The sequence below is a fragment of the Synechococcus sp. FACHB-909 genome, assembly GCF_014698945.1.
In the GTDB taxonomy this organism is placed as follows: domain Bacteria; phylum Cyanobacteriota; class Cyanobacteriia; order PCC-6307; family Cyanobiaceae; genus Cyanobium.
The window spans coordinates 608,987-663,349 of record NZ_JACJTY010000001.1 but is presented as its reverse complement, the minus strand read 5'-3'; the positions used below and the strand labels follow the sequence as shown (position 1 = coordinate 663,349).

The window sequence follows — 54,363 nt, the reverse complement described above, 5'->3', positions numbered from 1 at the left end:
CTCGGCGTCATCGCCGCCGCGGACGGAGGGCAGGGCCCCGCCCTTGAGCTGGATCAGGAAGGCGTGGGTGATCACCCGGCCGCGCTGGGAGCGTCCCGGAGCATCGAAGACGTGGCGATCGGCGATCGATCCCTCCAGCACGGGCTTGGGCACCTTGAGGCCCGTTTCCTCCCGCAGCTCCCGCAGCATTCCATCGACCACCTGCTCCTGCTGGTTGAGGTAGCCCCCCGGCAGGGCGATCAGCCCCTGGCCCGGCCGCACCCGGCGGCGCACCACCAGCACATGGCCCGACTGGACCACCACCGCATCGGTGGTGACGAAGGTGGGCGGGTAGGGCGCCACCGACCACAGCTGGCGGTAGCCGGCGATGTAGTCGGCCTCCTGGCGCAGCCAGCGGTAGCGGCCCGTGTCCCGGTAGTCCGTCAGGAAGGCCCGCACCGCCTCCGGGACATGGGCGGCCCACTCGGTTGCAGCGGCGTCAGAGAAGTAGGCCTGGCGAATGGCCGTGGAGTGGACGTCGCTTTTGAGGGGCACATCCTGAAAGTCCCACTGAGGAAACAGATCGAGGTAGTAACTGCTGCGATCCTTCCGGTGACCGATGAGCAGCACCCGTTCGTCCTCGGCCGTGACGGCGAGCACTTTCTGCTGCACCTCCGCCAGCCAGAGATTGTCGGAGTAGAGATGGTCGCGGATCGGGATCACCTCCAGCCGCCGCTGCCACGCGGCCGGAAGGGCGGACCGGATCATGGCCTCCCGTTCCTCGCTGCTCCAGGGGTTGCGGTTGTCGGGGGCACAGCGGTGGCTGCCGAGCAGCAGGATCAGCCGATCGGCCCTCTCCAGGGCCGCTTCGACCAACCCGAAATGCCCCACATGGAAGGGCTGGAACCGTCCGATGAGGACGGCGACGTCGTGATTCATGGTGAACCTCAGAATCCCTGAGATGAAGCCCGCCTCAGCGGCAGACTGCACTGATCTAGCACGTCCATGGCGACTGTCAACGGCGGGGGTCAATGTCCGGGCGTCACGATCCGCAGGGGCCACCGCAGAGCGGAGATGGTGTGACGTTGCCTGGAGCTGAAGGTCATGGAGGCCGGCCGCCCATAGCCTGAGGTCTGAGGAAGCATGGGACCCTCTCCTTCCGATGAGACCTCCTCTCTGATCAGAAATCTCAGCATCTTCACGGCTTCGGTGGTGTCTCTCCGGGGCTTTCCAGGCCTGGAGCTCGATGCAGATCACCCACTCTCTTGAGGAGGCCAGGCGAACGCAGGCCTTCTCCAGGCAGATCCTCGATCAGATGGACAATCTCACGGGCGAGAATGAAACCAAGGGCAAGGTTGCCCTGATTGGCCTCTGCATCATTGCGGCCAATGACAAAGACAAGATGAATAGCGCCAACATCGCGCTCCAGAGCGGAAAGAACAACCTCAGAGATGCCGCGGCATTCCTGAGCAGTCAACCTGCAAGAACGCCCTGGAGATGCTGGCGCGTACGGAGGATGTGATCGTGCAGCGCCAGATCCGCAAGGAAGACAAGCTGATCGGCGAATCGCCAGCGGCTCGCCAGCAGAAGGCCGTGGTGAAAGCTCAGGTTCAACCCTCGCCGGTGGCCCAGGCTCTCGAGGAGATCACGACGGCCAAGATCGCCGCCTCCGACCTGCAGGGTTGGATCTACATCGGCAAGGCGCATCCCTCCGGCGCCCTTCTCGACGACCGCACCATCAACATCGCCAGGAAGCCCTCCCCCAATGCCGATGTCACCACCATCACGTCGGTGTATCTGGGTTCCCAGAACACGATCCGCTCGGATTCGTCCCTCGGCATCATCCCCAGGGGACAGGTTCTGCGGATCCACGCCCTCAGCTTGAGAGCGATCGCGGCCGGCACCGAGGCCGTCTGGGCCAAGGTGAAGACCCAGAGGGGCTCCCTCCAGAGCGTCCCCTGACAGGGGAGCGGCAACCGCTCCGGGTGATGGCGGCAGCAGCGCGATGCAGCCGCGGATGTGCTGCATCCGCCGCCTGGGGCGGTGGCTAGCACGGGGAAGGAGGGGGCGGGGTTTCTTACGGGTCCTGCCGGGCGCGCCCGTGGCCACCACGCCGGTCCGTGGAGCCCGGGCGCCTTCGCCAGATCCGTCCCGCCGTTCCCGTCGCCATGGTGCTCCGCGCTCCCCTCTGGACCAGCCGCCACCAGGCGGGCCTCGCCCTGGCCGAGGCCTTCGCCGATCGCCGGGGCCACAGCGGCGACACCACCCTGGTGGCCGTGCCCCGGGGCGGTGTGCCGGTGGCGGCCGCGATGGCGTCGCGGCTGGAGCTGCCCCTGGTGACCTGGTCGGTGCGCAAGGTCGCCGATCCCAGCTGGCCCGAACTGGCGATCGGGGCCGTCGCCGCCGGCGGAGTGGTGGTCTGGCGCAACGGGGCGGGGGGCCGGCAGCGGGCCACCACGGCAACGGAGCACGGCTGGTTGCGGGATCAGGAGCTGGAACTGCAACGGCGGCAGCGCCGGTTCGGGGACCCACCCGCCGATCAGCTGCGCGGCCGGCACCTGATCGTGGTGGACGACGGCATCGCCACCGGCATGACGGTGAAGGCGGCGCTGCTGTCCCTGCGCCGTGTGCGCCCAGCCTCCCTGGCCCTGGCGGTGCCGGTGGTGGATCGGGACGTCGCCGGCGAACTGGGCCGCCTGGTGGAACGCATGGAGGCCCTGGCCGTCGTCAGCGACCTGCAGGCCGTTGGGCTCTGGTACGAGCACTTCGAGCAACTCAGCGACCGTCAGGTGCTCGCCCTTCTGCAGGGCTGCCGGGGCGGCATACCATCAACCCCACCTGCGCCACCGCTGAGCGGCCCATGACCCTGGGGGAATCCGACGGCGCCCTGGTCTCCATCGCCGAGGCGTTCGAGCTTCCCGGCCGGGTTAGCAGCCTCGATCCTCTGGGCAGCGGCAACGTCAACGAGAGCTTCGTCGTCGTCTGCGACGGCCCGCCCGAGCGGCGGTTCGTCCTGCAGCGCCTGAACCGCAGGGTGTTTCCCCGGCCCGATCTGGTGATGGCCAACATCCTCGCCCTCGGGGAGCATGTCGACCGGCGCCTGGCAGGGGAGGGCTTCCCCCTGGGGGAGCGGCGCTGGGAGGTCCCCCGGGTGGTGCGTTGCCGCGCCGACCAGCGGCCCTGGGTGGAGCGGGGGGACGGCTTCTGGCGCCTGATCACCTTCGTCGAATCTTCCAGGAGCTTCGATCTGGTGACCAGTGCCGACCAGGCCCGGGAGGTGGGCGTCGGCCTGGGTCTGTTCCACCACCTGATCAGTGATCTGTCTCCGGAGCGGCTGGCCGACACCCTGGAGGGCTTCCATGTCACCCCCAGGTATCTGGAGCAGTACGACGCGGTGCTGGCCGGCGCGCCGGCCGCGGCCGGGGGCGACGTCAGCCATTGCCGGGCCTTCGTGGAGGAGCGCCGGGACTTCGCGCCGGTGCTGGAGGCGGCCAGGGTGAGCGGCCGTCTGCGGCTTCGCCCCATCCACGGGGACCCCAAGGTCAGCAACGTGATGCTGGAAGCCGGCTCCGGCCGGGCCGTGGCCCTGGTGGACCTCGACACGGTGAAGCCCGGGCTGATCCACTACGACATCGGCGACTGCCTGCGCTCCTGCTGCAACCCCCTCGGCGAGGAGACGGCGGATCTGGAGGCCGTCCGTTTCGATGTGGACCTCTGCCGCGCGGTGCTGGGCGGCTACCTGTCCGCCGCCTCAGGCTTTCTCACCGAGGCCGACTACGACCACCTCTACGCCGCGATCCGCCTGATCAGCTTCGAGCTTGGCCTGCGTTTCTTCACCGATCACCTGGCTGGAAACGTCTACTTCCGGACGGAGCGGCCCGACCACAACCTGCAGCGGGCCCTGGTGCAATTCCGGCTGACGGCCAGCATCGAGGCCCAGGAGCGGCAGATCCTCGCGGTGATCGACGAGCTCCGGGCCGGCTGCGCCAGCCGCCTCTGATGTCCGGGACGCTCCGCCATGGCTTCGACCTGCGCCCCTTCGGTGCTGACGGTCCCTCGCCGGGACTGCGGCTGGAGGGTGAGGTCTGCCGGGAGGGGGGCCTGCTGCGGCTCCGCTACCGGCTGAGCGGCGCGATCGAGACGGTGCAGCTGCCGCCACCGGTCGCCTCGCCCACACGGAGGGACGGGCTCTGGACCACGACCTGCTTCGAGTGCTTCTGGGGCCTCGAGGGGGAGCGGCCCTACTGGGAACTGAACCTGTCCCCGGCGGGCCACTGGAACCTGTACCGGCTGGAGGACTACCGGCTGGGGCTGCGGCCGGAGCCTGGCTACGACCGGCCCCTGCACCGGGTCAGCCAGGGGGGCGGAGTTCTGTCCATGGAGCTGGATCTGCCGCTGCCGGACCCGATTGCCCCCGATGCCCCCCTGCAGGTGGCGATCGCCGCCGTGATCGAGGACCGCCACGGCCAGCTGAGCTACTGGGCCCTGGTCCATCCGGGGGCCGAGCCCGATTTCCACCGCCGGGACGCCTTCCTGCTGCGGCTCTGAGCGCGTCCCGGGGGCTTCAGGCGCCGGGCCCTTCGGAGTCACTCTCCGGGGCCGGAGGCTTCGGCGTGGTAGCTGCTGCGCACCAGGGGGCCGCTGCGCACCTGGGCGAAGCCCATGCCGCGGGCGATGGCGCCCAGCTCCTCGAACTCCTCCGGCCGCCAGTAGCGGGCCACGGGGATGTGGGCGAGGGAGGGGCGCAGGTACTGGCCCAGGGTGAGCCGCTGGCAACCGGCGGCCCGCAGGTGCTCCAGGGTGGTGACCACCTCGGCGGCGGTCTCCCCGAGGCCCAGCATCAGGCCGGATTTGGTGGGAATCCCCGGCGCCAGTTCCCGGGCCATGGCCAGCAGATCCAGGGAGCGGCGGTAGGTGGCGCCGCGACGCACCTCCCCCTGCAGGCGCTCCACTGTCTCGAGGTTGTGGTTGAAGCACACCGGCGCGGCCGCCAGCACTGCCGCCAGCCGCTGGCGCTGGGCCCGGCGACCCGCTTCGGGATCCGGGTGTCCGCCCCAGAAATCGGGCGTCAGCACCTCGATCAGCACCTGGGGATCCCGGCGGCGGATCGCCGCGATGGTGGTGGTGAAGAGGCTTGCCCCGTGGTCGGGGAGGTCGTCGCGGGCCACGGCGGTGAGCACCACGTAGCGGAGGCCGAGCTCCTGCACCGCCTCCGCCACCCGCTCCGCCTCGGCCCCGTCCAGGGGCACCGGGGCCATGCCCTTGTCCACCTGGCAGAAGGCGCAGCTGCGGGTGCAGATCGGCCCCCCCAGCAGGAAGGTGGCCGTGCCGGCGGCGTAGCACTCGCCCCGGTTGGGACAGCGGCCCTCCTCGCAGATGGTGTGCAGCCGCTGGGCTTTGACCACCCCCTGCACCCGTTCGGTGGCCGAGGCCTCTCCAAGGGGACGGCGGATCCAGTCCGGCAGCCGCTCGGAGGGAGGGATGGCGCTGTAGCGGCTGGTGGCGGTCATGGTGTCGCGGTGGGGTTCATTCCATGCGCCGGCGTCCCTCGAACGCCCGGGCCAGGGTGACTTCGTCGGCATACTCCAGCTCCCCCCCCACCGGCAGGCCGTAGGCGATGCGGGTGACGCTGGTGAACGGTTTGAGCAGCCGGGCCAGGTAGAGGCTGGTGGTGTCCCCCTCCACGCTGGGGGTGAGGGCCAGGATCACCTCGATCGCATCCTCCCGGTCGACACGCTCCACCAAAGGCTGGATCTGCAGCAGCTCCGGACCGATGCCATCCATCGGTGAGATCAGCCCGCCCAGCACGTGGTACTGGCCGTGGAATTCACGGCTGCGTTCCATCGCCAGCAGGTCGCGGGAGTCGGCGACCACACAGATCTGGCCGTTGCGGCGCTCCTCATTGCGGCAGATCTCGCAGAACTCCTCGGCCGAGAGATGGAAACAGCGCCGGCACTGGCCCACCTGGCTGCGGGCCGCCAGCAGGGCATCGGCGAAGCTGCGGATCTGCTCCTCCGGCTGGCGCAGCAGGTGCAGGGCCAGTCGCTGGGCCGTGCGGGGCCCGATGCCGGGCAGTCGTTCGAACTGGTCGATCAGCCGGGCCAGGGGTCGGGTGAAACCGCTCAGCGGACCGGCTGCAGGTAGGAACGAATCTAGGCGGCACGCTCGCGGCGGGCGACGGCGCCGGGTGAGGATGGCCCCGGCTCCCGCCAGCTCCCCCGCCCCGCCCCGTGCCATGGGTTTCCCCGCCACCCACCAGCCCGTTGCCCCCGCCGCCGCCGGCCCCTGGCGAGCCCGCGCCGGCTCCCTGCTGGCGGGCCTGTTGATGACTCTGATGCTGGTGGGCTGCAGCGCCGCCGCCGCGGGCCTGAACTCCTTCCAGAGCCCGGATGGCCGCTACGCCTTCCTGTACCCCACCGGCTGGACCCGGGTGCAGGTCTCCAATGGTCCCCAGGTGGTCTTCCACGACCTGATCAACAGCGACGAGACCCTCAGCCTGGTGGTGTCGGAGGTCACCCCCGACCGGGACCTCAGCCAGCTCGGCAGTGCCGTCGAGGTGGGCGAGACCCTGCGGCGCAGCGTCATCTCCCCGGAGGGCAGCGGCCGCGACGCTGAACTGGTGGAGGCCCACGAGCGCGAGCAGGGCGGCCGCACCTACTACGACCTCGAGTACACGGTCCATCTGGCCGACCGGGACCGCCACGAGCTCGCCACGGTGGTGGTCGACCGCGGCCGGCTCTACACCTTCGCCGCCAGCACCAACGAAGCCCGCTGGAACAAGGTGAAGGACCTGTTCGCCGTAGTGATCGGCTCCTTCACCCTGCAGATCTGAGCGTGGCCGCCCCCGGCCGGCTGACCGTCATCGGGGGCGGGCTGGCCGGCAGCCTGCTGGCCCTGGAGCTGGCGGAGCGGGGCCTGGCGGTGACCCTGATCGATGCGTCGGAGGCCACGGCCACGGCCCTCAGCTATGGCGGGGTGGCCTGGTGGGCCGGGGCTCCTGGCCCCCTGGGACGGCTGCTGCGCCAGGCCCCCGCCCGCTGGCGACGGCTGCAGGCGCGCCATGGGCGGCTTGGCTGGCGGGGCTGCGGCCTGCGCCTCCATGGCGGCGACTGGACCACCCCCCTGCTGCGCCCCCCCTTCGCCCAGGTGGACACCGCCGTGCTGATGGCGGCCCTGCCCGGGGTGCTGGCGGCGGCCGGGGTTGAGCGGCGGCCCGGCAGGGTGGTGGCGCCGCCTCGGCCCCTGTCCGGTGGCTGGCACCTGGAGCTGGAGCCGGGCGGCACCCACCTGGCGGATCAGGTGGTGCTGGCGGCCGGAGCCGGCAGCCGCGCCCTGGCCCCCGGCCTGCCGGAGCGCCATCGCGCCAGCTGGGCCGGGGTGCTGACCCTGCCGGTGCGCCCGAGCCTTTCCTCAGCGTCCTCCAGTCCCTGGCTGGGGCACGCGGCCCGGCGCCGCATCGTTCAGCCGCGGCACTGGCAGCGACCGTCCCTGGAGGCCCGCGCCCCGGAGCTGGGGGAGGAACGCTGGATCGTTGATGCCGGTTTCGCCCCCCAGGGGGAGGGACTGCTGCTGGGGCAGATCAGCCTGGTGCGGCCGGGCCTGGACAGCGGCGAGCCGCCCGATGCGGCCGTCATGGAACGCCGGCTGCGCCAGGCCCTGGCCGGGCTCGATCCGGTTCTGGCCGCCCTGCAGGGCCCCTACCGCCAGGTGCCGGTGGCCTTCTGCAGCGGCGGGCTTCCCCTGGTGGGGCCCCTGGGCGGCGCGGCGGGTCTGTGGGTATTCAGTGGCTTCGGCGGTGCCTTCGCCCAGGTGCCGGTGCTCGCGCCCCTGCTGGCCGATGTGATCGCCGGGGCGGCCGATCCGGCGGTTCTGGCCGGATTCGGCGTCCTGCCGGGCTGACAGGCGGCCTTCCATCCAGCATGCTGGCGGCGATGGCCACCTCCGCTCCCCCGACCGGTGCAGCCCTTCCGCCCGGAGCAGCCCAGTCTCGCCGGCCGGTGGCGGCCCTGCGCCGCCGTTGGAGTGGCCTCAGCGACCGGGGCCAGGTGGGTGCCTGTCTGGTGGCGATGGGCGGGGCCCTCGGGCTCTGGGTGCTGTTCTGGCCCGTGCCCACCGAGGTGATGGGGCAGGGGGTGCTGATCTACCCCGACACCGCCGGCCTGCTCGATGCCCGCGCCGGCGGGCAGGTGCGGCGCCTGCGGGTGGCTGTGGGGCAGGAGGTGCGCAAGGGGCAGGTGCTGATGGAGCTGTATCTGCCGGTGCTCGACCGCCAGCTGCAGCAGCAGCGCGGCAACCTCGCCCAGCTGGAGCGCGACAACCGCGACCTCGACAGGCGCGATGCCCTGCGGCTCTCCAGCGAGCGACTCAGCGTCGACACCGCCCTGGCCAAGCTGGCCCAGGATCGGCGCCGCTATCAGGAGCTGGCGGCCACCTACGCGGAGAAGGTGCGCAACCTGCGCTGGCTGAGCAAGCGGGAGGTGGTGGCGCCCCTGGCCTCCGAGGTGGTGGCGGCTGAGCAGGGGCTGACCAGCACCAGCGTCAGTCTTGATGCGGTCAGGATCCAGGAGAAGGACCTGCTGACCCGCTACGAGCAGGTGCGGCTGGATATCCAGACCCAGGCGTTGCGGCGCCGCTACCAGATCGACGACATGCGCCGTCAGATCCGGGTCACCGAGGCCCGTCTGGCTTTCGACGGCCAGGTGCTCGCCGACCGGGACGGCACCGTGCTGGATCTGCAGGTGATCCAGGGCCAGACGGTCGCCACCGGCCAGCGCCTTGGCACCCTGGGCCGGGCCGGGGGCGGCGCTGCCGGGGGGCCGCGGCTGCAGGCCGTGGCCTACTTCGCCCCGGCCGATGCCCGCCGACTGCCGGCCGGCCTGCCGGTGGAGGTGGTGCCCCTCTGGGACCAGCGGGGCCGGTTCGGCGGGATCGTCGGCAAGGTGGTCCAGGTGCTGGCCCTGCCGGCCACGGAGGAGGACATCTCCACCACCATCGGCAACCCCCAGCTGGCCCGGGACCTGCTCAAGCACGGACCGGTGATGCGCACGGAGATCGCCCTGGAGCGGGACCCCGGCAGCCGGGACGGCTACCGCTGGACCCTCTCCGGCGGCAGTGGGGTGTTCCCTGTGCGGGAGGGCCTGACGATCGCCGCCCATGCCTACGTGGAGTGGCGCACCCCGATCACCTACGTGATTCCGGGCCTGCGTTCCCTCACGGGCGGCTACCGCAGCCTGCGAATCGATCGGCTCTGGGACCGTCCGTCCCTGCGTCAGAGTGGGTCTCCGCCATGAGTGATCGTCGCTGGTGGCAGATCCGCAATCCCCTGCTCCGTCAGGAGCTTCCCTGGCTGGTCAGCGAGGTGGTGCTGCTGGTGGTGCTGTGCAATGCCAACCCACCGGAACTGTGGTTCTGGCTGGTGGTGCTCCTGGTGATCCTGGGTTACAGGATCGAGCGCTGGTATGCTTCGCGGCCGGAATGATCTTTCGCCTGGGTATTTCGCCCGACCAGTGATGATCTCCTGCTCGTAAAATTTAGTCGCGGATAAACTTTCTCCTCAATTCCTGAAGCATTGTTTCCTGTGAGGCCGACAATGGAAGCCATGCATACCAGCTCCGTGTTGGAACAGAAAACGCTGAGAACGCCGAGAATGCTGAGACCGCGGAGTCGGCCGGCGTGGTTCCTGATCGGCATGGTCGCCCTGGCCATGATGGCCACGCTGACGAGTTGCTTCGGTCCGTCAGCAGCGCCCCTGAGAATCGGCGCCAACCTTTGGACGGGATACGAAACCCTCTTTCTGGCGAGAGATCTGGGAGAACTCAAAGGCAAGCCCATCAGACTGATCGATTTTCCATCCGGGACCGAGGAAGTCCGGGCCTACCGCAACGATGAGATCGACGGAGCCGGCCTGTCGATTGATCAGGTGATCACCTTGGCTGCCACCCAGGGGGACATCAGGATCATTGCCGTTATGGACTATTCCAACGGTGGTGATGTGATCCTCGCCAGGCCTGGCCTGACAGAGATGCGAGACCTGAAGGGAAAGCGCATCGGCGTGGAGTCCACCGCCCTGGGAGCTTTCTTTCTCGCCAGAGCCCTGGAGCTCAATGGCATGACCCCCCAGGATGTCAAGGTGGTGTCGTTGGAGTTGAGTGATCACGAAGCCGCCTACAAGGCTGGCAGGGTTGATGCGGTGGTGACCTTCGGCCCGGCTCGGACCAATCTGCTGAAGGCGGGAGCCATCCAATTGTTCGACAGCAGCCTGATCCCGGGCGAAATTGTGGATACGCTTGCTGCCAGCACCCGGGCGATCACCGACAACTCCGAGAATCTGCAGGCCCTCGTGGCGGCAAGATTCAAGGCCTTGGATTATTTTCAACGGAATCCCGCCGATGCCGCCCGGCGCATGGCCAAGCGCACCCAGGTGAAGCCGGAGGAGATGCTGGAGGCTTTCCGTCTCATCCAGCAGCCATCCCTTGAAGAGAATGTGGCGTTGCTGAGTCAGCGGGATCCAGCCCTGGTGGTCTCTATGACAAATCTGATCCAGGTCATGCATGAAAACGGGCTAATCACGAAAAAGATCGACCCAGCCAGTCTCCTGGATCCACAGTTTGTCGAACGTGTACGGGCTGGACGTTAGGTGTTCGCTGACGTCATGACGCGTTTCCCTCCACCACTTCGCTTCACGATCCCGGCGCTGATCGTCGCCAGTGGCTTTTCCTTGGGTGCCATCAAGTTTGCCCTGGAAGTTCAAGATGTGAATCGTCGAACCGAGCAAAGCGCCACCATTTATCTGAAGTCTTCGGTCTCCCAGGCGGTTCGGATGGTTGACTATCTTTATCGAACAGTCGATGAAGGTGATCAAGTTGTTGCATTGATCAGCCAGCTGGGAACGAACCCAGGCTATCGGAGCGTGATCCTGTTCAATGACAAGAACGTCGTGCTCCGTGCCAATGACTACGGCCTGGTGGGCCAACCCCTGGGGGCGACCAACGCCGCGCCATTGGCGCCCATCTTTTCCGAGACCCGACGTACGCTTCGGGGAGAGGTCCGCCTGTCCAGGGACCGCCTTCATCTGTCGGCCGTTTATCCCATTCTGCTCAAACCCCTGGCGAATGAACTGAAGCCGTCTCGCGTCGGAATCTTCTACGTTGATTACAGCCTGAAAGAGGCGAAAAGCAGCGCCTTCCGTGAAGCATTCAGCCGAACGCTGGCCTTCAATGGTCTCCTGGTTGTTCTCGGAATCTGCGTATGGCTCTTTTTTCAGTACGCGCTGACCAGCCGGATCAGGAAGCTGATCGATGCCAGCCATGCCCTTGGGGAAGGGGACCTGGCGGTGAGAAGCGGTTTGGGTGGCTCCGATGAACTGGCAGGGATATCCGTGGCGTTTGATCAGATGGCGGAGAAAATGGAGCAGAATGCCGTGCACTTGCAACGGCAGGTGCAACGAGAACTGATCCTGCGTGAGATCACCGAGAGGATTCTGACGTTTCTTGAGCTCAAGCGCATCTTTCAGGTGGCGGTTAATGAAATGCTTCCCTATCTCGCGGTTGACCGGGTAGCCATTTACCGCTTTGATCAGGAGTTCCAGTGTCATCGGGGTGCCTTCATTGCCGAGGCTGTTCATCCAGAGACGGAATCGTTGTTATCTGTTTCCATTGAGGATACGTGTTTTGACGATGCCTTGGTGGCGCGCTATCTCAAGGGCGGAAACCAGGTCATTGACGACGTGGCGACAGCTGACCTGGAGCCCTGCTACCGAGAGCTGCTTCTTGGATTGAAGATTCAATCCAATCTGGTGGTTCCCTTGATCTGCGGTTCCCGTCTATGGGGGCTGCTCTGTATGCATCACTCCAAGCGGCCTCGTCACTGGACCGAAGAAGATGTCCAGGTCGTGAATCATGTCGCGAGCCAACTGAGTATCGCCATCCAGCAGGCTGATCTGTTCACCAAGCTGGAAGACGAATTGCAGGAGAAGAAGCTTGCTGAAGAACGCCTGATCACGGTGAATGAGGAGCTGGCCTCCACCAATGATCAGCTGGCCCGCTCCACGCGCCTGAAGGATGAGTTCCTGGCCAACATGAGCCATGAGCTGCGAACCCCGCTGAATGGGATCCTCGGCATGGCCGAATCGCTGCAGGACCATATCTATGGTGAGGTTTCCACGATCCAACGCAAGGCATTGGAAGAGATCGAACGCAGTGGTAACCATCTGCTGGAGTTGATCAACGATATTCTTGACATCACCAAAATCGAAGCCGGCAAGCTTGAGGTCCACCTCCATCCTGCCTCGATCACGCTGCTCTGCCACTCCTGTATCTCCACCATTCAGAGAATGGCGGAGGCCAAGTCGATCCTGCTTTCATCAGAGATTGAACCTGATCTGCCTGTCGTCCTGCTGGATGAGCGGCTGCTCCGACAGGTTCTCATCAATCTCCTGAGCAATGCCGTCAAGTTCACTCCCGAGGCAGGAACCGTTCGCCTTGAGGCCAGGCTGGTCCGTTCCCCACAGGCTTCATCGGGCCAGGCCACGCTTGAGCTCTGCGTGATCGATTCGGGAATCGGCATCGATCCCGAGGATCAGAACAAGATCTTCCAGCCATTCGTGCAGATCGAGAGTGGTCTGAATCGCCAGTTCACAGGCTCAGGCCTTGGCCTCTCGATCGTGAAGCGAATCCTCCTGGCGCATGGTGGTGACATCGGTGTGCAATCGAGCCTGGGGACGGGTACACGCTTCGATGTTCATCTTCCCGTCACGCTCGTCCCTGCGACAGCCACGGATGGTTCTGTTCCCGAATCGGGGCAGACTGACACGGACGAACCCGATTCCCGCGCTCCAATGGATCGGCCTTCAATCTTGCTGGCCGAGGACAGCAGGGTCAACCGCATGATCTATTCCCGCTATCTCACCGCTAAGGGATACCAGCTGCATGAGGTGGTCAATGGCCAGGAAGCGATTGATTTCCTGCGGGAGCGTGTTCCGAGTCTGTTGATTCTCGATATGTCGATGCCGATCGTGGACGGCTTCACTGTCCTGCGCATGATTCGCTCCAGTGACAGGCCAGAGCTCGTGGCATTGCCCATCGTCGTGCTGACGGCCCTGGCCATGAAAGGTGATCGGGAAAAGTGCCTGGCTGCCGGTGCCAGCGAGTATCTGGCCAAGCCAGTGAAACTCCAACAGCTGGATCAGACGATCAGGAAAATCCTGGAGACGGCTGGCCAGAAATGTTGACATGTTGGTGCATGATCGCCGATCAAGCGGCAGCCATCCAATCGGTTACTGCCCCGGACGGGAGGATCAGCCGGTACGTTCCTGAAGTTTGCTGTTGAAACCGGCCAAGGCGCGGTCGGCCTCTGAAACTACGGGGTCGCTTGGTTCGCGATCGTCCAGGTAGTGGTTTCGCAGCTTCTTGATCTCCTCCATCAAGGCCTCTCCATCGGCCAGCAGCTCGACAATCGTTTCATGCCGCTCCGGCTGATAGGCCGTGATACCGAAAGAGAACGCGATGGGATACCCATTGTTCGTCAGTCCGTGGGCCTGGCTGAGGGCCTTCTTGATGCGATCGACAACGATCTCTGCCTGTTCCCGGGTCGCGTTGATCAGCAGGACCACAAACTCATCACCCCCCATTCTGGCCACCACATCGGAGTCTCGGCAGACATCCTTGATCCGATCTGCCAGGTTGATCAGCACGTCATCGCCCGCTTGACGCCCATGGAGCTGATTGAAGCTCTGGAAATCGTCCAGGTCGAGATAGAGAAGCGAAACAGGCGTTGCCTGGCGTGTGCAGAGTTGCAGACTCTGCTGGGCGAGGGCAAGGAAGCCGCGGCGGTTCTCAAGGCCGGTGAGCTGATCCCTGATGGCAAGAAGCGTGGAGGCGATCTCCTGTTCCACCACTTTCGCCAGATCCTTCAGGATCTCGATCTGATCCTCATCAAGGGTTCGGGGCACCTGATCGACGATGCAGAGCGTTCCGATCTTGCGATTGTCCACCGTCAGAGGACAGCCGGCATAGAAGCGGACATGGGGCTCGCCCAGGACCAGAGGATTGTCGTGGAAGCGTTCATCTCCAAGGGCATCGGGGACGATGAACGCGTCGGAGCCGAGGATCGCATGGCCGCAGAAGGAAACGGTTCTGGGGGTTTCTGAAACTTCGAAACCCACACAGGATTTGAACCATTGCCGGCTTTCATCCAGGAGGCTGACCATTGAGATCGGCACCTTGAAGATGCGCCTGGCCATCCGGGTGAGACGGTCGAAATGGGGGTCGTCCTGCGCCGAGTCCAGCAGGCGGAGCGACCGGAGCTTGGCGAGACGAAGGCGTTCGTCGTCTGGGGTCTCGGGTGGTTTCAAACGGTCCCTCTCTGGGTCATGACGGGTCGACAGGACAAGCATCGGTACGAGCAAGTGATGGGTGAACTCCCGATTTCAGGGAGCCGTGGTGGACACCGCCATCCTGAGTAGGGGATTCCATCCGTTGCGGGAATCAATCCGTTAGGGGCTGGGATTGCCGATTGTTAACCGTGAGTATTCATCGGACAGATTAGCGTGATTTTCCTGTCCCTTCCGGCCGTTGTTCCTTAGCGCCGACTTCAGCGCTGCTGTCATTGAAGGAAAGGATGGACGGCAAGCTTTCAGTCGTCTTTCAGTTTCCTTGCGCCGCTGGCTGCGTGGGCCTCCAGCCAGCGTTCCAGCTGTACTTCGTTCCAGGTGTCCTCGCTGACCCAGCGACCGATCGGCGCCGCCAGGGCGGCCACCAGCAACAAGAGCGGCACCAGGGCGACCGTACCGGCGATCTGGGCCACGAACAGCGCGCAGAACAGAGGCGTGCGGCAGGCGCCGCTGAACAGGGCTGTCGCTGCGGTCCATACCAGCAGCTGACGTTCCAGGGGCGGCAGGTCCCCGATCAGGGGCCCGGCCAGCAGCGCCCCCAGTGACATCGCGTCGTGCATCACACCGCCAGGGGCGCCGATGGCGATGCTCAGTACCGAGGCGAGCAGCCTCCAGGGGAGGATCTCCAGCCCCGGGCGATCCTCCCCGTAGGCCATGCGCAGGATCAGCAGCTGTCCGTCGTTGAGGCTCCACCCTTCGCTGGCGACCGCCGCCAGGCTGATCACCAGGGCGGCCACCAGAGCGCCCATCAGCGGCCGGGAGACGGCCGCCCCCCGCGCCTCTGCAGGCGTTGAGAGCCACTGGCCCCAGCGCTTGGCCATCCAGGCGGTGGCGGCGCTGAAGACTCCCCCCAGCCATCCCGCCCCGAAGGTGAGCAGCAGGGCCGGTGCGATCAGGTGGGGGCCACCGCCCACCAGCAGACTGATGCCGGCGTGGTGGGCCGGGGCCGCTTCGGCCGTGCTCTGCCACAGGCCCGTCGCAGCTCCGACCACGACCCCCAGCCCCGTGGTCAGCAGGGTGCCGTTGATCAGCGCCGCCGAGCGCCGCCGGCAGAGCTCCTCGACGGCATAGGTGACTCCCAGCAGGACGGAGTTGAAGGCGATGCCCAGGCCGGCCCCGGCGCCGGTCGCCAGCAGCACCGGCAGTGGCAGACGCTTCAGGGGGCCCACCTTCTCCCGCAGCGCCAGCAGCAGGCTCGCCCCCAGGGAGGCGGAGGGGGACTCCAGCCCCACCGTCAGGCCGGCGCCGTGGGTGAGCAGCAGAAGCGGCAGCCGGGCCAGCTGGCGCCTGAGATCCAGGGAGGCGAGGGCTGCGCTGCGGGCGGGGCCCTGCTGCACCTGCTCCAGCTGCAGGGCCAGCACCCCGGTGAGCCCGCCCCCCCGGCCGCCCTTCAGGGGGCCGTTCGCCAGCAGGGTCAGCAGCACCGTGCCGGCGAACACCAGCAGCAGGCTGCCGCCGGGGATGCCCCCATCCCCGCCCAGGGGCCAGGCCTGCTGGAGGCGGAAGCCGAGGGCCGAGAGCCACTGGTAGGGCTGCAGCAGCAGCAGCAGCGGCAGCGACACCAGCAGCAGGGCAACCACCTGGCCCAGGCGCAGACTGCCGTCACGACGGGCATCGGCGGCATCGATCGCTTCCGCTGGAATCGTCATGGGGTCCATTCGAGGCGCGCCGGAACCGCCGCATCGGGGTCCGTCGGCATGGGCAGCAGTTCGCGCAGCAGCTGGGCGTAGGTGATGTTCACGTTCACGGTGGCCTCCAACCGCTGGACCAGACTGGCGATCAGCCGTTCCTGGGTGTTGGAGAGATCCAGCTCGCTGCTCAGCCCCGCCTGGTAGCGCAGGCGGGCGTCCCGGAAGGCCTCCAGGCTCGCCGCCACGCCTCGCCTGGCGGCCACCAGCCGAGCCAGGCTGGCCTCGTGGCCCAGGAAGGCCTGCTCGATCCGCAGCCGGATGTCGTTGCGCTGGGCGGCGTACTGCTCGGCCACCGCCGCACCCCGTCGGGCCAGGGCCCGGGCCTGGCCCCGGGTGGTGCCGGCGTCGAACAGCAGCCAGCTCACCGCCAGGCCCACCGACCAGTCGGTGCCGTAGGTGTTGAGGGAGGTGGCCACCGTGGTGCCGCAGCAGCCTCCGTCGGCGATGCGCACGTTCCAGTTGTTGGCGTTGCTGGCCCCGGCCCCGGCGCTGGCGAACAGCGACAGCTTCGGCAGCAGCTCGGCAGCGACCGCATCCTTCTGGCGCAGCAGCGCCTCGCGGGTGGCCAGCAGGGCTTCCAGTTCCGGGTTGTCCCGGAAGGAGGCCAGCAGGCTGGCCTCCAGGTCGAGGGGCCAGCGCGGCTGCAGGCGGATCGGGTCGCTGGCGGTGGGGGTCAGCTGGGGCGGCAGGTTGAGCAGGGCCGCCAGCCGCCGGCGGGCGACCGCCCGTTCCGCCAGGGCCGCGATCAGCTGCTCCTGGCCGTCCGCTTCGATCGCCTGCCGCCGCAGCACGTCGAGCCTGGGCACCAGCCCGGCCTGCTTGAGATCCAGGCTGTCCTGCAGGATCAGCAGGTCGTTGCGCACGACGGCCTCGCGGATGCGCACCAGCTGGTCGGCCCGCTGCAGCTGGTAATAGCTCTCGCTCAGGGCCAGTTGCAGCCGCCGCAGGGCATCGGCGTAGTCCAGACGGCTGCCGCGCAGTCGCGCCAGGGCGGCCCGCGCCTTCGGTGTGCGGGCCAGATCCAGGAGTTCGTAGCGCAGCTCAAGGCCGCCGCTCACCCCGTTGGCGTTGTTGTTGAGGGAGCCCCTGCCGCCGGGGGGGATGAAGAAGGGGTTGCTGGGGGCGAACAGGCTCCCGGTGCCGGTGGGGGAGAAGAAGCTGGTGCTCGCCTGGTCGGTGCCGCCGGCGGCGTAGGCGGAGATCCGGGGCCAGTAGGTGCCCATCTGGCTCTGCAGCTCGGCCAGGGCTGCCGCCACCGCTTCGCGGCGGGCCTGCAGGCCCGGACTGTTGGCGAAGCCGATCGCCAGCGACTGCTCCAGGCTCAGGGCCTGAAGCTGGCCCGGACGGAGATCGCCGGCCTCCGGCAGCGCCAGGGGCGGCAGGGGAACGCTGTCCTGCGGTGGCCCGGGAACCGCGCTGGCTTCCGCCGGCCCCAGCAGCGCCCCCGGCAGCGCCGGCCTGGCGGACCCGTCACCGTGGTGGGGTGCCGCCTCGGCGGGCAGCAGCTCCTCAAGGGCACGGATCTGGCGATCGAGCTCGTTCCAGCGGCGCTCGAGACGTCGCACGTCGCCGGCGCTGGCCGCCGGCAGGGGTTGGCCCGCGACGGGCCCCGTTCCAAGGCCGAGACCGAGCACCATCCCGGGCACCATCCCCGCGAGGATCCCCCTGGCCAGGGGCCGCCCCGTTCCGCTGCCCCCCATGGCCTCCCGCTCCCCCCATCCGGCGCCCAGTTTGCTCGACATCGGCCTCCCCGGCTCCTAGAAGCTGAAACCCAGCTGCAGGCCCGCCGCGAACAGGCCCGGCACGCGGCCGGCACCACCGGGATTGAGGATCCACTGGAGGCTGGGCTGCAGGTTGAAGGACTGGTTGAAACGGATCTGATACCCCAGCTCCACCACGCCTTCGTGGCTCAGGCCGGGCTGGGTGATCGGACTGAAGCCGGTGCGGGCGACGCCAAGGATCAGCAGGTCGAGGGGACGGCCGGGCAGCACCCCCTGGCTCACCAGACCGCCGCCGATGTAGCTGGGCGTGGGATTGGCGGCGGTGTCGAAGCCCGCGGCGGTGGCGGCCCAGAGCCGGTGGTCGAGGCCCCAGGGCAGGGCCACGGGCACGGTGGCGCTGCCGTAAAGGCCCCGGTTCGGCCCGGTCCCGGCATAGGCCGCCAGCTGCAGCAGTCCTCCGGGAAGCTGGCGCTCCACCTGGACCGGCTGGGGGCAGGTTCGGCCCTGGACCCTGATGCCATTGCCCTCGCGGCAGGCGGCGATCGGGGCCCCCAGCCGGCGGTTGAGCCATGGGGCCGCGTAGCTCCACTGCAGCTGGTGGGTCCAGCCCCGGCCGGGGGGAAGGCCGCTGGCGGTTCCCAGGAGCCTGGCGACCTCGTCGGTGGCGGCCAGGTTGAAGCTGGCCATCCGCAGGGTGGTGGCCGGGGTCGGCCGCAGCACCAGCAGGGCGCCCGGTGCCGCCACGGGAAAGACGGGGAAGTTCGGAATCGTGAACACCACCGGCGCCCCGTTGAGGGCGTCGTGGACGTAGAAGCCCTCGATCGGGGTGCTGAACAGGTCCGGGGCCATGCCCACCAGCCCCGCCTCCAGGCTCCAGCGACCGTCGTCGGAGCGGCGCTCCAGGCTGGCGCGGGTGGGCCAGAACCCCACCGGGTTGGCCACCTCCTGCAGGGGCAGCGCCGCCCCCAGCCTCTCGGCATAGGTGGGGTCGCCGTTGTAGGCGGCGATGGCCAGATGCATCGCCCATCGCTTCCATTCCCCTGACGCCGCGCCGCCGGCGGGGGCTCGCAGGGTGAGGGCCAGGGTCGTCTGCTGGATCCAGTTCGCCTCCCTCACCAGACCGCCGACGGGATTGGCCATCGGTTCGGCCAGGATCTCCAGATCCAGATCGACCCAGGCCGGCAGACCCAGGGTCTGCTGGAGGGTGCCCCAGCCCGGCTCGAGCCGGACCAGGGGCGGCTCCGGTGGCGGTGGCTCAGCCTCAGGCTCGGGGGCGAGTGGCTGGGCGTTGCCGGATCCGGCAGCGGCCAGCAGCAGCAGCGCCTGCGCCAGCGCCCGGCGGCACCCGGGGGCCTGCGGTGGGGACGGGCGCGCTGCAGCCATGGCGTCAGCCGCTGGCCTCCCCCAGGGCCCGCCAGCTGTGCTCCGCCTGCTCGATGCTGCGCAGGGCCTGGCCGCAGAGCATCAGCCGGCTGGCATTGCGCTGCAGCAGGGGCAGATCGAAGCGGTCCAGGTCCGGATCGTGGAGCGAGCGCTCCAGGTCCCGCCAGCGGGCCGGAGGTGTCATGACCTTGGCGGGTGGCTTCGGCCGGTGGCGGTGGGGCACCTCGAGGCAGTGGCGCCACTGTTCCAGGCGCCCGGCCACGGAGCGCAGCAGTTCGGCCTGGGCGCCGTGGAGTCCCTCCAGGGGCCCCCGATCCGCAGGGGTGTGCTCGAGCAGCCGCAGCCCGTCGACCACGCCGACCAGCTGGGAGCCGGCCCCGTTGAGGAGCTGGAACAGACGGAACGTGGCATGGCTGGTGGGGTTGTTGCCGAGCTCATCGGCCACCGCCGGCATGGCCTGGCGCAGCGCCACCAGCTGGCGCCGCAGCCCCTGGGCAGTCTCCAGCTCAAGCTGCCGGGCGGCCACCAGGGCCCCCGGCGGCGCCGGGACGGCCGGGGCCTCGAGGCGGTCGGCCTGGGCGATCAGGGCCCCGCCGAGCTCGGCCAGGAAGCGCCGCAGCCGCTGCCGGTTGCCCTCCACCGCCAGGTCGGGCCAGAAGAGCCGCAGGCACAGCAGGGCCACCAGGATGCCGGCCGCGGTCCAGAACAGCCGCACCGGGACCCACATCCCCAGTTCACCGTCGTGGACCAGCCAGCCCATCACGATGATGTTGCTGCCCACCTTGTACCCCACCTCCAGCCCCAGCGCCCCCCCCAGCAGCCGCATCGCCACCAGGGACAGGCTCAGCCCCAGGGGCAGGGGCAGGTGACTGAGGCCGGTGAAGGAGACCACCAGCACCACCCCCCCCACCAGCGACCCCAGCAGCCGCTGGCGTCCCAGGCCAATGGAGCCCCCATAGGTGCCGGTGCAGACCACCAGCACGGCCATCGGCGCGTAGAAGCCGTAGGCCAAGGGGGCCAGGGACCCCAGCCCGTTCATCAGCCCGGCTGTCAGGGCCAGACGCAGCTCGGAGCGGCGGATCAGCATCGGGCCACCAGGCTCAGGGTGCGCAGGCTGGCCAGCAGCGGATGCTGCTCCTCGGCCAGGGCCAGCAGCGGCAGCAGCGGCAGGGAGCGGCGCCGGGCCAGGGTCTGCCAGGGCCCAGGGTCCGGGGCCAGGACCGGAAGGGTCTCCCCCCGAAGCAGGGCGGTCATGCGTGCCATGCCGGCCTGCAGGGGATCGCCGGGCTCCGCGTCCTGGCCCAGCCGGTCGGGGAGGCCCCCCAGCAGGCGCTCCCACTGCACCCAGTGGTGCTGGACCGCGCCCCACAGCTGCAGACGCTGCGACCAGTGCTGCCGCTGCAGGCGCAGGCCGTGGGGGCCGCGGCGCTCCTGGGCGAGCAGCTGTTCCATCGCCACCAGGTCGTTGCTGAGCCTGGCCGGGGGCAGGGGCTGGGGCCGCTCGCCACGGCCCTCAAGCCAGCTCCGCTGCTGCTCCAGCTGGGCGGCATAGCCCTGGCGCAGCCCGGCCTCCAGACGCATCAGCCGGTCGCATCCCCGCCGGGGCCAGAACAGCAGCCCCACGACGATGGCGATCACGCACCCCACGGCCGTGTCCAGGGTGCGGTTGAACACGTAATCCCAGTTCAGGGCCACATGGCTGGGGATCATCAGGAACATCAGGCTGACCAGCGTCGCGGTCCCGGCGGCCGACTGCCAGCCCAGCCAGCGCAGCAGGGGCAGCATCAGCAGCAGCGACACCAGCACCCCCGGCCAGCCGGACAGCACGGTGTGGACCAGGAAGGTGACCAGCCCGCCGGTGATGGTGCCGAAAACCCGCACCCTGGCGGCCTGGAGGCTGAGGTCGTCCCCGTCCTCCATGACCGTGACCACGGCCAGCATCGGGTACCAGACGTAGGCGATCCGCTCGAACCAGAGCGACAGGGCGGCGGTGAGGAAGGCGGCCACCCCGAGCCTCAGGCTGTTGCGAAGCAGGGCGGACCGCACGGACCTCGTGGCGCTGGGCTGGCAGGAGCCTATGGAGGCCCATGGTCCATGGCCGTTGGCCGATGCGCCATGGTTGAACACCCCCCACCGTGCCGCGGACAGCCATGGTCCTCTCGCTGAGCCCGGATCTGGAGGCCCTGCTGCGGCTGGGGATGGCGGTGCTCTGTGGATTGGCGGTGGGTCTCAACCGGGCGCACCACGGCAGCCGCGCCCACCCCAACCGCCTGCGGGTTCATGTGCTGGTGGGGATGAGTGCCTGCCTGATGGTCCTGGCGGCCGGGCCCGATGCCCAGGCCCGCAGCCGCGTGATCCAGGGGGTGGCGGCGGGCATCGGCTTTCTGGGGGCCGGCGAGATCCTGGTGCCTCCGGTGCGCTCGAAGCACGGCGTTCCGGAGGTGCGGGGCCTGAGCAGTGCCGCCTCGATCTGGTTCACGGCGGCCCTGGGGGTCACGGTGGCCGTCTCCAGCCCGGTGCCGGTGCTGATGGCCCTCGGCCTGGCCCTGATCACCCTCTCCGACCGTGACGGCCACCCGCCCGACGGGGGCAGCGACGAAGCTCCGCCTCCGGCGGAAGAGGTCAGAAAAGGAAACGGTGGCGGCCGTTCGTAGCGTTGGCCTGGCCCTCGTTGCCGGCCTCCAGGGGGTCGTTCTCCGGAGCCGGCCAGACGGCGTCCCAGTAGCTGATGCCGTCCTTGTAGAAGGGGCGGCCGTCCAGCCGCTCGGTGTCGAGCTGGGTGCTGCCCATGGCCGTGATCAGGCCCCCGAGCTCCATGGGTCCGAGGTCGGTCTTGAGGTCCTTGCGGGCGGCCATCATCAGGGCCGGCAGCCGCACGAGGTACTCGGGCCGGGTGAGTTTGCGGAACAGGGACTTCAGGGCCAGCTGCTGGCGGTCCATGCGCCCCAGGTCGCCGGTCTCGTCGTGGCGGAAGCGCAGGAAACCCTCCAGATCCTTGCCGCGCAGGGTCTGCACCCCGGGTTGCAGATCGATGGACAGCCCCTGGCTGCGGTCGACGTAGAGCATCCGCTTGGGAACGTCCACCTCGATGCCCCCGAGCACATCGGCCATCTGGCGGATCGAGGAGAGGTTGACGACCAGGTGGTGCTGGATGGGGCGGCCGAGGCGCTGGGAGATCTCCCGCTTCACCGCCTCGATGCCGCCCAGGCTGTAGAGGGCGTTGATCTTGACCGGGCCGAAACTCTCGGCCTCGATGTAGGTGTCGCGGGGGATCTGGGTGATGCTGGTGCGCTTGCCATCGATGCGCAGGGTGGCGATCACGTCGGTGTTGCCACCGCCCACGTCGGTGCCCAGAATCAGGACGTCCTGACCGTCCATGCCGCCGCTCCAGGCGGCGAAGGGATTGGTCAGCGCCGGGTTGCCCCCGGCGGTGGCCCGGGCCGAGATCAGCTGGGCCAGGGGTCCGGCCAGCAGCAGGCCCGCCCCCAGGCCGCAGACCATGGCCAGAAGCACGGGGGTGCGCCGGCGGGACGCCCTTGGCTTGGCTGCCTTCCTGGCCTTGGCCTCGGTGCTGGGTTGAGAAATCTTCATTGAATCCACGCTAAGCCCAGTGGGCTCAGCGCAGGGCCTCCTCCGGCCTCAGCCCCGTCTGCACCCGCCAGAGGGCCGCGTAGGCGCCGTTTCTGGCCAGCAGCTCGTCGTGCCCGCCGCTCTCGACGATGCGCCCCTGTTCCATCACCACGATGCGGTCGGCGTGGCGCACCGTGCTGAGGCGGTGGGCGATCACCAGGGTGGTGCGGGAGGCCGTGATCCGATCGAGGGACCGCTGGATCGCCGCCTCGGTTTCATTGTCGACGGCGGCGGTGGCCTCATCCAGCACCAGTACCGGGGGATCCTTGAGGATCGCCCGGGCCAGGGCGATGCGCTGGCGCTGGCCCCCGGACAGGCGCAGGCCCCGTTCCCCTACCAGGGTGTCGTACCCCTGGGGCAGGGCCTCAATGAAGCCCGCCGCCTCGGCCAGGCCGGCTGCCCGTTCGATGGCCGCGCGGGTGGCGGCGAAGCTGCCGTAGGCGATGTTCTCGGCCACGGTGCCGTGGAACAGGAACACCTCCTGACTCACCAGGCCGATGGCCCGGCGCAGGTCCTGCAGGGACAGCTGCTCGATCGCCAGGCCGTCGAGCAGGATCCGCCCGCCCTGGATGGGGTAGAGCCGCAGCAGCAGCTTGACGATCGTGCTCTTGCCGGAGCCCGTGGCCCCCACGATCCCCACGGTGGCGCCGGCGGGAACCTCCAGATCGAAGGCTTCGAGAAGCCGCTCCCGGCCGCTGTAGGCGAAGTCGACCCGCTCGAAGCGGATCTGGCCGCGGACGTCGGCGATGGGGAGCGGCAGGTTGCCGCTGGGGATGGCGACGGGGGTGTCCAGCAGGTCCATCACCCGGTGGGTGGAGGCCATGGCGCGCTGGTAGTCGTCGAGGGTGCGGCCCAGGGTGGTGAGCGGCCACAGCAGCCGCTGGGTGATGAAGACCAGGAACGAGTAGGTGCCGATGGCGATGGCGCCGCTCCAGGCCTGCAGTCCGCCGATCACGAGGATGGCGATGAAGGCGAAGAGGATCGCGAACCGGATCAGGGGGATGAAGGCGGCCGACAGCCGGATGGCGCGGCCGTTGCTGGCCCTGTAGGCCTGGCTCTGGGCGATCAGCCGCTGCTTCTCCCACGCCTCTGCGGCGTAGCTCTTGATGGTGAGCATGCCGCCGAGGTTGTTGCTGAGGGTGCTGGCCAGGTCCCCGGCCCGCTCGCGCACCTCCCGGTAACGGGGGGCCAGGCGCCGCTGGAAGCGGAGCGAGCCCCAGAGGATCACCGGGATCGGCAGGAAGGAGACGCCGGCCACCGTGGGGGAGAGGACCACCATGGCCCCGCCCACCGCCAGAACGGTGGTGATCAGCTGCAGGATGTCATTGGCGCCCTGGTCGAGGAAGCGCTCCAGCTGATTGATGTCGTCGTTGAGGACCGTGAGCAGACGCCCGCTGCTGCCGGCTTCGAAGAAGCCCATCTCCAGATGCTGGAGGTGGTCGTAGGCCTCGATGCGCAGCTCATGCTGCACCGTCTGGGCGAGGCGCCGCCAGAGCAGGGCGTAGAGGTATTCGAACAGGGACTCGGCGCTCCAGATCAGGAACGAGAGCACCGCCAGCACCCCCAGCTGGCCCGGCACGGTGGTGAAGCCGAGGCCGGCCAGCCAGGAGGTGCGCTGCTGGACCACCACATCGACCGCCAGACCGATGAGGACGGGGGGCGCGAGGTCGAAGAGCTTGTTGAGAACCGAGCAGGCGGCCGCCAGGCCGACGAGCCTGCGGTGGGGCCGCAGGCTGCGCAGCAGGCGTTTCAGCCCTGCCGCTGTCGGGGCTGGCCCCGTGGGGCCATCAACGGCCCTGGCCGCCGCCGGACTCACCAGCGATTGCCGCCGCCGCCGCCACCGCCGCCGTAACCACCGCCACCGCCACCGCCGTAGCCGCCGCCACCACCGGAGCGGCCAGCGCCGCCACCGGGGCGACCACCGCCACCGCCGTAGCCGCCGCCGCCGGAGCGACCGCCGCCACCGCCGCCGCCACCCTCACGGGGGGTGGCCTTGTTGACACGGATCATGCGACCCATCCATTCGACGTCCTGGAGGTCGTCGATGGCCTTCTGCTCGGACGCATCGTCGGCGAGTTCGATGAAGGCGAAACCGCGCTTGCGGCCGGTCTCACGGTCGAGGGGCAGGCTGCACTGACGGACCTCGCCGTACTGGCCGAAGAGATCGAGAAGGTCCTCGCGTTCGGCCTGGAACGAGAGGTTGCCGACGTAGATGGTCATTCAATGAAAAAGCTGGAACGGATTCCTCCGGTGTCGGGAATCCCAGGGAAAGCAGGCGGTCGGCATGGAGCTGGAATCGGACCCAGGGTCGGGTCCGGTTCCGTTGGGCCCGAGCCGTCGATGCGTGCCGAAGGGAGCCAGAGCGGCATGGAATTCCCGGAAGCCTACAACCGTGACCCGGGCCTCCATGGCGAAGTTTGAAGCAGATGCGAAGGAAAACAAAAAAATCTCCCCACCCCCGCCGGCGACGCTCCATTGTCAGCAAACCCTGATCCAGTTGATCCCATGAAAGCCGCCCCTGTGCCCTGGAGCCTCACCTGGCGTGAGGATGGAGAGCTCGGTTCCCAGGATCTGTTCGATCTGCTGCAGGTCCTGGTGGCGAGCGAAAGTCACGAGGTGCAGATGACCCTGATCGCCGCCGTGGAGCAGCTCGCGGTGAGCGAGCTCCAGGTGACGGGCTGTGAGCAGGTCACCCGGCTCTGCGCCTGATGGCCTGCCCAGGCGCCTGATCGGGCTTCAGATCGGATAGCGCTTCGAGGTGGCGTCCCGGCAGCTGCTGCGGGCGGAAGCGATGCTGCTGCCGCTCGAGATGCGATCGGCCACGCAGTCGCAGGCGAAGCTGGCCATCCCGTCCGGGGCCTTCTTCCCGGACTGGGCCAGCTCCGTCTCGAAGGCGGAGAGGCAGATGGAGCGCACCACCTCGAGGATGGGGCCGGAGGCCGCCTCAGCCCGGCGCTCCAGCGGCCCGAAGGCCGCCAGAGCTACCACGCCGAGGATCAGCCCGGCCAGGCCCGGCAGGCGCCGGGAGCGGAGGGAAGCCAAAGGGGGCCGCTGCTGGGTAGGCATGGGGGACTATCGTGAGGAGCGCCGCTGAGGGGATGTCAGGAGCCCAGCCGGGAGATCTGAAGTTCCTTGTTCATCACCCGCAGGCGACGCAGGTCGGCGAAGACGTCGTCGGGCATGCCCTTGGGCAGGTCGACGGTGCTGTGGGCGTCGAAGATGCGGATCTTCCCGATCGATCGTCCGGCTAGGCCGGACTCGTTGGCGATGGCGCCGACAATGTTGCCGGGCTTGACCCGATCCCGCCAGCCCACCTCGATGCGGAACCGTTCCATGTTGTCCTCGGGACCGTCCTCGCCGCGTTCCTGGTGACGGTCGTTGAAGGGGCGGCGTTCCCCGCCCCGATCCCGCTCACCCCGGTCACGGTCGCGGTCCCGGGTGGGGGCGCCGGCACGGCCCTGGCCCCAGCGCTCCTCGCCCTGCAGCAGCAGGGGTTTGCCCCCCAGTCCGAGTTCCAGGGCGGCCAGGGCCAGCTGCTCGGGGGTGCAGGCCTGTTCCTGGGCCACCCGCTGCAGGATCTCGCCCAGCAGGGCCCTTTCCTCGGGATTGCAGGCGGGCTGCTGGAGGACGGTGGTGAGTTTCTGGCGCAGCCGGTCGAGGCGGTGCTGGTTGATGCTGGCGTTGCCCGGCACCTCCATCGGTTCGATGGGCTGGTTCACGGCCCGCTCCAGACCCCCGAGGAAGCGCCGCTCCCGGGGCGTGAGGAACAGGATCGCCTCACCGCTGCGCCCGGCGCGGCCGGTGCGGCCGATGCGGTGCACGTAGGCCTCCCCGTCGAAGGGGATGTCGTAGTTGATGACCAGGCCGATACGGTCGACGTCGAGGCCCCGGGCGGCCACGTCCGTGGCCACGAGCACATTGACCCGGCCATCCCGCAGACGCTCGATCGTGCGCTCCCGCTGGGTCTGGGGAACGTCGCCGTTGAGCACCGCCACGTCGTAGCCGTGCTGCTCGAGGGACTCGGCCACGGTGAGGGTGATGGCCTTGGTGCGGGCGAAGATGATCACCCCTTCGCTGCCCTCGGCTTCCAGCACCCGTTCGAGGGCCTCGAGCTTCTGGGGGCCGTTGACCACCAGGTGCCGCTGGCGGATGCGGCGACCGTCGGCGGCCTTCTGGCGGATGGTGACCTCCGCCGGGTTCTTCAGATGGTTCTGGGAGATCCTCCGGATCTCCGGGGGCATGGTGGCGGAGAACAGCACCACCTGACGCTCGGCGGGAAGCTGCTCGAGCACCCACTTGACGTCGTCGATGAAGCCCATGCGCAGCATTTCATCGGCCTCGTCCAGCACCAGGCTGCGCAGCCCGGAGAGGTCGAGGGTGCCCTGGCGCATGTGGTCCATCACCCGCCCCGGGGTGCCCACGACGATCTGGACGCCCCGGCGCAGTTGCTGGATCTGGTCGCGGAAGTCGGCGCCGCCGTAGACGGGCAGCACCTTGACGCCCTTCATGCAGGCCGCGTAGCTGTTGAAGGCCTCCGCCACCTGCATCGCCAGTTCGCGGGTGGGGGTGAGCACGAGCACCTGGGGGGTGCGCTGGCCGGGATCGAGGCGCTCCAGCAGGGGCAGGCCGAAGGCGGCCGTCTTGCCGGTGCCGGTCTGGGCCTGGCCCACCAGGTCGCGGCCGAGCATCAGTTCGGGGATGGCGGCCTTCTGGATCGGCGAGGGCTCCTCGAAGCCGATGGCCGCCAGGCCATCCAGCAGCTCCCGGCGCAGGCCGAAGGCGGCGAAGGCGCTGACAGGAGCTGCCGTTTCGGTTGCTGCCGTTTCAGAGGGGGCCGCTTCGGTAGCTGAAGTTTCAGCGGCGGCCGTTCCGGTAGCGGCGTCATCGGCAGGGATGACGACCAGGGGAAGGGCGGATTCCGGCGCTTCGGGGAAATCGATGTCGGTGGCGCTCCCCAGGGAGATGGGGGACGAGACCGTCTGGGCCTCGCAGGGCTGCGCGAGGGCCGCCTGGGAATCGACAGCACCGACGAGGGTGCTGCCGTCAATGATCTGGGTCACGGGATGCGGGAGCCTGGTGAATCCTTTTCAACGCAGGCCGGCAGCGGACCGTTGGAGATGGGTGCCTTGCACCCGGGCTGCCTTGCCCTTGCTCAAAGGTTGAAATGAGACTTTACCACCCTGCCGTAATCGTCGTCGAAACGCTCGATGTCCTCCTCCCGCAGCTCCTCGCCCAGCTGCACCTCGATGATCTCCAGGTCGGTGGCTCCGGCCGACGCCCGGTGCAGGCCCCCCCGGGGGACGAACAGGGTGGCGCCGGGGCAGGCGGTGATCGAGCCGCCGTCGACTTCCATCACCCCTTCGCCCGTCACCACCACCCAGTGTTCGCTGCGCTGGCGGTGGCGCTGCAGGCTGATGCGTTGCCCCGCCGTGATCCGCAGACGCTTGACGAGGTAGCCGGGGCCGGTGGCGAGGGTCTCGAACCATCCCCAGGGCCGCTGGGTCCGCTCAGTCATCGCATTGCTCTCCTGAAATCGCAGGCAGAGACACTGTCAGCGGGTCCGGAACGATGGCGGCGGGAGGGGGCGAGGGAGGTGAGAAAAAAGACTGACCGGAACCACCTGGGGCCAGGGAATCCATGGGGTTGTCCCTGTCGACCTCGGGGCACCTGAAAGGGTTGATCCGGTGGGGCCGGTTCGCACCTTCGTGACGATGCAGGAGGGTATTCCTCAAGGGGGGACTCGAGGAATCAAGGGGCTCCCGAAAAGGGAGAGATCCCAGAGGTGGAGACTATTGGAGCAGGGGGCTCCGGTGAGTTCGGCCCGGGGGAACCGCGCCGATGGACGAAGTATGGAACGGGGGTCGGAGCTGTCTCCGTGCGGTTCACTTTTCGTAGACACATTGCCGGCTGTGGCGATGAATGAAGAAGCCTTACGGCTCCTCCCCTGCCGCGGGCCCGTCCTCCCCGGCGCTGAGCAGCAGGGCCCCCTGACGCGCCCGGGTCAGGGCGGTGTAGAGCAGCCGCCCGTCGCGGGCGGCGCCGCTGGGCAGCAGCACGATCACCTCCTCGGCTTCGCTGCCCTGGGCCTTGTGGACCGTCAGGGCCAGGGCCGGCTCGGCGGCGGCGCCCAGCTGGCCGGGGTGGATCCAGAGCGGCTCCCCCTCCCCGTCCCCGAACAGCAGGCGTGCCGAGGGCCCGGGGCCGCCCACGAGCACGCCCACATCGCCGTTGGCCAGGTCCAGTTCCGGCAGGTTGCGGCGGCAGAGGACGGGGGTGCCCGGGGGCAGATCCTGAAGATCGCCGTCCCGACGGCCCCCCAGCAGGGTGCGGTGGATCGCCTCCAGACCCCAGCGGCCCTGGCGCTGGGGCGCCATCACCAGCAGGCGGTCCCGTTCGGCCAGCAGCGCCCGGCATCCCTGCTCGGAGCCCGGCCGGCAGCGCCCCGCCAGCCGGGCCAGCTCGGCCTGGTGGCGGCGCAGCCGCTCCAGCAGCTCCGCCGGCAGGGTCCGGGGGGAGCAGGGGCGCCACTGGAGGTTGTCGGTGCTTTCCAGGGCCTGCAGCAGCGGGCGGATGGCGGCGATCGGATCCGGATCCTGCGGGCCGGCGGCGCCCCCCAGCCCCTGGCGCAGGGCGGCGGCCACGGCGGCGATGGCCCCGGCGTTGCGGTAGGTGGTGGTCAGGGTGATGGCGGCGTCGCCCAGCCGGTGGCGGTGTTCGGGCCGCTGCAGGTCCTCCAGCACGGCCCCGGGGGCGATCGGCGGCAGCTGGGCCGGGTCGCCCACCAGCACCAGCCGACAGGTGCTGGGCAGGGCCTCCAGCAGGGCCCCCATCAGACCCAGATCCACCATCGAGACCTCATCCACCACCAGCAGATCGAGGTCGAGGGGCCGGCCGCGGTGGCGGCCGAAACGGTCGCCGCGGCTCTCCAGCAGCCGGTGCAGGGTCGTGCAGGGAAGGGTGCCGCCGGTGGCGGTCCGCAGCCGGCCCGCCGCCTTGCCGGTGGGCGCCGCCAGATGGACGCGGGCGTCGGGCTGGCTTGCCCGCTGGGCCGCGATCATCGCCGCCACCGTGCTGGTCTTGCCAGTGCCGGGCCCCCCCTCCAGCAGCACCAGTCCGTGGCGAAGCACCGCCGCCACCGCCTGCCGCTGCCGGGTATCGAGGCTCCGGGGGGCGCCGGAAGCCGCAGCGTCGGGCTCCGCAGCGTCGGGGGCCGGCGAGCCAGGCCCCTCGCCGACGCCGCCCGGTTCGACGGCCCCGGCGCGGGCGATCAGGGCCTCGATCACCGCCCGCCGCTGCCGCTGCCAGCGGCGCCACTGCAGCCGATCCTCATCCAGGGCCAGGGGACCGTCCGGATCGCTGCAGAGCGGACTGGCCGCCAGGGCCCGGCGGTGCCCCTCCGGCCAGGGTCCTTCGCTGACCTCCGCCGGTCTCGGACCCCGCAGGTCCAGCTCCAGCTCACCCCGGGCCAGGGCCGCGGTGAGGGCGGCGATCAGCTCGCCGACCAGGGGATCGGCGGGGGTGCCGTGCAGGCGGGGCAGGGCTTCGGCCAGGCCGAGGGCCAGGGCTGCCACCCAGGGCTGGGGGGTGGGGAGGAAGGGGTCCCTCATGGCGCCCCCTCGCCGGCGCCGGTCGCGGCCTGGCCGCCCAGGGCCCCGTTGAGGGCCAGGAGCCTGCCCAGGGGCGGGCGCTCCACGAACATGCCCGGCACGGCTCCGCCTGGGGCCTGCGCCCCCGCTGCTCCGGGTGCTCCGCGCAGGAAGACGTAGGCGTACCCCCCCAGATGGCGCTCAGGGTCGTAGCCGGGCAGGCGCCAGGCCAGGTAGCGGTGCAGGGCCACCAGGTAGAGGTGGGCCTGGAGGGGGTAGTGACTCTGGGCCATCAGGGCGGCCATCGCCTCCCGGCCGTAGTGCCGGGGGCCGCAGGCCAGGGGTCTGCCCTCGCCGTCCCGCCGGCCCAGCCAGTTGCTCTTCCAGTCGGCCACCCACCAGCGCTCCTGGCCATCGGCATCCATGGCGGTGAAGATCAGGTCGATCGAGCCGGTGAGGAAGCCGCGGCTGGCCACCGGCAGGCTGCCCACGGTGGCGGCGTAGGCGGCACCGAAGGCGCCACCGGGATGGTCCGCGAAGGCCGCCGCCAGCTGCGCCGCCCTGACGAAGCCGAGGGTCAGGTCGAAGCTGAGTTCGTTGAGCCGTCGCTCAGGCCCGAGATCGGCCACCCGCAGGGAGCCCAGCCCGCCGCCGAAGGGGGTGAGGCGCACCTGCTCCAGGCCCCGCAGCAGCGGCTCCAGGTCTTCCGCCTCCAGCCCGCCCCGGCGCAGCTCCCGCTCCACCAGCTCCTGGCTGGCGGGCGTGTCGGTGGGAACCCGGTAGTCCAGCTGCTCCAGCATCCGGTGCAGACAGTCCCCGGCCCCCGGGCCGCGGGCGAAGCCGGCCAGGGGACCCTGCTCTGGCCACAGGGCCGCGTCGGCTCCTTCCGGAGCCTCGCCTTCGGGGCTGGGATCGCTGGTGTCGCGGCCCTGGTCGAGGGTCGCCTCCGAGACGCCGGCGCCGTGGGCGGAGCGGGTCCAGCCGGTGTAGCTGCTGCGGCTCCAGCTCGTGTCCAGCGTGCGCCGGGGCACGGGCCCGCAGCGCAGGGCATCGACCGCCGCCGGTGCCGGCGCCAGCGTCCGCGGGGAGCCCGGCTCCGCGGCGACCTGGTGCAGCTCGAGCCCCAGGGCCCGACGCCCGATCTCCTCCTCCAGCCGCAGGAGCCAGTCCCCGTCGCTGCGCCCGCTGATGGGGGCATCGTCCTCGGGGTCGGGCAGGGGGTCGCCTGGGAAGAGCCAGGGGTACAGGGGGTTGGCCTGCTGGCCCTTCGCCGGCCCCCAGGCGAGCAGCAGCAGGTGCTGGGCCCGGGTGACGGCCACGTAGGCCAGCCGCTCCCGCTCGGCCCGTTCCGCATCCCGGTGCTGGCGGAGCGCCGGCCATCCCCGTCCCCAGGCAGGACGGAGGTGGAGGTCGAGGTGGGCGCCGGCGCCGCCGGGCGGATGCCAGCGGAGGCCCACCCGGTGGCCGCCGGCGGGGGGTGTGCCGGCCGCCTGCCACAGGTAGGGACAGATCACCACGGGGAACTCCAGTCCCTTGCTGCGGTGCACCGTGATCACCGTCACCGCCTCGTCGGCCTTGTCGCTGTGGGCCTGGTGCGACTCCGGGATGGTGCCGCTGGCCCGGGTCTGGTCGAGACGCAGGCGCCGCAGCCAGTCGGCGGCGGCCGCCAGGGAGAGCCGTTCGACGTGCAGTCGCTCCTGGAGCAGTTCGGCCACCTGCTGCAGGTCGGCCAGCAGCCGGCCGCTGACGCTCAGCCGGGCCAGCCCCTCGCCGTCCACCAGCCGCGACAGCACCCCGAGCGGTCCCTGATGGGGCAGGTCCCGGGCCAGGGCCTGGAGCCGGCCGGCCAGTTCGCTCCACTCGGCCGGAGCGGCTTCGGCGATCCGCCGCGCCGACCAGCCGAGCAGGGGGGAGGCGGCCAGCAGCCGCAGACGGCCGGGATCGGCGGGATCGGCCAGGGCATCGAGCAGCCGCTGCAGGGCGGTGGCGGCCGGGCTGGCGAACACGTCGGCCTTGCTCACCAGTCGGCTGGCGATCTGGCGCCGCTCCAGGGCGCTGCGCAGTTCCTCCGCCTGGCGGTGGTTGTGGACCAGCAGGGCGATGTCGCCGGCACGCAGGGGGCCGGGTGGCCGCCCGTCGCCCACCGCCAGGGCGGGGGCCTGCTCCAGCAGCTCCAGGACGGCGTCGGCCACCAGGGCGGGCAGGCGGTCCTCCAGCCCACCCCGGCTCGGCAGGGAATCGCCCGCCCCCCGATCGCCCCCCAGCCAGAGCAGGCGCACCGGCGCCATGCCGTCGGGTCCGCTTCGCCGCGAACGGGCCAGCACCGCCGGCACCGGCAGGCCGGAGCGGGGCAGGCCAGCCGGTGCCATCAGGCCGTTGAGGCTCCCGATCAGCGCCGGAGTCGAGCGGCGGTTCTCCTGCAGCGCCAGCACCCGCGCCGCGCTGCGGCGGGCCAGCCGGTAGGTGTCCAGGTCACCGCCGCGGAAGCGGTAGATGGCCTGCTTCGGATCCCCCACCATCACCAGCAGGTGGACGTCGCCGGGGAAGGCCAGCCGCAGGATCCGCCACTGGACCGGGTCCGTGTCCTGGAACTCATCGATCAGAGCGGCCCTGTAACGCTGTCCCACCGCCCGCAGCAGGGGGGTAGGGGCAGTGGCGTCCGGGCCGGGGTCGAGTCCCTCCAGCAGCTGGGCGAAGCCGATGCTGCCGCTGCGGGCCCGGCGTCGGGCCAGCTCCGCCCGCCCCCAGTGGCAGCCATGCAGCAGCACCGCCTCCGCCGGGCCTTCCCGCAGGGCGGCCACCGCCTCCAGGAGCCCATGGCCGGGCAGCCGGATCTCCCGCTCCGCCCCTTCCGCCTTCCGCGCCGCCCGGCAGAAGGGCTCGGGGTGGAAATAGGACCCCAGTTCCTTCTGGGCCATCAGGGCGGCGTAGCTGCCGCCTTCGGGCTGCTGGACGAGCCAGGCGTCGACCAGCTCGCAGCGATCGCTTCTGGGCCTGACGGCATAGGGCGTGGTGGCGCTGGCACCGGTGGCCCGCCATTCCGCAGCGGCGGCGCGGAAGGCCTGCTCCAGGTCGCGGCCCCCGTCCGACCAGGCCTGCCGGAACCGTGCCCAGGGCTCGTCCCACAGCGCCGCCAGCTGCTCCGCCAGCGGCCGCTCCAGGCCCAGGCCCGCCGGCAGGGGATCGAGGGCCAGGCCAGGGTCGCCATCGAGCTGCAGCAGCAGCCGCTCCAGATCCCCCAGGCCGATGCCCTCCGCCAGCCCCTCGACCAGATGCAGGGGAAGGGTCAGCACCTGCTGCTGCCAGTAGTCGTGGGCGATCTGGCGCACCAGGTCGGCGGCGTCGGTCTCCAGCGTCAGCTCAGGGGGGCGGGCGGCCTCCATGGCGTGGCGCCGCAGGGTGCGCTGGCAGAAGCCGTGGATGGTGGTGATGTCGGCGGCGTCGAGCTCCTCGAGGGCCAGCAGCAGCAGGCCCTGCACGGTGGCGCGGGCGCCGGTCTCCTCCGGCTGGCGCTCCAGCCATTCGGCCAGCACCGGATCGGGCGCCGCCCAGCCGTCTGGGGGCTGGAGGCCGGTGAGGGCCTGCTGGAGCCGGCGGCCGATGCGATCGCGCAGCTCCGCCGCCGCGGCGTTGGTGTAGGTCACCACCAGCAGCTCGCGCAGGCCGAGCCGCTTCTCGGCCAGGAGCCGCAGCACCAGATGGGCCAGGGCGAAGGTCTTGCCGGTGCCGGCGCTGGCCTCCAGCAGCACGATGCCGTCATCGAGGCTGACGTCGTTGGCCTCGAAGCGCTCGGGCCCGCAGGGGCCGTCCCCGGAGACGGTCATCGCTCCACCTCCGCCGCCAGCAGGGGTGAGAAGAGGTCGCTCGCCAGGGCCAGGACTTCCGGGGTCAGCAGATCGTCCGCCGGCAGGCCGGCGCCGAAGCAGGCCTCCATCTCGGCCCGATCCCGCTCGCCGGCGCGGAAGCCGGACCCCTCCCAGGTGCCGGCGGCCCGGGCCGGTCCCTGGCCGGGTTTCCTGCGCTCGCCTGTCACGTGGCTCCAGCCCGTCTCCGGCGGCACCGGCCATCCCCTGCTGCGCCACTGGCGCTGCAGGCCGGCCAGACGCTCCAGCTCATCCCGTGCCGCCTCCGGGTCCGGTGCCGTGAGCTCCATCACCGGCACGTAGCCATCGCCGTCCCGGGCGATCAGCACCCCCCGGCGCGGGGCGGGACCGGCGGCGCTGGCCAGCAGGAGCTGCAGCCAGAGCTCCAGCCGGTGGCTGACCCGGGCCTGGGCCGTGTGCGCCAGCACGACGGCCTCGCCCCGCCAGGGGACCGCGGCCTGCCAGGGGCCCCAGTGGTGGCTGGAGCGCCGGGGCGGGCCGAGGGCCTCCAGGGCGTTCACCAGGCCCGTCCAGCGGCGCTGCAGGAGCTCCGCCTCCATGGCGCCCGCTGCCCCTGGCGGCAACAGGCCCTGGCCCCGGTGCCGGTCGAGCCAGTCGGCCGCCTCAAGGGGGGCCTCCCCGCCGGTGTCCGCCTCGCTGAGGGTCGCCCGCAGCAGGGACGAGCGCTCCCTCTCCCCCAGGGCCAGGGCCTCGAGGTCGTCCACCCGCTTCTCCCACTCCCCGGGCCGCAGGCCCAGGGACCGCAGCCAGTGCGTCTGGGGTGCCACCAGCCAGTCCCGCAGGTCGGCGTAGGCCTCGCTCTCGCCGGCGGGGGGAGCCTCCCGAGGGGTCGCTCCGGCCAGCAGCGCCGGTGGCGGTGTCGGCCGATCGCCGGCCAGGCGGCGCACCGCCTCCAGCAGCCGCCGGTCGCAGCTGGGGGGCTCCCGCCCGCGGGCGGGCAGGAAGTTGCGCCGGTCGAGGGGGTTGGCGGCGTGCTCCACCAGCAGCTGCCCCATGGCCTCCGCATCCAGCTGGCCGGCCAGCCACTGCAGCCATTGGCCCACCGGTCCGGAGGGGGGCAGGGCGGCGCCGGTGCGGTCGTCGCGGCAGCTCCAGCTCAGCAGCAGATGGTCCCGGGCGGAGAGCAGGGCCTCCATCAGCACGTAGCGGTCCTGGTCGGCGGGGTGGGGATCGCCGAGCTGGCGCTGGCCCTCCATCAGGTGGAAGGCGGGCCGGTCGCCGGGCCGGGGAAACAGGCCCGCATCCAGCCCCATCAGCACGATCACCCGGTAGGGAATGGCCCGCATCGGTTCAAGGGCGCTGATGGTGAGGGCGCCGCTGCGGTGGCCGAAACGGCCGCTCTCGGCCCCGAGCAGCTCCCGCAGCGCGGCCGCCGCCACCGGCGCCTCCAGGGACAGGGCGCAGGGACCGGCGGCCGTCTGCCAGGCGTCGATGGCCCCCATCAGCTCGGGCCGCTCGCCGGCATCGTCGTCGGTGTCCCCGAAGAGGTCATCGATCAGCCGTCGCAGCCGCTCTGCCCAGACACCCACGGTGCCGCCCCGGCGCAGCTCCGCCAGCCAGTGGCGCAGCCGCCCCAGCAGGTGCAGCCAGCGGCCGGCCAGCTCCAGGGGCACCCCCCCCTCCCAGGGGGCGGTCTCCCCGGGCGCCAGGCCCGCATCGGCGGGCAGCACCAGGCCGAGCAGCAGCCGGTCGATCGTCCAGCCCAGGCTGTGGCAGGGCGGGTCCTTCTCCTGGCCGTCCAGGCCCCAACGGAAGCCCGCCTCCTGCAGCGCCTCCACCAGGCGGGTCGCCTCGGCCAGCTCGAGGCCGAACCGCTCCAGCAGGGTCCGGCAGCCCAGCAGGGTCTCCAGGCCGGTGGCGGTCAGCCGGGTGCCGGCCAGCTCCAGGAGCAGCAGCAGGGTGCTGCCCATCCCCGCCCCGTCCTGCTGGCTGCGGTCGGTGAGGCGCCAGGGGAGTTCCACGTCCGTGGCGTGGCCATCGCCGAACACCGAAGCCACCAGGGGGGCGAATCCGTCGATGTCGGGCGTCATCACCAGGATGTCCCGCGGTTCAAGGCCGGGGTCGGCCGCCAGGAGCTGCAGCAGTCGGTCGCGCACGATCTGCACCTGGCGCAGCCGGCCGGGACAGGCGTGGAACTCCAGGGAGTGGTCCTCCGGATCCATGGCCAGCGAAGGGATCCTGTCCGGATCGGCCAGCTGCTCCTGCAGCTGGGCCAGCAGGGGGGCCGGTGCATGGCCGCTGGCGGGCCAGAAAAAGAGGTCCCGTTCCTGCTCCTCCCCCAGCTGGGCCTCGCCGGTGCCCTCCAGCAGTTGCTGGAACTCTCCCCCCAGGCGGCCGAAGCGGGCCTCCAGGCCAGGGGCCTCCAGCAGCCAGGCGGCGTCGAGCGGCTGGCGCAGGGCCAGGGCGTCGCTGAGTTCCCGGCGGCGCTCGCCGCAGCGCTGCCAGAGATTGCGGCACGGCGTCAGCAGGTAGAGGTCCACATTCCGGTGCCGGCTGAGGGCCTGCAGGAGCTGCACCTGGATCGGCGCCATGCTGCTCAGGCCGAAGAGTCGCAGGGGGGGGCCGCCCGCTTCGGGGCATGGGCCGCCGCGGCGCAGCCCGGCGATCAGCTCCTGCACCCGGCGTCCGAACGGTTCGGCGCCCAGCTCCGCCCGCAGGGCGCGGTAGAGCAGGGGCTGCCAGCACTGGCTGTCGGACAGCGGCCGGCCGTGGCCATCCACAGCCTGGCCGCCCTCCCAGGCCCGCAGCAGCTCGGGCCGGTACAGGGCGTAGTCATCGAAGGCATCGGCGATCGCCCGCCCCAGTTGCCAGTGGCCCAGTTCCAGCTGGGCACCCGCCCCCCTGTCCGCAAGCCAGCGGCGCAGCGGCTCCCCTTCCGCTGCGGCGGCGACCGCCGGCAGCAGGCCCAGCAGGGGCCAGACAAGGCGGTCGGCACGCCAGGGATCGACGCCTCCGGCCGCGGGAACCTCCCCGGCGGGGGTCAGCAGCTGGTCGACCAGCTGGCGCAGGTGGCTGCCCGGGAAGGGAAAACGCAGGTTGGCGGCGATGCCGCCGAGGTGCTCGGCCAGCTGCTCGCCGAGCCAGCGGCTGGTGGGCCAGGTGTTGACCACCACCTGGACCTGCTCGAACGGATCGGGCGGGTACAGGCGGAGCTGGGTGGCCAGCAGGCGAGCCAGGAACTCGGCCCGGTTGCTGCGAAAGACCGTCAGCAAAGGGGCGGGCTCAGAGGGCGCGGCTCAGCGCCGGGCCGGGGGACGGGGCGGCCACCGTGTTGCCCGCCGCGGCCAGGTTGCTGACCTGGCGTGTCTCTCGCGTTTCGGGGCAGTAGGCGGTGAGGTCGCCGCCGTAACAGGCACCGGTGTCGAGCAGGACGATCGAGCCGACTCGCCGCAGGCCGGGCCCGGGGGTGTGGCCGACGATCACCTCACCGAAGCGGTTGTCGTAGGCCTGCCAGAAGGCCAGCCTCACGTTGAGGTCGGGTTGCCAGGTGCGGGGATCGAAGCCGGCATGGGTGGCCACCCAGCCCTGACCCCAGTAGGCGAGGGGCAGCTGGTCGAGGCGGTCGCGCCAGAGGCGGCAGCGGGCCGCCCCCAGCTGGCGGTAGGTGTCGTTGCCGTTCAGGTCGGGACGGCCGGGCGCCAGGCCCGTGTCGAGCTGACGCACCAGGTCCCGCTCATGGTTGCCCTTGAGCCACACCGCCCTCTGGCGACGCACCAGGTCCCAGACCAGTTCCATGGACTCCTCGATGCGGGAGCCGCGGTTGATCACATCGCCGCAGAACACCAGACGGTCGCCGGCCGGCAACTGGACCAGAAGGCGTTGCAGAGCGTCCGCGCATCCATGCACATCACCGATGACCCAGTGCTGGGGTGGGCGGTGATGGGGTGGACGCCGGTCCGGGAACGTCATCAAGAAGGATGCTTCCCCCCAAGTGTTGCCTCTGGAGTGGGCTTCTGTCACCCCCGCCGGCGCCGGCGGGCCTCCAGCGCTGATACGGTGCGCCCTCGGTGCACCCTGGAGGCAACGGGCGATGGACCTGAAGAATCTGCCGGTCACCCAGCGCGTCAACGCCCTGGTGAAGGCCCTCGACGGGGCGAAGCGCACCAACGAGGCCCTGGCCCGCTGCAGTGACGGCGAGCAGATGCTGGACGTGCTTCTCGATGCCTCTTCGCGGCTGGGGCTGGGTCTGACCCGCTGGGAACTGCAGAACACGCCGCCGATCCGGGACTGGATCTGGTGGAAGAACAAGGAAGCCCCCCTCACCATCGGCGACAGCAAGCCGCGCTACCAGCAGGACGGCGGCCAGGGCAAACCCCGTCCGGCGGCATCGGACCAGGAGGATGGTCCCGACGCGCCCCGGCGCCGTTTCCTGGGCCTGTTCTGAACTGCCGCTCCGGCGCCCGCCCCCGCCGCCGCCCCAGGGTCAGCTCAGGGTGGCCAGCGGGTCGGGAATCGTGGCGCTGGGGGCCTCGAAGCTGCCCACGGCCACGAACTCCAGCCGCAGCTTCATGAAGGTGATGAACTTCTCGTCGGTGGATACCACCGCCGCCGCCGGCCTCGGCACGGCGGCCAGGCCGGCGGCCAGCTCGGGAGCCTCCAGGAAGGCGGGGCGCTCCAGGAGCCAGAAGTCGATGGCCTTGTCCTTCTCGGCGTAGTTGCGCCGGCGCTCGCGCAGCACCTCTTCCAGGGGTTCCTCCTCAAGCAGGAAGGCACGGCTGGCGGCGACGAAGTGGTAGCGGGTCATGGCGGGAGGGGCCTCAGGGCTGGCGGTCGCCGAACAGCGGGTCGCGGCGGGGATTCTGCACCAGCGCCCGCATCTGGCGCACCGCCTCCTGGAGACCGACCACCAGGGCGCGGGCCACGATCGTGTGGCCGATGTTCAGTTCCTCCATCCCCTCGATCGCGGCGATCGGTTCGACGTTGTGATACGTGAGGCCATGGCCGGCATTGACCCGCAGGCCGAGCCCCCGGGCGATGGCGGTGGCTTCGGTGATCCTGGCCAGCTGGAACGGCTGCTCCCCCCAGGCGGCCTCGGCATAGGCGCCGGTGTGCAGTTCCACCCAGCGGGCGCCGCAGTGGCGGCAGGCCTCCAGCTGGGCGTCGTCGGGATCGACGAACAGGCTGACGCCGATGCCCGCCTCCATCAGGCGCCCCGTCAGGGGCGCGAGGCTCTCCACCTGTCCGGCCACGTCCAGGCCCCCTTCGGTGGTCACCTCCTCCCGGCGTTCCGGCACCAGGGTCACCATGTCGGGCCGGACCCGCAGGGCGATCGCCTCCATCTCGGCGGTGGCGGCCATCTCCAGGTTCAGCCGGGTGCGGACGGTGGCCCGCAGCAGCTCCACGTCCCGGTCCTGGATGTGGCGCCGATCCTCCCGCAGGTGCACGGTGATGCCGTCGGCGCCGCCCAGCTCGGCCAGCAGGGCGCAGCGCACCGGATCGGGCTCGACGGTGCGGCGGGCCTGTCGCACGTTGGCGATGTGGTCGATGTTGACCCCGAGGCTGGCCATGGGCGGCAGGTGGCTGAAGCGATCTTGGTCGCACCGTATCGGTCGCCGGGGAGCGGCCGCAGGCCCAACTGCCCGCCGCCGGCCTTCAAGGGGGGGATCCAGCCCCTAGCGTCGACATCGACGTTCTGCCGGATCGAGAGTGTTGGCGGCGCAGACGCCCTCCGGACCAGGCCTTTCCCCGGTGATCAGCCGGCGGGAGCGTTCCCTCTGCAACGGCATCAGCCCCTGGCTGTCCCCGGTGGCGATGGTGGTCACCATCGATCTGGCTCTCCAGGGCTATTTCAGCGAGCTGACGGTGCTCGATCGCGAGAATCTGCCCCGCGACGGAGCCGTGCTGCTGGCCCCCACCCACCGGGCCCGCTGGGACGCGCTGATGCTCCCCTGGGGGGCCGGCCGCCGGGTCACGGGCCGGGACTGCCGCTTCATGGTCACGGCCGATGAGATGAAGGGTCTGCAGGGTTGGTTCCTGCACCGTCTCGGCTGTTTTCCCGTCAACCAGGGGCGCCCCACCCTGGCCAGCCTGCGGTTCTCCGTGGAGCTGCTGGCCTGCGGACAGCAGCTGGTGGTGTTTCCCGAGGGCCGCATCCGCCGCGAGGACGGCCCGATCCGCCTGCACCAGGGACTGGCCCGCCTCGCCCTGCTGGCCGCCAGCCAGGGGGTGGAGGTGCCGGTGGTGCCGGTGGGCATCGCCTACGGCCACGCCGATCCCCGGCCCGGCGACCGGGCCGCCCTCTGTTTCGGCCGCCCCCTGCGGGCGGAGGGTCAGGGTCGCCAGGCGGCCCTGGACTTCAGCGCCGAGCTCGCCGCCGCCATGGAGTCGGCCGAGCAAGCGGCCCGCGCCGTGGTGGGTCGCCCGATCGGCTCCCCGTAAAGTTCGGCCGTTACCCGTCAGGCGTCGACGTGATCAGGCCTTCCGCCGTTTCTTCCCTTCGATCCGCCCGGCCATCGGGCCTGGCCGGGGTCTGCGGCAGCTGCCTGGCCCTGCTGGCCCTCGCCCAGCCGCTCCTGCAGCCGCCGGCCCGGGCCCAGGCCACCCCCCAGACGGTCCAGCCCGCCGGCACCGATCTCAACCTTTCCTCGGTGAAGACCCTCCTGGCCAGGGGTGATGCGGCGGTGGCCAGCGGCAACCTGGCCGAGGGCCGGCGCCTCTACGACCTGGCGCGTGACGCCAGCCGCCGCCTGCTCGGCTTCTACCGCGACCTGAGCGGCTCCTTCCGCGGTCTCGACGCCCGCATCCCCCGCGAGATGGACGACAAGGGGCGGGAGGCGCTGACGCTGCTGGCCGAGTCCAACCTGCGGCTGGCGGCCCTGTTCCGCCGCCAGAACGAGCCGGAGGTGGCGATCCCCCTGCTGGTGGAGGTGGTGAAGATCATGACCCCCACCAACGAGGGCGGGCGCAAGGCCTACCAGCAGCTGGTGGAGCTGGGTTTCGTGATCACCCCCTACACCGCGCCGGGATCGACCGCCGGTGGGTGATCGTCCTTAGATTCCAGCCTTCCGTCATCTCCCCGACCCCCGCCGCCATGGTGCAACCGGACCAGGTCAAGGACGCGATCCTGCGCGCCCTCCCCGATGCCGCCGTTGAGGTGGAGGATCTCACCGGGGGTGGCGATCACCTGCAGGTGAGGGTGGTGTCCGGTGCCTTCGCCGGCCTCAACCGGGTGCGCCAGCACCAGCTCGTCTACGGCGCCCTGCGCAGCGAGCTGGCCAGCGAGGCGATCCATGCCCTGGCGCTGCAGACCTCCCTTCCCTCCTGACGTTCCCTTTCGCGATTCCGACCATGGATGCCAGCACCCGTCAACGCATCGACGCCCTGATCAGCGCCAGCCCGGTGGTGGTCTTCATGAAGGGCAACAAATTGATGCCTCAGTGTGGATTCTCTAACAACGTCGTCCAGATCCTGCAGTCGCTGGGTGTGCCTTTCGAGACGTTCGACGTGCTCTCCGACATGGAGATCCGCCAGGGGATCAAGGAGTTCTCCGACTGGCCCACCATCCCCCAGGTGTATGTGAAAGGGGAGTTCCTGGGCGGCTCGGACATCCTGATCGAGATGTACAACAGCGGCGAGCTGCGCGAGAAGCTGGAAGTGGCCCTGGCCTCCTGAGGCCCCGACCGCACCACGACGCAGGTGCCAGGTCCGCCGCGGCTGGTCAGTAGCGGCTGCGCTCCATCATCAGGCGGGGTTGGCCGTCGGGCCCCAGGAAGCTGGACGGGTCCTGGATCCAGCGGTCGATCAGCTCCTCCAGCCGGCGCTGGGACTGGTGGTCCAGCACGGCCGTGCGGCGCAGGGCATGGAGGTAGCCGTCCGCGTACAGACGCAGCTCGGAGGGTCCGTGGTGACGATCGGACAGGGCCTGGCAGCCATCACACAGGGACTGGAAGTGGCGGATCGCGTCGGGGTGTTGGAGTGCTGTCATGGCTGGGGTCGGGCCCCTGGCGTCATTGTGGCGGCGAAAGCCGGCAGATGGCACCATCCTGCCGTGCCGGGACCGTCATCCGGGAGCGGACAGTTGACAAGGCATCGCCCGTCACCGGCGTCTCCGCACATTTCCAGTTAGCGTTGACACACTCAATCGGCTGTCGGCACTTCCGCTTCTGATTTCATCGTGATGCCGAGGAGATGCCCGTGGCCCAGGACAAGCTGACTGATCCAGGAGGAACCCCTCGGAGAGTTCTCGTAGTGGACCCCCACGCGACCCTCCGCACCGTTCTCGCCCAGCGTCTGCGTCAGGATGGGCACCTGGCCGCGGCCGTCGCCACCGCCCGCGAAGCCCTGGAGATCTGCCAGGAGCAATCCCCCGATCTGCTGGTGAGCGCCGAACTGCTCGAGGAGACCTCGGCCCTGCGCCTCGCCGCCCAGCTGCACTGCCAGGTGATGGTGCTCACGGCCCGCTCCGGCTCGGAGCCCGTGGTGGCCCTGCTCGATGCCGGCGCCGATGACGTGCTGCGCAAGCCCTTCGGGCTTGAAGAGCTGGCGGCCCGCTGTCGCACCCTGCTGCGCCGCAGTGGCAGCGGCCTCCAGGAACGGGTCTGCGTGGGCCCCCTGGAGGTGCACCTGCTGCTGCGCCAGGTCACCCTGCGCGACCAGCCGGTGGAGCTCAGCCCGCGGGAGTTCGCCCTGCTCTGCGCCCTGCTGATGCCCCCGGGGGTGGTGCGCAGCCGCCAGGAACTGCTGCGCATGGCCTGGCCCCCCTTCAGCGGCGGCCCCCGCTCGGTCGACACCCAGGTGCTCACCCTGCGCCGCAAGCTCGAACAGGCCGGCCTCGGCGAGGGCGGCGCGATCGAAACGATGCGCCAGCAGGGCTATCGCTTCAGCCTCGACACCCTGCCCGAGCTCAACGAGGAAGCTGCTGGCGCCGCCGGCTCGGGTCTGCTGGTCACCTCCCCCGGCAGCTCCTCCCGCCTAAACTAGGCCCTGGTCCGACAGGTAGGTAGGACCTGTTCAGGCGGGCCGCAGGATCAGGGCTGCGGCTTCGCCCGCCAGTAGGAGACCGCAGAGCAGGGCCAGCAGCCTGTATGTCCAGGGAGGGCTGATCCGGCCGATGCCCTTGGTGGTGATGCCTGTGGCGGCGCTGAAGCGCTCCAGGAAGTCCTCGAAGCGGGCCACCCGCTGGGGCAGCAGCCAGGCGGCGCCGCTGCGATCCCCCTGCTCCCCCGCAGTGCGCACGTAGTAGACCCTGCCCCCCTGGCTGGTGGTGACCGGGGTGAGGGCGGTGATGCGATCCCAGGGCAGCTGCCAGCCGCGGCGCAGCAGCCAGGAGCACCAGGGGGGATGGCCCACCCGCAGCTCCCGTTCGTCGAGCTCCACCCGCTCACTGGTGATGGCGACCACCAGCAGCAGGCCGGCGCTGGCAGCCAGCAGCAGGGGCCGTTGCAGGGCTTCGGGCGCCAGCACCGGCAGGGGCAGGACCAGGGCCAGGTAGAGGGCCAGCAGGGTGAACCGGATCAGCGGCGCCATCGGATAGCGCTGGGCCGTCGGGGCGGGGCTCATCGGTCGTCGGGGGAACCGGGCAGGGGCTCGATGACCTGGGAGGGCTGGTAGCGGCCTCCGAACACCTCCGCCTCCCGCCCCTTCCAGAACTCGCCCAGCCGCATCAGGTCGGCATGGGCTTCGCCGAGCCGTTCGACGTACTCATTGGGCTCCATCGTGTCCTTGGCCTCCTTGAGCTTGCTGAGCCGCAGCAGGTGCCAGACCCAGGGCTTGCCCATCTCACCGCGGGCCTCCAGGTAGCGCGCCAGGTCGGTGGAGCTGGGAATCGGAGCCGCCATGAACACGCAATAAATGTTTACACAGTTTACCGGCGCCCCTGCTCCGGCGTGGCCGGCCGGCGGGCCGCTGTCAGTAGAGCTCGGGCCGCAGGTCAGTAGAGATCGGGCCGGAGATCCTCGTGGTAGCGGGTGGCGGCGGGGTGGGTGGGCCCGTACTCGCCGGGCCGGCAGTCGGCGATCAGCAGCGTCGGCTCCGGCCGGGCGGCCGCCAGGACATCGCCATGGGGGCCGCAGATGACACTGTTGCCCAGGTACGCCGCCATCACCCGGCCGTTCACCGTTTCCTCGCCACAGCGGTTGGCGTAGGCCACGAAGCAGCCGTTCTGGAAGGCGTGGGCGGGGATCAGGGTGCGGGACACATCCGGGTAGGGCCGGTCGGTGCGCTCGCCGGTGCTCAGCTCGGCCCAGACATCGGCGGCCGTGGGGATCAGCACCAGCCGGGCCCCCTCCAGCGCCAGGCGCCTGGTGAGCTCGGGGAACTCGGCCTCGTAGCAGTTGAGCAGGCCCACCCCCACCCCGTTCACCGGCTGGACCGTGAAGGCCGCGCCCTCCTCGGGATGGCGGTAGCCGGCACTCCAGCAGCGCTTCTCGTCCGGTCCCCAGAGGTGGGTCTTGCGGTAGTTGCGCAGCAGCGCGCCGTCCCGGTCAAACAGGGCGATGGCGTCGTAGAAGCGCTCCTCACCGGCCACGGTCGCCCGTTCGGCGTAGGGACAGGCCACCGCCAGGCCATGGCGGCGCGCCGCTGCGGCCACCCGCCGCAGGCTGGGGCCATCCACCGGCTCGGCCAGCTGCCGCACGATCGACGGGGTGACGATGTAGCCGGTGAGGTAGAGCTCCGGGAAGGCCAGCAGCTGCACCCCGTGGCCCGCCGCCAGCTCGCAGACCCGCTCCAGCCGCTCCAGGTTCTCTTCGAGGGCGTCGGGGGTGCCGGCGCTGCCGCTCCCCTGCCAGATCCCCAGCCGCAGGCCCTCGCCGGCGGCCGGCGGCTGCGGCCGCACGACGCAGTGCAGGCGGTGATCGGGAACCATGGGGTGCTTCACGCCGGCAGGTTCCAGGGGTTGAGGCCCAGGTCGGCACCGATGCGGTGGGCGCAGGCGAAGCCGCTGAAGGCCACCGCATTGAGGCCCTGGCCGGGGAAACAGGAATCCCCCACGCAGTAGAGGTCGGGGATGGCGGTGCGGTTGAAGGGCATCGGCAGCAGGCCGGGCAGCCGCAGGGCCGGCACCGGACCGTAGCTGCCGCCGTGGCGGCCCAGGAAGCGGCGGTGGCTGCGGGGCGTGCCGATCTCCCGGTGGGTGATCGCCCCCTCCAGCCCCGGCAGGATCGCCTCCAGGCGGCGGATCAGCCGGGTGGCGGCGGCCTCCTTGGCGGCCCGGTAGGCCCCTGGGGCCAGCCCCTGCCAGGGGGCCATCTCCGAGGGGGTGAAGGTGTGCACGATGTGGTGGCCGGCCGGGGCCAGGGAGGGATCCAGCAGGGTGGGGATCGAGACGAAGATCACCCCCTGCTCGGCCTCCATGTCCTCCCAGCGCTCCAGCAGCAGGTGGTGGACATGGCTGCCGGGGGGGATCGCTTCGGCCCGCACCCCCAGGTGCAGGGAGAGGAAGGAGGAGGAGGGCCGGTAGCGCCGCCGCCAGGTCTGCTCGGCCGCCGGGGTGTGGGCCTCATCCACCAGGGAGCCGAAGGTGTCCCAGCGGGTGGCGTTGCTCACGACCCGCCGGGCGCGGATCTCCTCGCCGCCGGCCAGCTTCACCCCCACGGCGCGGGCCTGGGGTCCCTCGCCCTCCAGCAGCACCTTCACCACCCGCGAGCGGTAGTGGATGGCGCCGCCATGGCGGCGCAGGCCCGTCACCAGCTTCTCGGCGATCACCCCGACGCCGCCTCTGGGGTAGTTGATGCCGCCGGCGTGGCGATCGGAGAACACCATGCCGGCGTTGATCATCGGCGTGCGATCGGCGGGCATCACCGACCAGCAGAAGCACTCCATGTCGATGAACTTGAGCAGGGCCGGATCGCTGATGTGGGCGCGGGCCACGGCGCCCACGTTCACCGGCAGCCAGCGGGCCAGCCCCAGGCAGGCCAGGGGCGCGCGGAAGAACACCTTGGCCAGGTAGGCGGGGTCCTCCAGCGACAGCAGCGGCATCGCATCGAGGCAGCGGAACACCTGCCAGCAGGTGTCGTAGAAGGCGCGGATCCCCTTGGCCTCATGGGGGAACAGGGCGGTGAGATCAGCGATGAAGCGCTCGTAATCGCGGTCGACCGCCACCGACAGGCCGCCGGGCAGGTGGTAGGCCAGCTGGGCGGGGTCGGGGATCGTCTCGCAGTGTTCGCCCACATCGGCCAGGGCGCGGGTCAGCAGGTTGGTGTGGCCCTTCTCGCCGAAGCCGAAGATCATCGAGGCGCCGACGTCGAAGGTGTAGCCCTCGCGCCGGAAGCTGCCGCCGCTGCCCCCGGGGATCAGGTAGCGCTCCAGCACCAGCACCGAGGCCCCCTTGGCCGCCAGCTGGCTGGCGGTGACCAGCCCGCCGATCCCTGAGCCGATCACAACGACGTCCCAGGGGCGGCCATCGGCCGCAGTGAGGGGGGCGGCGGCGGAAGAAGGGACGGTGACGGTCACCGGAACCAGGCGAACGGGAGCGGCCCGACCCTAGGAAGCGATCAGCCCGCCACGGCCGCCGGCACGGCGCTGCTGGCGCCAGCCTGGCGCTGGGCGTCCCAGGCAGCCAGATCCGCCAGGGCCCGGTCGCGGTAGGCGCCGTAGCGGCGGCGTTTGTCGCGGATGCGCTCCGGCAGCTCCGGCATCAGGCCGAAGCTGGGGGGCATGGGCTGGAAGCCCCCCTTGCGGGCACCGTGGCTGCGCTCCTCATCCGAGATGAAGCCCAGCAGGGCGCCGGCCATGGTGGTGGGCGGCAGGCTCAGGGGCGGCAGGCCCCGCACCAGGCGGACGGCGTTGGTGCCGGCCAGCCAGCCGCCCGCCACCGCGGCGGCGTAGCCCTCGGTGCCGGTGATCTGGCCGGCGGCCAGCAGCGTCGGCCGCTGGCGGAACTGCAGGGTGGGCTGCAGCAGCTCGGGAGACTCCAGGAAGGTGTTGCGGTGCATCACCCCGAAGCGCACGAAGCTGGCGTTCTCCAGGCCGGGGATCATGCGCAGCACCCGCTGCTGCTCGCCCCACTTGAGATTGGTCTGGAAGCCGACGAGGTTCCAGAGCTGGCCGTCCTTGTCCTCCTGGCGCAGCTGCACCACCGCGTGGGCCCGCTTGGCGCGGCGCACGTCGCGGTCGTGGAGGTCGCCCCAGCGCGGATCCCAGAGACCGATCGGCTTGAGGGGGCCGTAGCGCATGGTGTCTTCGCCGCGGCGGGCCAGCTCCTCGATCGGCAGGCAGCCCTCGAAGAAGGTGGCGCTCTCCTGCTCGAAATCCTTCAGCTCCGCCTTCTCGGCCTCCAGCAGGGCGGTGCGGAAGGCGAGGTACTGCTCCCGGTCCATGGGGCAGTTGATGTAGTCGGCGTCGCCCTTGTCGTAGCGGCTGGCCCGGAAGGCCACCGACAGGTCGATCCCCTCCCCCTCCACGATCGGGCTGGCGGCATCGAAGAAGTGGCAGGACTCCCGGCCGGTGAAGCGCAGCAGGTCCTCGGCCAGGGCGGCGCCGGTGAGGGGCCCGGTGGCCAGCACGGCGATCTCCTCCGGGTCGGGCAGCGCCAGCTGCTCGCAGCGCTCCACCGTCACCAGGGGATGGGCCTCAACGGCGGCCGTGAGGGCGACGCTGTAGCGGCCCCGATCGACGGCCAGGGCGCCGCCGGCGGGCACCGCATGGACATCGGCGGTGCGGATCACCAGCGATCCCAGTCGCCTGAGCTCCTCCTGCAGCAGGCCGGCGGCCCGGTCGGGGGAGAGGGAGCCGAAGCTGTTGCTGCAGACCAGTTCGGCGAAATCGCCGCTGTGGTGGGCCGGGGAGGGCCGCACGGGCCGCATCTCCACCAGCCGCACCGGAATCCCGGCTTCGGCGATCTGCCAGGCGGCTTCGGTGCCGGCCAGGCCGGCACCGATGACGACGACCATCAGGCGCGGGCGCGCTTGAGCATCAGTTGCAGCTGACCCACGGCGGCGCGGCCGATGTTGAAGGCGGCCCAACCCACGGCCAGGAGGATCGGAGCAGCGACGAGCAGCAGCCGGAGGTCCATGGCGGGGGAGGGGAAAACGTTGGCGGGATCCTAACGGAGTCCAGCGTGAACCTCCGCCAGCTGGCGATAACGATGTGCATGCTGTCGCTGGGCCTCGATCGCAGCGGCATCGAGCTGGCGTTTCACCACCGCCGGAGCCCCCATCACCAGGGCGCCGGCGGGCACATCCCGGGTGACCACCGAGCCGGCCGCCACCAGGGCCCCGGCCCCCACCGTGACGCCGTTGAGCACGATGGCGCCGATGCCGATCAGGCAGCCGTCCTCCAGCGTGGCGCCATGGACCACGGCCCGGTGGCCGATGGTCACATCGGCGCCGATGGTCACGGGCTGGCCCGGATCCCCGTGCAGCACGGCGCCGTCCTGCACGTTGCTGCCTTCCCCGACCCGGATGGCGCAGACATCCCCCCGGGCCACGGCGGTGGGCCAGAGGCTGGCCCCCGCCGCCAGCTCCACATCGCCGATCACCACCGCCGACGGGGCCACCCAGGCGGCGGCGTCGATGCGGGGGGCGTCCCAGCGGCTGGGCCAGGGGTCAGGGCTGGTCATGGGGTGTGGCCTCAAACGGGGGTCAGGGTGCGGCGGCCGGTGGGCTTGGAGAGGGTCACCGCCGGGTGATAGCTTCCCCAGCGACGGGTCGCTAGCTCAGCGGTAGAGCATTCGGCTTTTAACCGACTGGTCCTGAGTTCGAATCTCAGGCGACCCATCCCAACCACCGCAGGAGACCCCAGCCAAACGCCGCTTTGCAGCAGTGGGCTGGGTTATCGGTAGGCCTCGCTCCGGTGGCTGACTCCGACCACCAGCACGACAAGCTGCGCATCTTCGATCAGGCAGATCACCCGGTGGTCGCCGACCCGGTAGCGCCATAGGCCGGACAAGTTTGCCGTCAGGGCCTTGCCTCTCTGACGCGGATCCTCGGTCTCCTGCAGGAGCCGGTTCATGGACCGCAAAAGGTTCTGCGCGGTCGAGCGATCCAGCTTCTTGAGCTGGCGCCTGGCCGTTTCAGAGATCCGAAGTGTCCAGGCCAAGTTCTTTCACCACCTCGTCGAGGCTGTAGGTCCTTTCCTGTCCCAGGCGCATCCGTTCCACGGCTGCGGCTCCGAGGTAGGCATCCTCCAGGTCGTCCAGGCCCTGCTCGATCAGCTCCCGCAGATAGAAGGCCTTGGTTCGCCCCGTTTCGGAGGCCAGCCGATCCAGCCGTGCCTCTGTTGCAGGGTCCAGACGAACGGAGGTGGCCATGGAGTCATGTGAATGCGTGTATTCAACCTAGCTGCACCATCCCGCAGCGCACCCCCTTGAGCACGGCCTGCAGGCGGTTGTTGACGCCCAGGGTCTGGAGCAGGCGCTTGGTGTAGGTGCGGGCGGTGGCGTCGCTCACCACCAGCTTCTGGGCGATCTCCCGGTCGCTGAGGCCGCTGGCCAGCAGGTCGAGCACCTCGTACTCCCGCGGCGTCAGCCGCGGACAGCTGAGGTAGGGCAGCTTGCCGGAGCGCAGGGAGGGGCTGCGGTAGGAGTGGTGTCCCATCACGGCGATCACGGCGGCCTGCAGGGGCCGCTGGTCATCGACGATGTCGGCCTCGGCCACCACGGCCTCCAGCCAGGGGGCGTGCTCGTACTCCGCCGGAATCACATCACCGAGGGCCAGCATCACCACCTTGAGGTCGGGATAGAGCTCTTTGGCCCGGCGGGTGAGATCGAAGCCGTTGCCGCTCTCCAGGTGGTCGGTGCAGAGCAGCAGGTCGTAGGGCTGCCGCTGCAGATAGTCGAGGCAGCCCTGCTCGTGGGTGATGGCGCAGCCGATCAGGCTGCGGTCGCTGATGCTCTCGCACAGGGCCCGCAGCAGGAAGCGGCCCTTCATGGCGATCGCCACCTTTCCGCCGGAAGCCACTGAAAGCAGCACCGCATCGAAGGTGTTGCCCTCCAGGCTGCCCAGGAACGGCGTGAGATCCATGGTGGCCAGGCCATCCAGGTCACCCTCATCATCCGTTCCCGCGGGCCGGAATCAGAAGCGGAAGGTGGTCTTCACCAGTCCGCCCAGCTGCCGGAACGTTGTGCCGGGGGTGGTGTCCTGCCCCAGGGGCCGGCTCAGATAGAAGAGGGCCGGCGTCACGCTGATGTTGTCGGTGACCTGCCACTTGTACCACCACTCCCAGGCGAAATTGCCGTCCTGGGGCGTCTGGCCGTCGGCCAGGGCCGTGGCGAAGATGGGCTGGCCCACCGCCATGCCGAGGGCGTTGCCTTTGACGAAGGCGTCGTCCCACTGCAGGCCCACCATCCACGACTGGCTGGTGCGCAGGGCGCCGGGAGCCTGGGCGGTGTCGTAGCTGGTGCCGTTGATGCCCCAGCCGGCGCTGATGGAGGGAATCCAGCCGGAGTTGGCCGGCTGCCAGTAGCCGCTGACGCCGAAGGCATCGGTGCGGCTGTTGGGGTTGGCCTCGAAGGCGAGGCCGGTGAAGGGGGTGGTGCCCGGCACCCCCACCCCCGACTGGATGCGGGAGTAGATCGCCGCCAGGCCCCACTGCTCCTTGGCGTAGCCGATCTGAACCGTGCCGGTGCCGGCCGAGGCCACGGTGCCGATGCCGCCGATGTTGGGATCCCCCACATCACCGTTGGCGGCCACGTAGTTGGCGCTGATGCTGAAGCCGCCCTGCTGCCACCAGAGGCCGGCCCCGGGGCCGAGGTTCTTGTTGTAGGCCGCCGGGGCGCCGTTGAGGGTGAACAGGTTGAGGATCGTGTCGGAGGGGTAGGCGCTCGGCCAGAGGGCGAGCATGTCCTCCTGGCCCACCCGGCCGCCGAAGGTGGCGGTGAACTGGCTGCCGATCGGGAACTGGTAGAAGATCTTGTCGATGGCCACCACGTCGCCGCAGTCCGCGCCGGCGCCGCAGTCCTCCTGGAACGCCGCCTCCAGGGTGGAGAGCCCACCGGTGGGGCCGGCGCCGCCGAAGGCGGAATCGGCGAAGTTGCCGGCCCGCAGGATCGTGCGCAGCAGGTCCTTGCCCGTGAAGCTGGTGTCGAAGCTCAGCTGGATGTCGTAGCTGAAGGTGGTGGCCCCCACGGCGGCCCGGGCGGCATCGACGTTGGCGGTGTCGCTGCCCGAAAAGGCATTGGCACCGATCACGAAGGTGGCCTGGCCGCTCAGCTTGGTGGTGGTGGAGAACTGGGTGGCCTCGAGCTCACCCACCTTGGCCTCCAGGCCATCCACACGGCCGCGCAGCACGGCGAGTTCCTTCTCGAACTCGGCCATCAGGCGCTTCAGCTCGTCGGTCACTTCGGTGATCCGGTCGAGGCAGGCGTTCAGCAGGGCGGCCGCCTCGAACCGGGTCATGGCCTGGCCGCCTTTGTAGGTGCCGTTCGGGTAGCCGGCGACGCAGCCGTAGCGCTCGATCAGGTTCGAGAGGGCCTGGAAGGCCCAGTCGGTGGGCTTGACGTCGGAGAACTGGTTGATGCTGGTGACCTGCTCTTGGCTCTGCCCCGCCGCGGACCTGGCGTAGCGGTTGACGCCCTCCAGGTTCAGCTCGCCGGCGTTGGCCCCGAGGGGGGCCAGCAGGCCGGCGGTGGCGAGGGGAAGCAGGCGACGCAGGGGAACGGTCATGGAGGGGAGATGACGTGGGCGAAGGAATGGAAAGGAGGCGCTGGAGGGGGCAGCCGCTGGGGCAATTCTCTGGGTCAACGCCGAGAACGATAATTGTTATCAGCGCAACGCCTGGCGTGCGGGACCGGTTGCGTCGCCGTCCGGGCCCGTGCCGCAGCCCGCCGCCATCCCGGCGACCAGCCCGGTGGCGGCCACAAACAGGGCGAGGCTGGTGCGGAGGTGTGGCATGGACGAACGGCCTCGGGTGCTGCCGAGTGTGCAGGCCCCCGCCAGGGGGGTCCGCCTCGTAAGGGACAGCCGACGGTGCCATCGGTGACGCCCGCGGGTGCCCCGTCGCCGGTCGCGTCAGGGCCGGCCGGTGGACAGTGCCGGAACACGCCTGCGGCCTGATCGTGACCCGAGCGAGCCACCTGACCCCATCGACCCGTGCGACCCGCCGCCGCCGAGCCCTGGCCCTGGGCCTGCCCCTGTGGCTGGGCCTGGCTGTGAGCGGATGCGCGATCCAGAGCCGCGCCGAGGCGCCGACCCCGCAGGCGGTGGTCGAGAGCTTCGTCGCGACGGTGGTGCAGCCCAATGCCGACGCGCTGGTGACGCAGACGGCGGCCCTTCAGGAGGCGATCGGGCGCCTCTCGGACCAGCCGTCGGAGCCCCATCTCGAGGTGGCCCGCCAGGCCTGGCGCTCGGCGCGCCGCACCTGGGAGACCAGTGAGAGCTGGGCCTTCGGTCCGGCGGAAACCCAGGGCTTCGACGGGGCGATGGACGACTGGCCGGTGAACCGCCGGGACCTGGCCACGGCCCTGGCCGGCGGCCCGTTCACGGCCGCCAGCTTCGCCGCCCTCAGCGACACCGCCAAGGGCTTCCACGGCATCGAATGGGTGCTTTGGGGAGGCCGCAGCGGCACACCGCCCAGTGCCGCCCAGCTCGGCCCCAACGATCTGGCCTACCTGCGCCTGGCGGCCGGGGATCTGCACCGCCAGGCCGAGGGGCTGCGGGCCAGCTGGTCGGGGCCCGGGGGCTTCGGTGCCCGGATCAGTGCCCCCGCCGACGCGGGCACGGCGGTGCAGGAGATGCTGCAGGGGGTGATCGGGCTGCTGCAGGAGGGGGGCGACGAGAAGCTCGGCCAGCCGCTGAAAACCCGGGATCCCCACACGCTGGAAAGTGCCGACAGCGGCAACACCCGCTCGGATCTGCTGGCCAACGTGGAAGGGGCCCGCCGCGTGCTGATGAGCACCGGCCTGCTGGACTTGATCCGCCGGCGGGACGCCGACCTGGCCCAGCGGATCGACACCCAGACTGCCCGGGCCGTGGATCTGGCCCGGGCCCTGCCGGACCCGGTCAACGACCACCTTGATGATCCGGCCTCCCGCCGGGCGATGGAGGACCTGATCGGCCAGCTGCACAGCACCGCGGCGCTGGTGGAGCGCTCGGTGCCCCTGCTCTCCTGATGGCCCGTTCCGCCCGGGGTCAGCGACGGGTTCTGCTGGCCGCGCTCGCCCTGGCCGTGGTGCTCGGGTTCGGCCTGCGGCAGGTGTGGGGGGCCGCCGATCCCCGGCAGGCCGCCGGAGCGATGACGGTGGCCAACCGCACCTCGGCCTCCTTCGAGCAGCCGGCCGCGGGCCTCACCCCAGCCGAACGGGCGCGCCACCAGGCGGCTGATGTGCTCTTCGATCGCACCCATGTGCCCCTGGATGGGCCCCCCGGGGCGGGTCTGGGGCCCCGCTTCAATGCCGCCTCCTGCGTCGCCTGCCATGTGCGCAACGGCCGCGGCCGCCCGCTGATGGGGGAATCCCTTGTGCGGGTGGCGCTGCGGGACGGGCAGCCGGTGCCGGAGCTCGGCCGCCAGGTGCGGGACCGTGCCGTGCTCGGGGCCCGGCCGGATGCGGCCGTGACAGTGGCCTGGCAGGAACGGAATCGCCTGCGCCGGCCGCTGGTCCAGCTGCAGGCGGACCCTTCCATTGATCTTTCCGAGCGGTCGGTGGCCCGCTCCCTGCGGGTGGCGCCGCCCCTTATCGGCCTGGGCCTGCTGGAGGCGGTGCCGGAGGCGGCGATCCTGGAGCACGCCGATCCTGACGACCGCGACGGTGACGGGATCTCGGGCCGACCCCACTGGCTGGAGGAACCAGGGGGGAAGCAACGGCTGGGACGCTTCGGCTGGAAGGCGATCTCCCCGTCGCTTCAGGAGCAGACCGCAGCGGCCCTCCTGAATGACATGGGGCTGACCAGCCCGGGGGACATCGGCCGGCGCGAGCTGGATCTGATCACCTTCTACAGCCAGACCCTGGGGGCGCCGCGCACCGCCCTGCCGGCCACAAGCCCGTTGGTGCGGCGGGGCCGGGAGCTGTTCGACACCCTGCAGTGCGCCCGCTGCCACGTGCCGCAGCTGGCCACCGGCCGTTCAGCGGCAGCGGTGGCCGGGGTGATCAACGGCCAGACCTTCTGGCCCTACACCGATCTGCTGCTCCATGACATGGGCGTCGGCCTCGACGACGGGGTGGCCGAGAAGGGGGCGCCGGGGCGGGAATGGCGCACGGCTCCCCTCTGGGGCCTGGGCCTGGCCCAG

The 54,363-nt window shown here is 70.4% G+C and carries 55 protein-coding genes and 1 tRNA gene (2 of these 56 only partly in view); 22 read left to right on the top strand and 34 right to left on the bottom strand.

The features are described 5' to 3' along the window. On the bottom strand, positions 1-918 hold the 5' portion of the coding sequence (locus H6G99_RS03270; protein ID WP_190609776.1) for a bifunctional nicotinamide-nucleotide adenylyltransferase/Nudix hydroxylase. The gene continues 99 nt to the left of window position 1, outside the view; the window shows 918 of its 1,017 coding nt (coding positions 1-918); the start codon lies at positions 916-918; its stop codon lies beyond the left edge, outside the window. Positions 919-1,225: 307 nt separating this feature from the next. Between H6G99_RS03270 and H6G99_RS03265 the strand changes: the two genes are divergently transcribed. The 5 genes from H6G99_RS03265 (at position 1,226) to H6G99_RS03245 (ending at position 4,527) form a co-directional block, all read left to right on the top strand. Continuing rightward, positions 1,226-1,501 carry a hypothetical protein gene (locus H6G99_RS03265; RefSeq protein ID WP_190609775.1) on the top strand — a complete coding sequence of 92 codons (276 nt, stop codon included), beginning with the start codon at positions 1,226-1,228 and terminating at the stop codon, positions 1,499-1,501. Continuing rightward, positions 1,477-1,941, top strand: coding sequence for a hypothetical protein (locus tag H6G99_RS03260; protein WP_190609773.1), 465 nt, complete (start codon positions 1,477-1,479; stop codon positions 1,939-1,941). Before H6G99_RS03265 ends, H6G99_RS03260 begins: the two co-directional genes overlap by 25 nt. A gap of 206 nt (positions 1,942-2,147) precedes the next feature. Further along, positions 2,148-2,843: a phosphoribosyltransferase gene (locus tag H6G99_RS03255; protein ID WP_190609772.1), complete on the top strand. Its 696-nt coding sequence runs from the start codon at positions 2,148-2,150 to the stop codon at positions 2,841-2,843. Then, positions 2,840-3,979 carry a phosphotransferase enzyme family protein gene (locus H6G99_RS03250; protein ID WP_190609770.1) on the top strand — a complete coding sequence of 380 codons (1,140 nt, stop codon included), beginning with the start codon at positions 2,840-2,842 and terminating at the stop codon, positions 3,977-3,979. Before H6G99_RS03255 ends, H6G99_RS03250 begins: the two co-directional genes overlap by 4 nt. Next, positions 3,979-4,527 carry a DOMON-like domain-containing protein gene (locus H6G99_RS03245; protein ID WP_190609768.1) on the top strand — a complete coding sequence of 183 codons (549 nt, stop codon included), beginning with the start codon at positions 3,979-3,981 and terminating at the stop codon, positions 4,525-4,527. Before H6G99_RS03250 ends, H6G99_RS03245 begins: the two co-directional genes overlap by 1 nt. A gap of 38 nt (positions 4,528-4,565) precedes the next feature. On the opposite strand, the gene lipA is transcribed toward H6G99_RS03245, so the two are convergent. Next, complete coding sequence (gene lipA, locus H6G99_RS03240) at positions 4,566-5,489, bottom strand: lipoyl synthase (protein ID WP_190609766.1); 924 nt, start codon at positions 5,487-5,489, stop codon at positions 4,566-4,568. 16 nt (positions 5,490-5,505) lie between these two features. Beyond that, positions 5,506-6,075: a recombination mediator RecR gene (gene recR, locus H6G99_RS03235; RefSeq protein ID WP_233133770.1), complete on the bottom strand. Its 570-nt coding sequence runs from the start codon at positions 6,073-6,075 to the stop codon at positions 5,506-5,508. A gap of 229 nt (positions 6,076-6,304) precedes the next feature. Between recR and psbP the strand changes: the two genes are divergently transcribed. The 6 genes from psbP (at position 6,305) to H6G99_RS03205 (ending at position 13,207) form a co-directional block, all read left to right on the top strand. Next, entirely contained in the window at positions 6,305-6,811 is a 507-nt protein-coding gene (gene psbP / locus H6G99_RS03230) for a photosystem II reaction center PsbP (protein WP_190609889.1), read from the top strand. Between the two features lie 2 nt (positions 6,812-6,813). After that, complete coding sequence (locus tag H6G99_RS03225) at positions 6,814-7,878, top strand: NAD(P)/FAD-dependent oxidoreductase (RefSeq protein WP_190609764.1); 1,065 nt, start codon at positions 6,814-6,816, stop codon at positions 7,876-7,878. 32 nt (positions 7,879-7,910) lie between these two features. After that, positions 7,911-9,269, top strand: coding sequence for an NHLP bacteriocin system secretion protein (locus H6G99_RS03220; protein ID WP_502707662.1), 1,359 nt, complete (start codon positions 7,911-7,913; stop codon positions 9,267-9,269). Then, complete coding sequence (locus H6G99_RS03215) at positions 9,266-9,457, top strand: hypothetical protein (protein WP_094584122.1); 192 nt, start codon at positions 9,266-9,268, stop codon at positions 9,455-9,457. The genes H6G99_RS03220 and H6G99_RS03215 overlap by 4 nt, the downstream gene beginning before the upstream one ends. Positions 9,458-9,667: 210 nt before the next feature. Beyond that, positions 9,668-10,615, top strand: coding sequence for an ABC transporter substrate-binding protein (locus tag H6G99_RS03210; RefSeq protein WP_286190934.1), 948 nt, complete (start codon positions 9,668-9,670; stop codon positions 10,613-10,615). A gap of 15 nt (positions 10,616-10,630) precedes the next feature. Further along, positions 10,631-13,207 carry an ATP-binding protein gene (locus H6G99_RS03205; RefSeq protein ID WP_190609763.1) on the top strand — a complete coding sequence of 859 codons (2,577 nt, stop codon included), beginning with the start codon at positions 10,631-10,633 and terminating at the stop codon, positions 13,205-13,207. A 66-nt stretch (positions 13,208-13,273) separates the two neighbouring features. Here H6G99_RS03205 and H6G99_RS03200 read toward each other — a convergent pair whose 3' ends face one another. From H6G99_RS03200 to H6G99_RS03175, 6 genes are all read right to left on the bottom strand, one after another. Then, a complete protein-coding gene (locus H6G99_RS03200; RefSeq protein WP_286190933.1) occupies positions 13,274-14,371 on the bottom strand; it encodes a GGDEF domain-containing protein in 1,098 nt (365 codons plus the stop codon). A gap of 239 nt (positions 14,372-14,610) precedes the next feature. After that, on the bottom strand, positions 14,611-16,017 hold the full coding sequence (locus H6G99_RS03195) for a chloride channel protein (RefSeq protein ID WP_190609761.1): 1,407 nt from the start codon (positions 16,015-16,017) through the stop codon (positions 14,611-14,613). Beyond that, positions 16,014-17,801 carry a TolC family protein gene (locus H6G99_RS03190; protein WP_190609760.1) on the bottom strand — a complete coding sequence of 596 codons (1,788 nt, stop codon included), beginning with the start codon at positions 17,799-17,801 and terminating at the stop codon, positions 16,014-16,016. Before H6G99_RS03190 ends, H6G99_RS03195 begins: the two co-directional genes overlap by 4 nt. A gap of 15 nt (positions 17,802-17,816) precedes the next feature. After that, complete coding sequence (locus H6G99_RS03185) at positions 17,817-19,163, bottom strand: carbohydrate porin (protein ID WP_190609758.1); 1,347 nt, start codon at positions 19,161-19,163, stop codon at positions 17,817-17,819. A gap of 4 nt (positions 19,164-19,167) precedes the next feature. Beyond that, complete coding sequence (locus H6G99_RS03180) at positions 19,168-20,250, bottom strand: FUSC family protein (protein WP_190609757.1); 1,083 nt, start codon at positions 20,248-20,250, stop codon at positions 19,168-19,170. Then, a complete protein-coding gene (locus H6G99_RS03175) occupies positions 20,244-21,209 on the bottom strand; it encodes an FUSC family protein (protein WP_190609755.1) in 966 nt (321 codons plus the stop codon). Before H6G99_RS03175 ends, H6G99_RS03180 begins: the two co-directional genes overlap by 7 nt. Positions 21,210-21,313: 104 nt before the next feature. On the opposite strand from H6G99_RS03175, the gene H6G99_RS03170 reads away from it, so the two are divergent. Next, positions 21,314-21,817 carry an MgtC/SapB family protein gene (locus H6G99_RS03170; RefSeq protein ID WP_094584130.1) on the top strand — a complete coding sequence of 168 codons (504 nt, stop codon included), beginning with the start codon at positions 21,314-21,316 and terminating at the stop codon, positions 21,815-21,817. On the opposite strand, the gene H6G99_RS03165 is transcribed toward H6G99_RS03170, so the two are convergent. Genes H6G99_RS03165 through rbp form a run of 3 tightly spaced genes read right to left on the bottom strand, consistent with a single transcriptional unit; the run spans position 21,786 to position 25,013 of the window. Beyond that, on the bottom strand, positions 21,786-22,754 hold the full coding sequence (locus H6G99_RS03165; RefSeq protein WP_502707661.1) for an LCP family protein: 969 nt from the start codon (positions 22,752-22,754) through the stop codon (positions 21,786-21,788). The two genes, H6G99_RS03170 and H6G99_RS03165, sit on opposite strands and share 32 nt — an antisense overlap. Before the next feature lie 25 nt (positions 22,755-22,779). Beyond that, positions 22,780-24,609, bottom strand: a complete 1,830-nt coding sequence (locus H6G99_RS03160) for an ABC transporter ATP-binding protein (RefSeq protein ID WP_353617152.1) — start codon at positions 24,607-24,609, stop codon at positions 22,780-22,782. Next, the gene (gene rbp, locus H6G99_RS03155; RefSeq protein WP_190609754.1) at positions 24,606-25,013 is read right to left on the bottom strand and encodes an RNA-binding regulator; all 408 of its coding nucleotides are present in this window, start codon (positions 25,011-25,013) and stop codon (positions 24,606-24,608) included. The genes H6G99_RS03160 and rbp overlap by 4 nt, the downstream gene beginning before the upstream one ends. Positions 25,014-25,298: 285 nt before the next feature. On the opposite strand from rbp, the gene H6G99_RS03150 reads away from it, so the two are divergent. After that, a complete protein-coding gene (locus H6G99_RS03150; RefSeq protein WP_094584134.1) occupies positions 25,299-25,502 on the top strand; it encodes a DUF8633 family putative protein in 204 nt (67 codons plus the stop codon). Positions 25,503-25,529: 27 nt separating this feature from the next. Here H6G99_RS03150 and H6G99_RS03145 read toward each other — a convergent pair whose 3' ends face one another. The 7 genes from H6G99_RS03145 to H6G99_RS03115 all read right to left on the bottom strand — a co-directional run bounded on the left by H6G99_RS03145 (position 25,530) and on the right by H6G99_RS03115 (position 38,172). Then, a complete protein-coding gene (locus H6G99_RS03145) occupies positions 25,530-25,835 on the bottom strand; it encodes a hypothetical protein (protein ID WP_094584135.1) in 306 nt (101 codons plus the stop codon). Positions 25,836-25,894: 59 nt separating this feature from the next. Further along, positions 25,895-27,853 carry a DEAD/DEAH box helicase gene (locus tag H6G99_RS03140; protein WP_190609752.1) on the bottom strand — a complete coding sequence of 653 codons (1,959 nt, stop codon included), beginning with the start codon at positions 27,851-27,853 and terminating at the stop codon, positions 25,895-25,897. Between the two features lie 92 nt (positions 27,854-27,945). Next, a complete protein-coding gene (locus tag H6G99_RS03135; protein ID WP_094584137.1) occupies positions 27,946-28,308 on the bottom strand; it encodes a phosphomannose isomerase type II C-terminal cupin domain in 363 nt (120 codons plus the stop codon). A 415-nt stretch (positions 28,309-28,723) separates the two neighbouring features. Then, complete coding sequence (locus tag H6G99_RS03130) at positions 28,724-30,400, bottom strand: ATP-dependent DNA helicase (RefSeq protein ID WP_190609749.1); 1,677 nt, start codon at positions 30,398-30,400, stop codon at positions 28,724-28,726. Further along, positions 30,397-34,203, bottom strand: coding sequence for a UvrD-helicase domain-containing protein (locus H6G99_RS03125; protein ID WP_190609748.1), 3,807 nt, complete (start codon positions 34,201-34,203; stop codon positions 30,397-30,399). Before H6G99_RS03125 ends, H6G99_RS03130 begins: the two co-directional genes overlap by 4 nt. Continuing rightward, positions 34,200-37,475: an exodeoxyribonuclease V subunit gamma gene (locus tag H6G99_RS03120; protein WP_190609746.1), complete on the bottom strand. Its 3,276-nt coding sequence runs from the start codon at positions 37,473-37,475 to the stop codon at positions 34,200-34,202. Before H6G99_RS03120 ends, H6G99_RS03125 begins: the two co-directional genes overlap by 4 nt. A gap of 10 nt (positions 37,476-37,485) precedes the next feature. Then, on the bottom strand, positions 37,486-38,172 hold the full coding sequence (locus H6G99_RS03115; protein ID WP_094584141.1) for a metallophosphoesterase: 687 nt from the start codon (positions 38,170-38,172) through the stop codon (positions 37,486-37,488). Between the two features lie 121 nt (positions 38,173-38,293). On the opposite strand from H6G99_RS03115, the gene H6G99_RS03110 reads away from it, so the two are divergent. Further along, positions 38,294-38,647 (top strand): hypothetical protein, encoded by a 354-nt coding sequence (locus H6G99_RS03110; RefSeq protein ID WP_190609744.1) that lies wholly within the window; start codon positions 38,294-38,296, stop codon positions 38,645-38,647. A gap of 39 nt (positions 38,648-38,686) precedes the next feature. On the opposite strand, the gene H6G99_RS03105 is transcribed toward H6G99_RS03110, so the two are convergent. Both H6G99_RS03105 and H6G99_RS03100 read right to left on the bottom strand, forming a co-directional pair. Then, positions 38,687-39,007, bottom strand: coding sequence for an MgPME-cyclase complex family protein (locus tag H6G99_RS03105; RefSeq protein WP_190609743.1), 321 nt, complete (start codon positions 39,005-39,007; stop codon positions 38,687-38,689). 13 nt (positions 39,008-39,020) lie between these two features. After that, on the bottom strand, positions 39,021-39,770 hold the full coding sequence (locus H6G99_RS03100; RefSeq protein WP_094584144.1) for a pyridoxine 5'-phosphate synthase: 750 nt from the start codon (positions 39,768-39,770) through the stop codon (positions 39,021-39,023). A gap of 142 nt (positions 39,771-39,912) precedes the next feature. On the opposite strand from H6G99_RS03100, the gene H6G99_RS03095 reads away from it, so the two are divergent. From H6G99_RS03095 to grxD, 4 genes are read left to right on the top strand one after another with little or no spacing between them, the layout of a single operon-like run. Beyond that, on the top strand, positions 39,913-40,641 hold the full coding sequence (locus H6G99_RS03095) for a lysophospholipid acyltransferase family protein (RefSeq protein ID WP_199296905.1): 729 nt from the start codon (positions 39,913-39,915) through the stop codon (positions 40,639-40,641). Between the two features lie 29 nt (positions 40,642-40,670). After that, positions 40,671-41,246 carry a hypothetical protein gene (locus H6G99_RS03090; protein WP_190609742.1) on the top strand — a complete coding sequence of 192 codons (576 nt, stop codon included), beginning with the start codon at positions 40,671-40,673 and terminating at the stop codon, positions 41,244-41,246. Between the two features lie 47 nt (positions 41,247-41,293). After that, positions 41,294-41,527: a BolA family protein gene (locus H6G99_RS03085; RefSeq protein WP_094584147.1), complete on the top strand. Its 234-nt coding sequence runs from the start codon at positions 41,294-41,296 to the stop codon at positions 41,525-41,527. 23 nt (positions 41,528-41,550) lie between these two features. Then, a complete protein-coding gene (grxD, locus tag H6G99_RS03080; RefSeq protein ID WP_094584148.1) occupies positions 41,551-41,874 on the top strand; it encodes a Grx4 family monothiol glutaredoxin in 324 nt (107 codons plus the stop codon). A 46-nt stretch (positions 41,875-41,920) separates the two neighbouring features. Here the strand turns inward: grxD and H6G99_RS03075 are convergent, their stop codons facing one another. Continuing rightward, positions 41,921-42,187: a DUF6761 family protein gene (locus H6G99_RS03075; protein WP_190609740.1), complete on the bottom strand. Its 267-nt coding sequence runs from the start codon at positions 42,185-42,187 to the stop codon at positions 41,921-41,923. A gap of 203 nt (positions 42,188-42,390) precedes the next feature. Between H6G99_RS03075 and H6G99_RS03070 the strand changes: the two genes are divergently transcribed. Beyond that, positions 42,391-43,182, top strand: a complete 792-nt coding sequence (locus tag H6G99_RS03070; RefSeq protein ID WP_190609739.1) for a response regulator transcription factor — start codon at positions 42,391-42,393, stop codon at positions 43,180-43,182. Between the two features lie 30 nt (positions 43,183-43,212). Here the strand turns inward: H6G99_RS03070 and H6G99_RS03065 are convergent, their stop codons facing one another. The 7 genes from H6G99_RS03065 to H6G99_RS03035 all read right to left on the bottom strand — a co-directional run bounded on the left by H6G99_RS03065 (position 43,213) and on the right by H6G99_RS03035 (position 48,760). Continuing rightward, on the bottom strand, positions 43,213-43,761 hold the full coding sequence (locus H6G99_RS03065; RefSeq protein ID WP_190609737.1) for a hypothetical protein: 549 nt from the start codon (positions 43,759-43,761) through the stop codon (positions 43,213-43,215). Then, positions 43,758-44,039: a hypothetical protein gene (locus H6G99_RS03060; RefSeq protein ID WP_190609736.1), complete on the bottom strand. Its 282-nt coding sequence runs from the start codon at positions 44,037-44,039 to the stop codon at positions 43,758-43,760. Before H6G99_RS03060 ends, H6G99_RS03065 begins: the two co-directional genes overlap by 4 nt. A 92-nt stretch (positions 44,040-44,131) precedes the next feature. Further along, positions 44,132-45,067, bottom strand: a complete 936-nt coding sequence (locus H6G99_RS03055) for a carbon-nitrogen hydrolase family protein (protein WP_190609735.1) — start codon at positions 45,065-45,067, stop codon at positions 44,132-44,134. An 8-nt stretch (positions 45,068-45,075) separates the two neighbouring features. Beyond that, positions 45,076-46,653, bottom strand: a complete 1,578-nt coding sequence (gene crtH, locus H6G99_RS03050) for a carotenoid isomerase (RefSeq protein ID WP_190609734.1) — start codon at positions 46,651-46,653, stop codon at positions 45,076-45,078. A 41-nt stretch (positions 46,654-46,694) separates the two neighbouring features. Further along, positions 46,695-48,092 carry an FADH(2)-oxidizing methylenetetrahydrofolate--tRNA-(uracil(54)-C(5))-methyltransferase TrmFO gene (gene trmFO / locus H6G99_RS03045; RefSeq protein WP_190609732.1) on the bottom strand — a complete coding sequence of 466 codons (1,398 nt, stop codon included), beginning with the start codon at positions 48,090-48,092 and terminating at the stop codon, positions 46,695-46,697. After that, complete coding sequence (locus H6G99_RS03040; protein ID WP_015108528.1) at positions 48,092-48,214, bottom strand: photosystem II protein Y; 123 nt, start codon at positions 48,212-48,214, stop codon at positions 48,092-48,094. The genes trmFO and H6G99_RS03040 overlap by 1 nt, the downstream gene beginning before the upstream one ends. 30 nt (positions 48,215-48,244) lie before the next feature. Next, a complete protein-coding gene (locus tag H6G99_RS03035) occupies positions 48,245-48,760 on the bottom strand; it encodes a gamma carbonic anhydrase family protein (protein WP_190609731.1) in 516 nt (171 codons plus the stop codon). 85 nt (positions 48,761-48,845) lie between these two features. Here H6G99_RS03035 and H6G99_RS03030 point away from each other — a divergent pair. Further along, positions 48,846-48,917 (top strand) — tRNA-Lys (locus H6G99_RS03030). Between the two features lie 55 nt (positions 48,918-48,972). On the opposite strand, the gene H6G99_RS03025 is transcribed toward H6G99_RS03030, so the two are convergent. From H6G99_RS03025 to H6G99_RS16285, 5 genes are all read right to left on the bottom strand, one after another. Beyond that, positions 48,973-49,239, bottom strand: coding sequence for a type II toxin-antitoxin system RelE family toxin (locus tag H6G99_RS03025; RefSeq protein ID WP_190609730.1), 267 nt, complete (start codon positions 49,237-49,239; stop codon positions 48,973-48,975). After that, positions 49,214-49,450, bottom strand: a complete 237-nt coding sequence (relB, locus tag H6G99_RS03020; protein WP_094584158.1) for a type II toxin-antitoxin system RelB family antitoxin — start codon at positions 49,448-49,450, stop codon at positions 49,214-49,216. Before relB ends, H6G99_RS03025 begins: the two co-directional genes overlap by 26 nt. 22 nt (positions 49,451-49,472) lie before the next feature. Next, the gene (locus H6G99_RS03015) at positions 49,473-50,162 is read right to left on the bottom strand and encodes a response regulator transcription factor (protein ID WP_094584159.1); all 690 of its coding nucleotides are present in this window, start codon (positions 50,160-50,162) and stop codon (positions 49,473-49,475) included. A gap of 51 nt (positions 50,163-50,213) precedes the next feature. Continuing rightward, positions 50,214-51,803 (bottom strand): iron uptake porin, encoded by a 1,590-nt coding sequence (locus H6G99_RS03010; RefSeq protein WP_190609728.1) that lies wholly within the window; start codon positions 51,801-51,803, stop codon positions 50,214-50,216. 99 nt (positions 51,804-51,902) lie between these two features. Then, entirely contained in the window at positions 51,903-52,031 is a 129-nt protein-coding gene (locus H6G99_RS16285) for a hypothetical protein (RefSeq protein ID WP_286190932.1), read from the bottom strand. A 164-nt stretch (positions 52,032-52,195) separates the two neighbouring features. Here H6G99_RS16285 and H6G99_RS03005 point away from each other — a divergent pair, with 164 nt between their 5' ends. Both H6G99_RS03005 and H6G99_RS03000 read left to right on the top strand, forming a co-directional pair. Next, positions 52,196-53,248, top strand: a complete 1,053-nt coding sequence (locus H6G99_RS03005) for an imelysin family protein (protein ID WP_190609726.1) — start codon at positions 52,196-52,198, stop codon at positions 53,246-53,248. Then, positions 53,248-54,363, top strand: partial view of a di-heme oxidoredictase family protein gene (locus H6G99_RS03000; protein WP_190609725.1) — the 5' portion only. The gene runs 162 nt beyond the window's last position; 1,116 of the gene's 1,278 nt are visible here — the first part of the coding sequence; it begins with the start codon at positions 53,248-53,250; its stop codon lies beyond the right edge, outside the window. The genes H6G99_RS03005 and H6G99_RS03000 overlap by 1 nt, the downstream gene beginning before the upstream one ends.

What these genes read in the sequence shown, in the direction of transcription:
- H6G99_RS03165 (WP_502707661.1), bottom strand. Translation starts at nt 22,754, where the DNA reads ATGAAGATTTCTCAACCCAGCACCGAGGCCAAGGCCAGGAAGGCAGCC.
- H6G99_RS03210 (WP_286190934.1), top strand. Translation starts at nt 9,668, where the DNA reads ATGGTCGCCCTGGCCATGATGGCCACGCTGACGAGTTGCTTCGGTCCG.
- trmFO (WP_190609732.1), bottom strand. Translation starts at nt 48,092, where the DNA reads ATGGTCGTCGTCATCGGTGCCGGCCTGGCCGGCACCGAAGCCGCCTGG.
- H6G99_RS03115 (WP_094584141.1), bottom strand. Translation starts at nt 38,172, where the DNA reads ATGACGTTCCCGGACCGGCGTCCACCCCATCACCGCCCACCCCAGCAC.
- H6G99_RS03055 (WP_190609735.1), bottom strand. Translation starts at nt 45,067, where the DNA reads ATGGTTCCCGATCACCGCCTGCACTGCGTCGTGCGGCCGCAGCCGCCG.
- H6G99_RS03170 (WP_094584130.1), top strand. Translation starts at nt 21,314, where the DNA reads ATGGTCCTCTCGCTGAGCCCGGATCTGGAGGCCCTGCTGCGGCTGGGG.
- lipA (WP_190609766.1), bottom strand. Translation starts at nt 5,489, where the DNA reads ATGACCGCCACCAGCCGCTACAGCGCCATCCCTCCCTCCGAGCGGCTG.
- psbP (WP_190609889.1), top strand. Translation starts at nt 6,305, where the DNA reads ATGACTCTGATGCTGGTGGGCTGCAGCGCCGCCGCCGCGGGCCTGAAC.
- H6G99_RS03070 (WP_190609739.1), top strand. Translation starts at nt 42,391, where the DNA reads ATGCCCGTGGCCCAGGACAAGCTGACTGATCCAGGAGGAACCCCTCGG.
- H6G99_RS03040 (WP_015108528.1), bottom strand. Translation starts at nt 48,214, where the DNA reads ATGGACCTCCGGCTGCTGCTCGTCGCTGCTCCGATCCTCCTGGCCGTG.
- H6G99_RS03035 (WP_190609731.1), bottom strand. Translation starts at nt 48,760, where the DNA reads ATGACCAGCCCTGACCCCTGGCCCAGCCGCTGGGACGCCCCCCGCATC.
- H6G99_RS03245 (WP_190609768.1), top strand. Translation starts at nt 3,979, where the DNA reads ATGTCCGGGACGCTCCGCCATGGCTTCGACCTGCGCCCCTTCGGTGCT.
- rbp (WP_190609754.1), bottom strand. Translation starts at nt 25,013, where the DNA reads ATGACCATCTACGTCGGCAACCTCTCGTTCCAGGCCGAACGCGAGGAC.
- H6G99_RS03215 (WP_094584122.1), top strand. Translation starts at nt 9,266, where the DNA reads ATGAGTGATCGTCGCTGGTGGCAGATCCGCAATCCCCTGCTCCGTCAG.
- H6G99_RS03060 (WP_190609736.1), bottom strand. Translation starts at nt 44,039, where the DNA reads ATGGCGGCTCCGATTCCCAGCTCCACCGACCTGGCGCGCTACCTGGAG.
- H6G99_RS03065 (WP_190609737.1), bottom strand. Translation starts at nt 43,761, where the DNA reads ATGAGCCCCGCCCCGACGGCCCAGCGCTATCCGATGGCGCCGCTGATC.
- grxD (WP_094584148.1), top strand. Translation starts at nt 41,551, where the DNA reads ATGGATGCCAGCACCCGTCAACGCATCGACGCCCTGATCAGCGCCAGC.
- H6G99_RS03185 (WP_190609758.1), bottom strand. Translation starts at nt 19,163, where the DNA reads ATGGCTGCAGCGCGCCCGTCCCCACCGCAGGCCCCCGGGTGCCGCCGG.
- H6G99_RS03130 (WP_190609749.1), bottom strand. Translation starts at nt 30,400, where the DNA reads ATGAGGGACCCCTTCCTCCCCACCCCCCAGCCCTGGGTGGCAGCCCTG.
- H6G99_RS03135 (WP_094584137.1), bottom strand. Translation starts at nt 28,308, where the DNA reads ATGACTGAGCGGACCCAGCGGCCCTGGGGATGGTTCGAGACCCTCGCC.
- H6G99_RS03105 (WP_190609743.1), bottom strand. Translation starts at nt 39,007, where the DNA reads ATGACCCGCTACCACTTCGTCGCCGCCAGCCGTGCCTTCCTGCTTGAG.
- H6G99_RS03200 (WP_286190933.1), bottom strand. Translation starts at nt 14,371, where the DNA reads ATGCTTGTCCTGTCGACCCGTCATGACCCAGAGAGGGACCGTTTGAAA.
- H6G99_RS03085 (WP_094584147.1), top strand. Translation starts at nt 41,294, where the DNA reads ATGGTGCAACCGGACCAGGTCAAGGACGCGATCCTGCGCGCCCTCCCC.
- relB (WP_094584158.1), bottom strand. Translation starts at nt 49,450, where the DNA reads ATGGCCACCTCCGTTCGTCTGGACCCTGCAACAGAGGCACGGCTGGAT.
- H6G99_RS03250 (WP_190609770.1), top strand. Translation starts at nt 2,840, where the DNA reads ATGACCCTGGGGGAATCCGACGGCGCCCTGGTCTCCATCGCCGAGGCG.
- H6G99_RS03100 (WP_094584144.1), bottom strand. Translation starts at nt 39,770, where the DNA reads ATGGCCAGCCTCGGGGTCAACATCGACCACATCGCCAACGTGCGACAG.
- H6G99_RS03110 (WP_190609744.1), top strand. Translation starts at nt 38,294, where the DNA reads ATGGACCTGAAGAATCTGCCGGTCACCCAGCGCGTCAACGCCCTGGTG.
- H6G99_RS03255 (WP_190609772.1), top strand. Translation starts at nt 2,148, where the DNA reads ATGGTGCTCCGCGCTCCCCTCTGGACCAGCCGCCACCAGGCGGGCCTC.
- H6G99_RS03195 (WP_190609761.1), bottom strand. Translation starts at nt 16,017, where the DNA reads ATGACGATTCCAGCGGAAGCGATCGATGCCGCCGATGCCCGTCGTGAC.
- H6G99_RS16285 (WP_286190932.1), bottom strand. Translation starts at nt 52,031, where the DNA reads ATGCCACACCTCCGCACCAGCCTCGCCCTGTTTGTGGCCGCCACCGGG.
- H6G99_RS03075 (WP_190609740.1), bottom strand. Translation starts at nt 42,187, where the DNA reads ATGACAGCACTCCAACACCCCGACGCGATCCGCCACTTCCAGTCCCTG.
- H6G99_RS03265 (WP_190609775.1), top strand. Translation starts at nt 1,226, where the DNA reads ATGCAGATCACCCACTCTCTTGAGGAGGCCAGGCGAACGCAGGCCTTC.
- H6G99_RS03010 (WP_190609728.1), bottom strand. Translation starts at nt 51,803, where the DNA reads ATGACCGTTCCCCTGCGTCGCCTGCTTCCCCTCGCCACCGCCGGCCTG.
- H6G99_RS03180 (WP_190609757.1), bottom strand. Translation starts at nt 20,250, where the DNA reads ATGCTGATCCGCCGCTCCGAGCTGCGTCTGGCCCTGACAGCCGGGCTG.
- H6G99_RS03260 (WP_190609773.1), top strand. Translation starts at nt 1,477, where the DNA reads ATGCTGGCGCGTACGGAGGATGTGATCGTGCAGCGCCAGATCCGCAAG.
- H6G99_RS03125 (WP_190609748.1), bottom strand. Translation starts at nt 34,203, where the DNA reads ATGACCGTCTCCGGGGACGGCCCCTGCGGGCCCGAGCGCTTCGAGGCC.
- H6G99_RS03190 (WP_190609760.1), bottom strand. Translation starts at nt 17,801, where the DNA reads ATGTCGAGCAAACTGGGCGCCGGATGGGGGGAGCGGGAGGCCATGGGG.
- H6G99_RS03150 (WP_094584134.1), top strand. Translation starts at nt 25,299, where the DNA reads ATGAAAGCCGCCCCTGTGCCCTGGAGCCTCACCTGGCGTGAGGATGGA.
- H6G99_RS03015 (WP_094584159.1), bottom strand. Translation starts at nt 50,162, where the DNA reads ATGGATCTCACGCCGTTCCTGGGCAGCCTGGAGGGCAACACCTTCGAT.
- H6G99_RS03205 (WP_190609763.1), top strand. Translation starts at nt 10,631, where the DNA reads ATGACGCGTTTCCCTCCACCACTTCGCTTCACGATCCCGGCGCTGATC.
- H6G99_RS03220 (WP_502707662.1), top strand. Translation starts at nt 7,911, where the DNA reads ATGGCCACCTCCGCTCCCCCGACCGGTGCAGCCCTTCCGCCCGGAGCA.